At 68.2% G+C, this 48,281-nt stretch carries 54 protein-coding genes; 30 read left to right on the top strand and 24 right to left on the bottom strand.

The window, feature by feature from the left end:
- The first annotated feature begins 241 nt into the window (after positions 1 to 241).
- Positions 242 to 823: a hypothetical protein gene (locus ACIHFD_RS61845; protein WP_397374933.1), complete on the top strand. Its 582-nt coding sequence runs from the start codon at positions 242 to 244 to the stop codon at positions 821 to 823.
- 110 nt (positions 824 to 933) lie between these two features.
- Here ACIHFD_RS61845 and ACIHFD_RS61850 read toward each other — a convergent pair whose 3' ends face one another.
- Positions 934 to 1,530, bottom strand: a complete 597-nt coding sequence (locus tag ACIHFD_RS61850) for a hypothetical protein (RefSeq protein ID WP_397374934.1) — start codon at positions 1,528 to 1,530, stop codon at positions 934 to 936.
- A 110-nt stretch (positions 1,531 to 1,640) separates the two neighbouring features.
- Positions 1,641 to 1,901, bottom strand: coding sequence for a hypothetical protein (locus ACIHFD_RS61855; RefSeq protein ID WP_397374935.1), 261 nt, complete (start codon positions 1,899 to 1,901; stop codon positions 1,641 to 1,643).
- 280 nt (positions 1,902 to 2,181) lie between these two features.
- Here ACIHFD_RS61855 and ACIHFD_RS61860 point away from each other — a divergent pair, with 280 nt between their 5' ends.
- Entirely contained in the window at positions 2,182 to 2,526 is a 345-nt protein-coding gene (locus ACIHFD_RS61860; RefSeq protein ID WP_397374936.1) for a hypothetical protein, read from the top strand.
- Positions 2,527 to 2,579: 53 nt separating this feature from the next.
- On the opposite strand, the gene ACIHFD_RS61865 is transcribed toward ACIHFD_RS61860, so the two are convergent.
- A complete protein-coding gene (locus ACIHFD_RS61865; RefSeq protein WP_397374937.1) occupies positions 2,580 to 2,840 on the bottom strand; it encodes a hypothetical protein in 261 nt (86 codons plus the stop codon).
- Positions 2,841 to 4,065: 1,225 nt separating this feature from the next.
- Here ACIHFD_RS61865 and ACIHFD_RS61870 point away from each other — a divergent pair.
- From ACIHFD_RS61870 to ACIHFD_RS61890, 5 genes are read left to right on the top strand one after another with little or no spacing between them, the layout of a single operon-like run.
- A complete protein-coding gene (locus ACIHFD_RS61870; RefSeq protein WP_397374938.1) occupies positions 4,066 to 4,404 on the top strand; it encodes a PadR family transcriptional regulator in 339 nt (112 codons plus the stop codon).
- A complete protein-coding gene (locus ACIHFD_RS61875) occupies positions 4,401 to 5,462 on the top strand; it encodes a permease prefix domain 1-containing protein (RefSeq protein ID WP_397374939.1) in 1,062 nt (353 codons plus the stop codon). The genes ACIHFD_RS61870 and ACIHFD_RS61875 overlap by 4 nt, the downstream gene beginning before the upstream one ends.
- Positions 5,463 to 5,486: 24 nt before the next feature.
- Positions 5,487 to 6,452, top strand: coding sequence for an NAD(P)-dependent alcohol dehydrogenase (locus ACIHFD_RS61880; protein ID WP_397374940.1), 966 nt, complete (start codon positions 5,487 to 5,489; stop codon positions 6,450 to 6,452).
- 55 nt (positions 6,453 to 6,507) lie between these two features.
- Complete coding sequence (locus tag ACIHFD_RS61885; protein WP_397374941.1) at positions 6,508 to 8,022, top strand: hypothetical protein; 1,515 nt, start codon at positions 6,508 to 6,510, stop codon at positions 8,020 to 8,022.
- Positions 8,010 to 8,330, top strand: a complete 321-nt coding sequence (locus ACIHFD_RS61890; protein WP_397374942.1) for a hypothetical protein — start codon at positions 8,010 to 8,012, stop codon at positions 8,328 to 8,330. Before ACIHFD_RS61885 ends, ACIHFD_RS61890 begins: the two co-directional genes overlap by 13 nt.
- A 216-nt stretch (positions 8,331 to 8,546) precedes the next feature.
- Here the strand turns inward: ACIHFD_RS61890 and ACIHFD_RS61895 are convergent, their stop codons facing one another.
- Entirely contained in the window at positions 8,547 to 8,678 is a 132-nt protein-coding gene (locus ACIHFD_RS61895) for a hypothetical protein (protein WP_397374943.1), read from the bottom strand.
- Positions 8,679 to 9,003: 325 nt separating this feature from the next.
- The gene (locus tag ACIHFD_RS61900; protein WP_397374944.1) at positions 9,004 to 9,855 is read right to left on the bottom strand and encodes a hypothetical protein; all 852 of its coding nucleotides are present in this window, start codon (positions 9,853 to 9,855) and stop codon (positions 9,004 to 9,006) included.
- 63 nt (positions 9,856 to 9,918) lie between these two features.
- On the opposite strand from ACIHFD_RS61900, the gene ACIHFD_RS61905 reads away from it, so the two are divergent.
- From ACIHFD_RS61905 to ACIHFD_RS61915, 3 genes are all read left to right on the top strand, one after another.
- On the top strand, positions 9,919 to 11,358 hold the full coding sequence (locus ACIHFD_RS61905; RefSeq protein WP_397374945.1) for an AAA family ATPase: 1,440 nt from the start codon (positions 9,919 to 9,921) through the stop codon (positions 11,356 to 11,358).
- A 209-nt stretch (positions 11,359 to 11,567) separates the two neighbouring features.
- A complete protein-coding gene (locus ACIHFD_RS61910) occupies positions 11,568 to 12,251 on the top strand; it encodes an HAD family hydrolase (RefSeq protein WP_397374946.1) in 684 nt (227 codons plus the stop codon).
- A gap of 709 nt (positions 12,252 to 12,960) precedes the next feature.
- Positions 12,961 to 13,779, top strand: a complete 819-nt coding sequence (locus tag ACIHFD_RS61915) for a hypothetical protein (RefSeq protein WP_397374947.1) — start codon at positions 12,961 to 12,963, stop codon at positions 13,777 to 13,779.
- A gap of 24 nt (positions 13,780 to 13,803) precedes the next feature.
- Here ACIHFD_RS61915 and ACIHFD_RS61920 read toward each other — a convergent pair whose 3' ends face one another.
- Positions 13,804 to 14,394 carry an HD domain-containing protein gene (locus ACIHFD_RS61920; protein ID WP_397374948.1) on the bottom strand — a complete coding sequence of 197 codons (591 nt, stop codon included), beginning with the start codon at positions 14,392 to 14,394 and terminating at the stop codon, positions 13,804 to 13,806.
- Positions 14,395 to 15,037: 643 nt separating this feature from the next.
- Between ACIHFD_RS61920 and ACIHFD_RS61925 the strand changes: the two genes are divergently transcribed.
- The 3 genes from ACIHFD_RS61925 (at position 15,038) to ACIHFD_RS61935 (ending at position 18,015) form a co-directional block, all read left to right on the top strand.
- Positions 15,038 to 15,274, top strand: a complete 237-nt coding sequence (locus tag ACIHFD_RS61925) for a hypothetical protein (protein WP_350742420.1) — start codon at positions 15,038 to 15,040, stop codon at positions 15,272 to 15,274.
- 80 nt (positions 15,275 to 15,354) lie between these two features.
- The gene (locus tag ACIHFD_RS61930) at positions 15,355 to 16,617 is read left to right on the top strand and encodes an FxsB family cyclophane-forming radical SAM/SPASM peptide maturase (protein ID WP_397374949.1); all 1,263 of its coding nucleotides are present in this window, start codon (positions 15,355 to 15,357) and stop codon (positions 16,615 to 16,617) included.
- Between the two features lie 303 nt (positions 16,618 to 16,920).
- A complete protein-coding gene (locus ACIHFD_RS61935; RefSeq protein WP_397374950.1) occupies positions 16,921 to 18,015 on the top strand; it encodes a serine/threonine protein phosphatase in 1,095 nt (364 codons plus the stop codon).
- A gap of 170 nt (positions 18,016 to 18,185) precedes the next feature.
- Here ACIHFD_RS61935 and ACIHFD_RS61940 read toward each other — a convergent pair whose 3' ends face one another.
- Positions 18,186 to 18,740, bottom strand: coding sequence for a dihydrofolate reductase family protein (locus ACIHFD_RS61940; protein WP_397374951.1), 555 nt, complete (start codon positions 18,738 to 18,740; stop codon positions 18,186 to 18,188).
- Between the two features lie 815 nt (positions 18,741 to 19,555).
- Between ACIHFD_RS61940 and ACIHFD_RS61945 the strand changes: the two genes are divergently transcribed.
- Positions 19,556 to 20,533: an alpha/beta fold hydrolase gene (locus ACIHFD_RS61945; RefSeq protein ID WP_397374952.1), complete on the top strand. Its 978-nt coding sequence runs from the start codon at positions 19,556 to 19,558 to the stop codon at positions 20,531 to 20,533.
- 287 nt (positions 20,534 to 20,820) lie between these two features.
- Here the strand turns inward: ACIHFD_RS61945 and ACIHFD_RS61950 are convergent, their stop codons facing one another.
- Positions 20,821 to 22,056, bottom strand: a complete 1,236-nt coding sequence (locus ACIHFD_RS61950; protein WP_397374953.1) for a helix-turn-helix domain-containing protein — start codon at positions 22,054 to 22,056, stop codon at positions 20,821 to 20,823.
- Positions 22,057 to 22,235: 179 nt separating this feature from the next.
- Between ACIHFD_RS61950 and ACIHFD_RS61955 the strand changes: the two genes are divergently transcribed.
- Positions 22,236 to 23,450: an FAD-dependent monooxygenase gene (locus tag ACIHFD_RS61955; protein WP_397374954.1), complete on the top strand. Its 1,215-nt coding sequence runs from the start codon at positions 22,236 to 22,238 to the stop codon at positions 23,448 to 23,450.
- Positions 23,451 to 23,677: 227 nt separating this feature from the next.
- Positions 23,678 to 24,307, top strand: coding sequence for an isochorismatase family cysteine hydrolase (locus ACIHFD_RS61960; RefSeq protein ID WP_397374955.1), 630 nt, complete (start codon positions 23,678 to 23,680; stop codon positions 24,305 to 24,307).
- Between the two features lie 358 nt (positions 24,308 to 24,665).
- Here ACIHFD_RS61960 and ACIHFD_RS61965 read toward each other — a convergent pair whose 3' ends face one another.
- Positions 24,666 to 25,433 carry a hypothetical protein gene (locus ACIHFD_RS61965; protein ID WP_397374956.1) on the bottom strand — a complete coding sequence of 256 codons (768 nt, stop codon included), beginning with the start codon at positions 25,431 to 25,433 and terminating at the stop codon, positions 24,666 to 24,668.
- 284 nt (positions 25,434 to 25,717) lie between these two features.
- On the opposite strand from ACIHFD_RS61965, the gene ACIHFD_RS61970 reads away from it, so the two are divergent.
- Both ACIHFD_RS61970 and ACIHFD_RS61975 read left to right on the top strand, forming a co-directional pair.
- Positions 25,718 to 25,930 carry a hypothetical protein gene (locus ACIHFD_RS61970; RefSeq protein ID WP_397374957.1) on the top strand — a complete coding sequence of 71 codons (213 nt, stop codon included), beginning with the start codon at positions 25,718 to 25,720 and terminating at the stop codon, positions 25,928 to 25,930.
- A 169-nt stretch (positions 25,931 to 26,099) separates the two neighbouring features.
- Positions 26,100 to 26,666 carry a GNAT family N-acetyltransferase gene (locus tag ACIHFD_RS61975; protein WP_397374958.1) on the top strand — a complete coding sequence of 189 codons (567 nt, stop codon included), beginning with the start codon at positions 26,100 to 26,102 and terminating at the stop codon, positions 26,664 to 26,666.
- A gap of 90 nt (positions 26,667 to 26,756) precedes the next feature.
- Here the strand turns inward: ACIHFD_RS61975 and ACIHFD_RS61980 are convergent, their stop codons facing one another.
- A complete protein-coding gene (locus ACIHFD_RS61980; RefSeq protein WP_355212604.1) occupies positions 26,757 to 27,608 on the bottom strand; it encodes a helix-turn-helix transcriptional regulator in 852 nt (283 codons plus the stop codon).
- 86 nt (positions 27,609 to 27,694) lie between these two features.
- Here ACIHFD_RS61980 and ACIHFD_RS61985 point away from each other — a divergent pair, with 86 nt between their 5' ends.
- A complete protein-coding gene (locus ACIHFD_RS61985) occupies positions 27,695 to 28,477 on the top strand; it encodes an SDR family NAD(P)-dependent oxidoreductase (protein WP_397374959.1) in 783 nt (260 codons plus the stop codon).
- A gap of 101 nt (positions 28,478 to 28,578) precedes the next feature.
- The gene (locus tag ACIHFD_RS61990) at positions 28,579 to 28,971 is read left to right on the top strand and encodes a hypothetical protein (RefSeq protein ID WP_397374960.1); all 393 of its coding nucleotides are present in this window, start codon (positions 28,579 to 28,581) and stop codon (positions 28,969 to 28,971) included.
- 66 nt (positions 28,972 to 29,037) lie between these two features.
- Here the strand turns inward: ACIHFD_RS61990 and ACIHFD_RS61995 are convergent, their stop codons facing one another.
- The 3 genes from ACIHFD_RS61995 to ACIHFD_RS62005 all read right to left on the bottom strand — a co-directional run bounded on the left by ACIHFD_RS61995 (position 29,038) and on the right by ACIHFD_RS62005 (position 30,431).
- A complete protein-coding gene (locus ACIHFD_RS61995; protein WP_363968198.1) occupies positions 29,038 to 29,496 on the bottom strand; it encodes a hypothetical protein in 459 nt (152 codons plus the stop codon).
- Between the two features lie 156 nt (positions 29,497 to 29,652).
- Complete coding sequence (locus tag ACIHFD_RS62000; RefSeq protein WP_350742394.1) at positions 29,653 to 29,868, bottom strand: hypothetical protein; 216 nt, start codon at positions 29,866 to 29,868, stop codon at positions 29,653 to 29,655.
- An 80-nt stretch (positions 29,869 to 29,948) separates the two neighbouring features.
- Positions 29,949 to 30,431, bottom strand: a complete 483-nt coding sequence (locus ACIHFD_RS62005) for a hypothetical protein (RefSeq protein ID WP_397374961.1) — start codon at positions 30,429 to 30,431, stop codon at positions 29,949 to 29,951.
- Positions 30,432 to 30,768: 337 nt separating this feature from the next.
- Between ACIHFD_RS62005 and ACIHFD_RS62010 the strand changes: the two genes are divergently transcribed.
- The gene (locus ACIHFD_RS62010) at positions 30,769 to 31,128 is read left to right on the top strand and encodes a YciI family protein (RefSeq protein ID WP_397374962.1); all 360 of its coding nucleotides are present in this window, start codon (positions 30,769 to 30,771) and stop codon (positions 31,126 to 31,128) included.
- A complete protein-coding gene (locus ACIHFD_RS62015; protein WP_397374963.1) occupies positions 31,125 to 32,378 on the top strand; it encodes an RNA polymerase sigma factor in 1,254 nt (417 codons plus the stop codon). Before ACIHFD_RS62010 ends, ACIHFD_RS62015 begins: the two co-directional genes overlap by 4 nt.
- Before the next feature lie 48 nt (positions 32,379 to 32,426).
- Here the strand turns inward: ACIHFD_RS62015 and ACIHFD_RS62020 are convergent, their stop codons facing one another.
- Both ACIHFD_RS62020 and ACIHFD_RS62025 read right to left on the bottom strand, forming a co-directional pair.
- Entirely contained in the window at positions 32,427 to 32,909 is a 483-nt protein-coding gene (locus ACIHFD_RS62020; RefSeq protein WP_397374964.1) for a hypothetical protein, read from the bottom strand.
- Positions 32,906 to 33,397: an RNA polymerase sigma factor gene (locus ACIHFD_RS62025; protein ID WP_363968208.1), complete on the bottom strand. Its 492-nt coding sequence runs from the start codon at positions 33,395 to 33,397 to the stop codon at positions 32,906 to 32,908. Before ACIHFD_RS62025 ends, ACIHFD_RS62020 begins: the two co-directional genes overlap by 4 nt.
- A 91-nt stretch (positions 33,398 to 33,488) precedes the next feature.
- On the opposite strand from ACIHFD_RS62025, the gene ACIHFD_RS62030 reads away from it, so the two are divergent.
- Together ACIHFD_RS62030 and ACIHFD_RS62035 are read left to right on the top strand one after the other, a co-directional pair.
- Complete coding sequence (locus tag ACIHFD_RS62030; protein ID WP_397374965.1) at positions 33,489 to 34,640, top strand: phytoene desaturase family protein; 1,152 nt, start codon at positions 33,489 to 33,491, stop codon at positions 34,638 to 34,640.
- An 89-nt stretch (positions 34,641 to 34,729) separates the two neighbouring features.
- Complete coding sequence (locus ACIHFD_RS62035; protein ID WP_397374966.1) at positions 34,730 to 35,317, top strand: tetratricopeptide repeat protein; 588 nt, start codon at positions 34,730 to 34,732, stop codon at positions 35,315 to 35,317.
- 95 nt (positions 35,318 to 35,412) lie between these two features.
- Here ACIHFD_RS62035 and ACIHFD_RS62040 read toward each other — a convergent pair whose 3' ends face one another.
- Both ACIHFD_RS62040 and ACIHFD_RS62045 read right to left on the bottom strand, forming a co-directional pair.
- Positions 35,413 to 36,024, bottom strand: coding sequence for a dihydrofolate reductase family protein (locus ACIHFD_RS62040; protein ID WP_397374967.1), 612 nt, complete (start codon positions 36,022 to 36,024; stop codon positions 35,413 to 35,415).
- A gap of 74 nt (positions 36,025 to 36,098) precedes the next feature.
- Complete coding sequence (locus ACIHFD_RS62045; protein ID WP_397374968.1) at positions 36,099 to 36,941, bottom strand: helix-turn-helix domain-containing protein; 843 nt, start codon at positions 36,939 to 36,941, stop codon at positions 36,099 to 36,101.
- A 71-nt stretch (positions 36,942 to 37,012) separates the two neighbouring features.
- Here ACIHFD_RS62045 and ACIHFD_RS62050 point away from each other — a divergent pair, with 71 nt between their 5' ends.
- Entirely contained in the window at positions 37,013 to 37,411 is a 399-nt protein-coding gene (locus tag ACIHFD_RS62050; protein WP_397374969.1) for a peptidase inhibitor family I36 protein, read from the top strand.
- 258 nt (positions 37,412 to 37,669) lie between these two features.
- Positions 37,670 to 38,677, top strand: coding sequence for a phosphotransferase enzyme family protein (locus tag ACIHFD_RS62055; RefSeq protein WP_397374970.1), 1,008 nt, complete (start codon positions 37,670 to 37,672; stop codon positions 38,675 to 38,677).
- 185 nt (positions 38,678 to 38,862) lie between these two features.
- On the opposite strand, the gene lgt is transcribed toward ACIHFD_RS62055, so the two are convergent.
- The 3 genes from lgt to ACIHFD_RS62070 all read right to left on the bottom strand — a co-directional run bounded on the left by lgt (position 38,863) and on the right by ACIHFD_RS62070 (position 41,279).
- A complete protein-coding gene (gene lgt, locus ACIHFD_RS62060; RefSeq protein WP_397374971.1) occupies positions 38,863 to 39,759 on the bottom strand; it encodes a prolipoprotein diacylglyceryl transferase in 897 nt (298 codons plus the stop codon).
- Positions 39,760 to 40,273: 514 nt separating this feature from the next.
- Entirely contained in the window at positions 40,274 to 40,744 is a 471-nt protein-coding gene (locus ACIHFD_RS62065) for a hypothetical protein (protein WP_397374972.1), read from the bottom strand.
- Positions 40,745 to 40,952: 208 nt separating this feature from the next.
- On the bottom strand, positions 40,953 to 41,279 hold the full coding sequence (locus ACIHFD_RS62070; RefSeq protein WP_397374981.1) for a MarR family transcriptional regulator: 327 nt from the start codon (positions 41,277 to 41,279) through the stop codon (positions 40,953 to 40,955).
- A gap of 153 nt (positions 41,280 to 41,432) precedes the next feature.
- On the opposite strand from ACIHFD_RS62070, the gene ACIHFD_RS62075 reads away from it, so the two are divergent.
- Complete coding sequence (locus ACIHFD_RS62075; protein ID WP_397374973.1) at positions 41,433 to 41,864, top strand: STAS domain-containing protein; 432 nt, start codon at positions 41,433 to 41,435, stop codon at positions 41,862 to 41,864.
- Between the two features lie 218 nt (positions 41,865 to 42,082).
- On the opposite strand, the gene ACIHFD_RS62080 is transcribed toward ACIHFD_RS62075, so the two are convergent.
- Positions 42,083 to 43,015 carry a GlxA family transcriptional regulator gene (locus ACIHFD_RS62080; protein ID WP_397374974.1) on the bottom strand — a complete coding sequence of 311 codons (933 nt, stop codon included), beginning with the start codon at positions 43,013 to 43,015 and terminating at the stop codon, positions 42,083 to 42,085.
- 97 nt (positions 43,016 to 43,112) lie between these two features.
- Between ACIHFD_RS62080 and ACIHFD_RS62085 the strand changes: the two genes are divergently transcribed.
- The 3 genes from ACIHFD_RS62085 (at position 43,113) to ACIHFD_RS62095 (ending at position 45,752) form a co-directional block, all read left to right on the top strand.
- Positions 43,113 to 43,775: an HD domain-containing protein gene (locus ACIHFD_RS62085; protein WP_397374975.1), complete on the top strand. Its 663-nt coding sequence runs from the start codon at positions 43,113 to 43,115 to the stop codon at positions 43,773 to 43,775.
- A 169-nt stretch (positions 43,776 to 43,944) separates the two neighbouring features.
- The gene (locus tag ACIHFD_RS62090) at positions 43,945 to 44,526 is read left to right on the top strand and encodes a carbonic anhydrase (RefSeq protein ID WP_397374976.1); all 582 of its coding nucleotides are present in this window, start codon (positions 43,945 to 43,947) and stop codon (positions 44,524 to 44,526) included.
- Positions 44,527 to 45,227: 701 nt separating this feature from the next.
- Positions 45,228 to 45,752: a hypothetical protein gene (locus tag ACIHFD_RS62095; protein ID WP_397374977.1), complete on the top strand. Its 525-nt coding sequence runs from the start codon at positions 45,228 to 45,230 to the stop codon at positions 45,750 to 45,752.
- A 480-nt stretch (positions 45,753 to 46,232) separates the two neighbouring features.
- On the opposite strand, the gene ACIHFD_RS62100 is transcribed toward ACIHFD_RS62095, so the two are convergent.
- Genes ACIHFD_RS62100 through ACIHFD_RS62110 form a run of 3 tightly spaced genes read right to left on the bottom strand, consistent with a single transcriptional unit; the run spans position 46,233 to position 48,107 of the window.
- On the bottom strand, positions 46,233 to 46,541 hold the full coding sequence (locus ACIHFD_RS62100) for a putative quinol monooxygenase (protein ID WP_397374978.1): 309 nt from the start codon (positions 46,539 to 46,541) through the stop codon (positions 46,233 to 46,235).
- 55 nt (positions 46,542 to 46,596) lie between these two features.
- On the bottom strand, positions 46,597 to 47,517 hold the full coding sequence (locus tag ACIHFD_RS62105) for an NAD-dependent epimerase/dehydratase family protein (RefSeq protein WP_397374979.1): 921 nt from the start codon (positions 47,515 to 47,517) through the stop codon (positions 46,597 to 46,599).
- Entirely contained in the window at positions 47,514 to 48,107 is a 594-nt protein-coding gene (locus tag ACIHFD_RS62110) for a dihydrofolate reductase family protein (RefSeq protein WP_397374980.1), read from the bottom strand. Before ACIHFD_RS62110 ends, ACIHFD_RS62105 begins: the two co-directional genes overlap by 4 nt.
- Positions 48,108 to 48,281 lie beyond the last annotated feature (174 nt).

Consider the following 48,281-nt stretch of genomic DNA (forward strand, 5'->3'; position numbering starts at 1 on the left):
CGTCTACCAGGAGCTTCTTCACGTCACCGGCCGAACACCGGCATCGCGATCATGCTGTGACCAGGGCGCTCGCCGCGGAGCCTGAAAAAGGTTCACTGTGAAACTCCGATCTCGAACGATCATCCGACGAAGAAGTCTTTCTCTGATCGCCACAGCGCTCGTCGTCATCTCGGCCGGAGGCTACCTAGCCGCGAACCCCGCCTTCGCTGACCCGTGCGACCCGGAGGTGGATGGCTCCTGCATGTCGGAGTTCTTCGACTGGTCCGACGCCGAAGTCCTCCCGGAGCCCGAGAACGCGGACGCTCCGATCACGGATCCCCCTGGAGACATGGACGCCACCGAGGAACTGCCGCCCGCCGACAGCGGTGAGTTCGAGGCGGCCATGACCCACCTCCAGGACTACACCAAGGAGGCAATCCGGCTGGCCAAGGGGCTTCTTGAGAACAGCGACACCTGCAACCAGCAGGTGACAGGAAAGGGATCCAAGTTCACCGCGGACCAGATCCTCTACACCCTCGTCGTGAACAAGAGAATTCAGGAGGCATTCCAGGCCAACCCGATCCACCCGAGAACCGGGCTGCCCATGAACGCCTCGGTCGATCAGGTCGGCATCGGATCCAACGGCCTCATGAAGCTCTACTCACCCTGGGCGGCGGCCGCCTTCAAGGACTCATGGGGCCGTCTGAGCGACACTCAGTGGCGAGCGCTGACGCTGCTGCACGAGGTAGGTCACCTGACGGGCTCCCTCTCGGCGCGCGAGTCGGACGCGGCGACGTGGGAGGCGGACGCCGTACGCGAATGCAATGACATGAAGCTCCCGTGAGTCGGTGATAGTCGCGGAAATCCGCCCATTCGGTCACGCTGGGGCGGATTCCCGCGACGAGTCTGCGCCCTGTGAGAGTTGCCCGGCTGGTTCGGCCACCGCCGGGCTCTCTACATGAGAGCCCGCACAGAGTGACCTTCGGCTGACAGGCGCTCCAGCAGTTCGACCTGCTCAGCCTCCGACTCGCACGTGACCACGACGCCCCACACGGTCGGCGGCTCCACCCGCTCGGCCGGCCCAGGCCCCGGCTCCCCGCTCGGCGGCGCCTGCTCGGGCTCGGACGGCATCAGCTCGTCCACGTCCGCCATGTCGTACCCGGTCGCGGCCAGCAGTTCTTCGTCGGCCGCGCCGATGTCGGCAAGCATGTCGGCGAGCATGCCGTGATCCCAGCCGCCGCGCTCCGGCGTGCGGTTGTTCGCGATCAGATAGCCTTCGGCGTCCGCGTCGGAGCGGGTCGACCAACCGCGCAGGATGGGCGGCAGCCACGTGCCGTCGTCGGCGACTTTGACGCCCTCGGGCGGCGACTTGCCCTCGCTGGCCATCTCATCCAGCACGAGCAGCCGTCCGTGCCCGGCGACGAGGCGGCCGGTGCGCTCGTCGAGTTCGCCGGCGACCGTGCACCCGAATTTCTCGATCGACTTCCTGATGGCCGGGAGGTCGTGCTCCTTCGGGTTCCTGACGGCGCGGGCGATCTCGGGAAGGGGCATGTGTTCAATACGGCGCACCAAAGCCTCCAGGGTAAGAGTGGGTCACGCCCTCGCTGCTGGTGCTTTGACCGGAAACATTCGCCTGGGTGGCTACGCCCTCCGGCACTGCGCTAGGAGCCCGCCGCTCGGAAGACCAGAAGTGCGAAGTCGCACTCCCTGCTAGTCGTGTAGGCGCTCACCTGGTCCAGCTTCCAGCCGCGGCTTTCAACCCGGTGGACGGTTTCTGATACAAGGTCCTGAATCGCCATGTGCGGCGACCCGATCGAGACGGAACTCGCAATGGGAGCGATCGCGGAGAATACGGTGCGCCCCTCTTGACGCTGCTGGCTGGCGCTCTCCTCGATGGTCTTTAACACATCATTCCAACTCACGTGGTCTCCTCCCTTACCTCATGAGGAGACTGCCAGATGTGTGTACACCACGGTGGACGTTTCCGGCCAAAGCCCGAACGAGGCGGCGTCGTGTCGGTGGCCGCCAGCGCCTGGTCAGCGTGGCTGCGCGGCCCGTCTGCATGACACCACTCTGATTGATCTTGAAATGGCGAGCCAGCCACCCCACGGATTTAGGTAGGGGCTACTCAGGCGTCATGCCCACAAGTTTGTTTCGCTGGGGAAGCAAGGCGAGCTCCCCCGCAACAAGGAGAAGAAGTCCATGACGATCAAGATGGACAGGCAGTACCTCGAAGAGCACCACCAGGCAGTACACACCCGCGAGTCTTTCGGTGCCGCCATCACGGACATCATCATGAAGATGGCAATCGAGAAGGTCGGCGATGGTAGCGCCGACGTCATCGAGTTCGATCTGCCTGTGCGCATCGAGCCCAGAACGGTGCGCAGACGACTAAGTAGTGCTGAGCGGGCGCTCATGGGAGACGACCCGGTCTTCCTCCCGGACGGCGACCCACCAGCGATCGCGATCGGACCCATCGTCGTAGACTGTTTGACCTTCGGCGTCGGCGTTCCACCGCTCACCGCCAGTTTTCACATGCCGGTGTAGTCCCGAGGTGGCGCCGCTCCCCCTGCCTGGCAATCCGAGCGGCGTCACTCTATTCATGACGGGCGAACCGCCAGCGCGCGGCGCACCAGCTTGGCCCCTCGCATGAGAGACGACAGTCTGTGCTCTTCGGCCCGGTAGACCTGCAGAACCTCCGCGATCGCCTCCGGTGGCTTGCGGTCGCGGAGATCCACAGCCACGCTGCGGAACCCGCGGCTTCTCGCGGCCTCGTACTGGCGAAGGTGCTCGGTCGCCATCCACACCAGCGCCCGCGGCATCGTGACGATCTCGGAGTGGGCGCGATAGTCAGGTGGCATTTTGCGCGCACGCGCCGTGTCCGGAAGGGAGCGTGTCCTGCCGGACTGGGCTGGTTGGCAAGCGCCGACCACTGTCTCCGACGGATGATCTTGTTTCGTACCGAAACCCAACTGTGATGTTCATCTCTGCCGGATCGACTCGCCATCCATGCCAAAGGTCCTGCAGCTGCCGCCATGGCAGGTGATCTCGCCGTCCGCCACCCGGGCCGGGGTCGCGACCGCCACAGGTGTGGCGCTCAGAGCCCGATCGAGATGGTGAAGCCGGTTTCGTTCTCGATCGCACCTCGAACAATGTGAACGCTCTGACGTGCCGAGATCACTAAATGGATCGCGAGGAATAGCCCTTCTGTCACGGTGGGTAGGGTCTGCGCTACTTAGGAGGGAAACACATGCCCGGATGGGACGAGGGGGTGGCGGCCACCACCGCCAGCGAGGTGAGTAGGGCACTGCGGGACCCCCTGCGGCGCTGGTCGGACCTTGCCGTGCCGAGCTTCCCCGCAGCCGCAGAGGAGCTCATGGCGTGGCTGGCCGATCCCCGTGCCTTCGATAAGGATTTCCATCCGATGGACTTCACGACCAGCCGCGCTCGCCAGCACGCCCGCTGGTGCTCGCCGGGACGGGCAGGCACAGAAGGAGCCGCCTGGCGGTGCGCAAACCGAACCAGCAGACCATGTGCTATAAGTCGCTCCCGCCGGCGGGCTGACCACCAAGACTCATCTGGCGTGTGAGTCAGGGCCGCACGGTGCCGGCTCTGGTGGTGACTGCCGGGTATCGCGGTGACGGCCCACAGTCCATCGCGGTGCTGGGCAAGATCCGGGGTCGCTCGGCCCGGCGGTGGCCGGCCCAGGATCCGCCCTGGTCGTGTGCCGGACGACAGGGCCTACATCAGCAAGGTCAACCGGGACCATCTGCGCCGACGCGGGATCAAGGCTTGCATCCCGAGCGAAGCCGATCAGGACGCCCACCCGCGGGCCAAGGGGCCGAAGGGTGGACGGCCACCGGGCTTCGGCCCCGTCCTGTACCCGCTACGACAAGCTCACCGTTCGCTTCGAGGCCGCCGTGACGATCGCTGCCATCAGCCAATGGCTCCGCGACTTGTAACCACGCCCTGGTCCAACTAAGCGGTCCGGTTCAAGGGAGCGGGCCGGTCCAACGAGACCACGGAGTTCCAGCTACATTGCCGTGCCCGTTGCAATAGTGTGTGTCGCACACTATCGTGTGCCATGTGCATGATGACGATGAGTTGCTCTCCACCCACCTCCAGGAGCTGCGGCGCGGCACCGTCGTCCTGGCCTGCCTGCTCATGCTCGACCGCCCCGACTACGGCTACGCCCTGCTCGACCGTCTGACCAGTGCCGGCCTCGCCGTGGACGCCAACACCCTCTACCCCCTCCTGCGCCGCCTGGAGAAACAGGGTCTGCTGATCAGCGACTGGAATACCGAAGAGTCCCGGCCGCGCAAGTTCTACCGCACCAGCGACAGGGGCGCCGCGCTCGCCGCCGCGCTCAGTCGCGATTGGGACGAGCTCGACACCGTACTCCGCTCCCTGAAAGGCGCGTCATGACGACCACCACCACGAGCACGCTCACCGACCGCTATGTCGCGGCGGTCCTGCGCCACCTGCCCGGAAGCCACCTGTCCGGAAGCCGGCCACCCAAGAACCAGCCAACGCAGAACCAGCCAACGCAGAACCAGCCAACGCAGAACCAGCCGACGCAGAACCAGCCGACCGGGAACCAGCGGCCCGACATCGAACGCGAGCTCCGGGCCTCGATCGCCGACGCCGTCGACGACCGGGTGGCGGCCGGCGCCGACCCGGCCGAGGCCGAGTTCGCCGTGCTCACCGAGCTCGGCGACCCCGCGCGGCTGGCGGCCGGTTACGCGGACCGTCCGCTCCAGCTCATCGGCCCCGCGCTCTACCTCGACTACACGCGATTACTGACCGCCCTGCTCGTGACCATCGTGCCCGCCGTGGCCGTGGCGGTGGGACTCGTCCAGGGGCTGCGGGGGGCGAGCGCGTTCGACCTGATCGGCGACACGCTCAGTGCCGCGCTCGGCACCGCCGCGCACCTGGTCTGCTGGACCACGCTGCTGTTCGCCGTCATCGAACGCGTCGCCGGGCGCCGCGCGCTGGCGGCCAGGCGCTGGACGCCCGACGCGCTGCCCGAGCCGCCCACCCGCCGCGCCCGCTACGGCGAGCTGATCACCTACACCGTGGCGATGGTGCTGTTCACCACCCTCATCCTGCTCTCGCCGGTGATCAGCACAGAGACCGACGCCGCCGGCGCCCCCATCGGCGTGTTCGCGCCGTGGTTGTGGCAGACCGGCTTCGTGTACGCGTTCATCGCCCTCGTGACCGTGAACCTCGCCGTCGCCTACGCCAAGCACTACGCCCGCTGGAGCGTTCCGCTCGCCGTGGTCGGGACGCTCGTCGAGATCGCCTGCCCGATCGCGCTGCTCTGGCTCGCCGCCGGCGACCGGCTGCTCAACCCCGCATTCACCCAGGCCGCCGCCTGGCCGCAGAGCGCGACCACCTGGATCAACACCGCGCTCATCGTCGTGTCCGCCCTCTCGATCCTCTTCGCCGTCATCGACGGCATCGCCCGAGCCACGCGTCGCTGAACCCACACGAATCAGGAGACCGGCATGAAAGCGATCGTCTATCAGGAGTACGGCTCGCCCGACGTCGTGCGTCACGCCGACGTCGACCGTCCCGCCCCGGCCGCGGGCGAGGTGCTGGTGCGGGTGCGCGCCGCCGCGCTCAACCACGCCGATCTGCTGACCATGCGCGGCACGCCGCGCCTGATGCGCCTGGCGTTCGGGGTGCGCCGGCCGAAGGCCACCATCCTGGGACGCGCCGTCGCGGGCACGGTGGCGGAGATCGGCCCGGACGTCAAGGTCCTCCAGGTCGGCGACGAGGTCTTCGGCGAGTCGGCGCAGCGCGGCTTCGCCGAATACGTCGCGATCCCGGCGAAACGCCTGGCCAGAAAGCCGGAGCAGGTGACGTTCGAGCAGGCGGCCACCTTACCCGTGGCCGGGGTCACCGCCTTGCAGGCGCTGCGGCTCGGCGCCGCGGGCCCCGGCACGACGGTGCTGGTCAACGGCGCCTCCGGCGGGGTCGGCACGTTCACCGTGCAGCTCGCCAAGGCGCTCGGCGCCGAGGTCACCGGCGTGTGCAGCAGCCGCAACGTCGAACCGGTGCGCTCGCTCGGCGCCGACCACGTGATCGAGTACACCCGCGAGGACTTCACCCGGGGAACGCGCCGCTTCGACGTCCTGATCGACATGGTCGGCAACCACCCGATCTCGGCTCTGCGCCGGGTCCTCGCCCCCGGCGGCATCTTCATCGCCTCCAGCAGCGCGGGCGGGCCGGTGCTCGGTCCCATTCCCCGGCTGCTGGCCACGGTCGCGCAGACGCCGTTCGTCCGGCAGCGGCTACGCGTCCTGACCTCCCGGTCCACCGCCGATGACCTGCGGACGCTCGCCGAATTCGTCGCCGAAGGCAAGGTGACGCCGATGATCGAACGCACGTACCCGCTCAGCGAGACCGCCGACGCCCTCCGGCTCCTGGAACGGGAGCACGCCCAAGGCAAGATCGTCCTCCTGGCCTAGACTAGGCGGCGCATCCGAAGGACTCAGCCCCCAAGCTCGCGAGCGACGCCAGACGGTGGCCGCCGCGACGCGACGCACTGACGATTTTCCCTGGATCGGGCTGGTTCCCGGCACCACCCGGAGCGCCTTGACCGAACTGCTGGACATCTACCCCGAACACCATCACACCCGGCGTTGCCTGCGCACCCTGGCCAGTCGCCTGGGCAACCACGACGCCTTCAACAAGTGGCGCGCATCGCTCGACACCCGCTGGACCCATCTGCTCGACAGGCTGGTACGCACCCGCAACGCAATCACCCACGGTGGCCCCGCGACCGCCGACGCCGTACGATCCATCGCCTTGTTCGCCAGCCAGCTCAGCGCCTGGGAGGTACAGCTCGCCTTGGAAGCCGCCTTGAAGAACATCAGCCACGAAGCAGCTCACCAGGAATTCTTTAAGACTGACAACGATCTCCTCGGCAAGATCCAAAGAGCTCCCACGCCCGGGGATGTGTCGAAGGTGCTCGCCTGGCTGGAGGAGGGCGGACCGGAGGCGAAGCACGTCCGTCAGGCCGTGACCAGGGATCCGACGCTCTGGGATCTGCTCGACGCCCCGCTCTGGCTGGACGTGGTAGCGGCGGTGGCCGAGCCAGCCCGAGACAAAGGCGCGGGCCGGTCCGTCGCGGCGCGGCGAGGCGCGTTGCTGAACGCGTACGTGGACGAGGCGATCCAGCGCGGCGACCAGGCCGGCTACACGCGCGTCAACGTGGTGAGGTGGCTCGGCCGGCTGGCCGCCCCGGGTGATCCAGTCGTGGCGTCCCGGTGGGGCCCGGACGTCATCAGCGTCAGCGACAAGGTGCCCGCCGAGACGGCCCGCGCCGTCAGCTCCGGCTTCGCCGTGCCGCTGATGGCCCTGGTCGCCCTCGCCGGAGCCGCGGTCCTGCTGCGGCACGCCGGAGTCGTCGTCGCGCTCGGGGCCGCAGCTGGCATGCTGATCCAGGTGCTCGCGCAGCGGCTGACCGGCGGCCGACGGACCGAGGACCCACCGCAGGTACGGCCGGCCGGGCTGGCGCGTCTCGGCGCGACGGTCGCCGTCCTCGGCACGATACTGTCCGCACTCGCCCTGACCGTCGCCGAAACGGTGAGCACGCTGGTGCGCCTGCTGCCAGCGCCGCCCAAGTCCATCGACTGGCTCGCGCTGCTGGCGGTCTTCGGGTGCTTGGTCGTCGTGGTGGGCCTGACCCTGGCCGTGGTCGCGACAGTGGCCGACCATCGCTCCGGCTCTCGCTCCGAACCGTTGCCGCGGGCGTTCGTCCGCCGCGTCGGGGCGAACATCGTGATCACGACCATCGACCTGGGGCGCGCGGTCTACGTCCTGGGCCTGGGCTACCTGTTTCTGTCGGCGATTCCCGCCCCGTACGTGTTCTCCGGCGCGTGCGCGCTCGGCTTCTTCGCCGTGGTCGGCTTGGTCGGCTTCGGGACTACCGTCCTGCTGGGCGGCAGAGGGTACAGGGGCAACGAGAAAGAAGACGAGGTGGGCTGGGTGCCCTCCGTCGGGCTGGGGTGGGGGGTTTCGCGGTGTTCCTCATAGGGGCGGACACCCACCACTGGCTCCCCTCGGTGCTCGTCTTCCACCTCATGTCCGTCGGAGTGGGCGCGTGCGTCGGGGTGTACCTGTCCGCCCAGATAGACCGCCTGGACTTTCTCCTCAGCCCGCTGGTGACGCTCTGCCTGGTGGCCGTGGGTTACCTGCCCTGGCGACTGCATCGCTTCCTGCGCTACTGCGCCCGTCACGACCTGCTCCGGAGCGAGGGCAGGGACTATCGGTTCCGGCACCAGCTCCTGGCCGAGCACTTCATCGCCGCGACGGGCGAGACCGCGGCCGGGAGACGGCTTTGACCCGCCTTGACTGCGACGGTTCGCCACCGGAGACGCCGGTGGCGACCAGCACGGCGAACTCTTTCCGAGGCTGTGGCCCCGCTTCCAGGCCGCGCTGCAGGCCCTGCCCGCCGAACAGTCCGCCAGCCCCTGGCGACACCCCCCCAGTGAAGCACGGAGAGTGCGCACCCGCTGTGGAATCCGCACTCTCCAAGATAGATGGCGGAACCGCCAACGTCAGGCTGGCAGCTCGTTGCGCTGGGCCAGCCGCCGCTTGTAGTAGCACACCGTGGCCCCATTCAGGCCGAGCAGGCGCGCGATCTCCATGGTGCCCTTTCCCTCAGCGAGCAGCTTCCGAGTCCTCTGCACTCGCTCCTCGGTGTCAGCCTGGCGCGGCCGACCTCCCTTCCTCGGCTCCGGCGGGCCTTCGGCTTACCTGCCCGGTCCCATCGTTCATGGCAGGCCCGGCACCAGCCCAACCGCTGCACCGCCACCGGTCGCCGGCGGCACGCCGAGCACACCTCGAACCGCGGGGCGCCGTCGTTGAGCTGCCACCACGTGACCGGCTGATCCTGCGCGAACAGGCCGTCGTGGCGGGATTCCACCGTGCGCGTCACGTGCCCGGCTTGCTCCATCCGCCGCAGCGTCGCTTCCAGATTCACCGCCCGGTCGCCCAACAGCTCTCCGGCGTCACCTACGACTGGATGACCGTTTGCTCAGCGCCCGCGACGGTCCCGGCGGGCTGGGTCGGTCTCGCGAGCTCGTGGGCCGAACGGGCGAGCCAGATCGTGAACAGGACGCTGAGTGCCGTGGTGGCGTCGGCATAGACGGTTCCAAGGGCTGCTCCGAACAGCGCGGCCACCGGTATCGACACGAAGGGAACCACCAAGCCGACGGTGCCGTACCGGACGGTGGACCGCGTCCAGCGCCCATCCTCCCGCTGCGCCCGCAGGATCAGGATCGTCCAGAGCAGTCCCGCCCCGGCGCAGATCAGCGCGAGCCAGTCGGGCATACGCAGGCCGACAAGCTTCAGTACGAGATAGGCGACGCCACCCCGTACGACAGGAAGCCCATGGCCCGAACATGACCCGCGTGCCGCAGGCTTGAGCCCAGCACGGACGGAAACAGCACCACGAGCGGCACCATCAACACGGTGCCAAGTATCGCCACCCCCGAACCAGTCGGACATGATCGGAGAGATCAGCCCGTTCGCCGTCGAGACGTACAGCGCGATCCGCAGCCGCCGTACGGCGCGATCCTGCTCCGGAGGTGGCCCCGCCAGCGGGCCACGCAGGCACTGCCACAGCGCCCAGGCACATGGCAGACCGGCCACCAGCATGACGAGCACGTTCGGCCACGTCGCGGGGGTGGATTCGTCCACCGGTGTGAAGAGGGTCAGCCGCCACAACATGCTGACACCGCCAGAGGTCAGCGCGATCACCGCGGCGACTGCCGGCGCACCAAGAGCAAGGCCCGTGAGGAGCAGAGCCGGAAGGCCCAGATGGGCGTACGCGTTCTCGGTCCTGCGCGGGATTTCCGGATGCACCAGGACGTACCCGATGGCAATTAATCAGGCGCATTCGTCCGCCCCGATCGCCATGATAGGGATGTGACCGACATCGAACTCGCCGACGCGCGAGCGCTCGCCGAGAGCCTGCGGCAGGTCTACACCGTGGTGGCCGAGCGGATCGGCGAGGCCAACGCCACCTCTCCGCTGGTCGCCAAGGTGACCGAGCACCTCGGCTGCCCGCTCAGCGACGTGGTCGTCGTGGAGGAGAAGTACCGGCTCTACGAGCACGCCGCGCTGCAGACCGCCGCCGACCTCTACCTGGACGCCCACTCCCCCGGCGCGCAGTGGTTCGGCATCGTGGGCGGTGAGCGGCGCTGGGAGAGCATCATCAACATGCTGCTCGCGGCGATGCGTGAGGGCAGCCGCATGCTCGGCCGCCCCGACTACGGGACGGCCCCGATCGGCCCCGACACCACGATCGAGATCGTGCAGCTCGGCCTGGTCGCCACGGCGGCGCCCGACGGCACCCCGGTGCTCATCGGGCTGAGCAACAAGGACGACTACGACGGCCACAGCCTGCTCACCGTGCTGGCGGCTCGGCGGGACGTGGCGAGCGCCGTACGCGACGAGGTGAACCGGCTCAAACAGGACAACGACCCGTTCCGCGGCCAGGTGCTCAGCTTCGGCTTCAGCGAGCACAGGGAGAACGAGCTGCTCACCTTCCTGCCCCGCCCCGAGCTTGACCCCGACGAGGTGGTCCTGCCGGAAGGACGGCTGGAGGCCATCGAGGAGCACGTCGTGGGCATCGCCGAGCACGCCGACCGCCTCACCGAGGCCGGCCAGCACCTGCGCCGGGGCCTGCTGCTGTACGGGCCGCCGGGCACCGGCAAGACCCACACCACGCGCTACCTCATCGGACGGCTGCGCGAGCACACGGCGGTGCTGATGACCGGACCCGCCATGCGCAAGATCGACTATGCGGTGGCGGTGGCGCGCAAGCTGCAACCGTCCATCGTGGTCGTCGAGGACGTGGACCTGATCGCCGAGGACCGCAGCCACCACGAGACCAGCCCGCTGCTGTTCTCCCTGCTGGACGCCATGGACGGGATCAGCGGCGACGTCGACGTGACGTTCGTCCTGACCACCAACCGGGTGGAGGCCCTGGAGAAGGCCCTGGTGCAGCGGCCAGGCCGGGTGGACCTCGCGGTGGAGGTGCCGCCGCCTGACGCGGCGGCGCGCGAACGCCTGATCCGCCTGTACGCCCGCAACCGGCCCATTGTCGCCGACACCGCCAAGGTGGTCGCCGCCACCGAGGGGGTCACGGCGTCGTTCATCAAAGAACTGCTGCGCCGGGTCATCCTGGTCGCGTTGCGCTCCGACGAGCGGGTGCTCACCGACGATCATTTCGACACGGCGCTGCAGGCGATGGCGGGCGACGGCCAGGCACTCACCCGCGCGCTCCTCGGCTCCCAGGAGACGGCGGCTCAGCCGAAGCACGAGCGCACGGCCGCCCGGTTGGAGCCGCCCTCCTGCTCGTGACCCGAAGCCGGCCCGCCACCGGCGCCGCGGGCTGCCTGGATCAGGGCGGTCACGACGTCGGCCGCCGAGCGGGGTCAGGGCGGCCAGGGTTGCGTCGGCGGGGGACGGGCGCTTCCGGCGAGCTGTACGGGCGGCTCAGCAGGTGCACGTTGGATAGCTCGCTCGCTCGCCTCCTGCCGCGCCGGCGGTGGCGTCGTTAGGGTGGCGGTGTGATTCGCGCCGTGGTGATCGATGTGGATGACACGCTCTGCCTGACCGAGGCGGCGTGTTTCGAGTTGGAGAACGAGGTCCTGACGCGTCTCGGCCGTGCGCCGATGTCCCGGCCGGTGCATCTGTCCACGTGGGGGTTGCCGCTGCTGGAGGCGATGCCGAAGCGTTCGCCGGGCGTCGATCTCGTGGCGTTCGCGGCGGTATATCGGGAGGTGCTCGGGGAGTACGTGGCGGACGGCCGGCTGGATGCGGTCACGCCGGAGAACCTGCGGGCGCTCGATGAGCTCGCCGCAGCGGGGCACGGTGTCCTGCTGCTGACCTCGCGTACAGAGGCGGAGGTGGAGCATCTGCTGGCCCCGGATCATGTCCTGGCGGGTCGGCTGGACGGCGTGTACCACGCCGGCAACGTGCGTTTCGGCAAGCCGGACGGCCGCGCTTTCGACGAGTTGCTGGCTGCGACGGGGCTGGAGCCCGGTCAGTGCGTGTACGTGGGCGACTCCCCCGGTGACGCTCAGGCCGCCAACGGGGCGGGGCTGGGTTTCATCGCCTGCATGCAGAGCGGCGTCAGGCGGCGTGCGGATTTCGACGGGCATCGCGTGGACGCGTTCATCGATGCGTTTCCCGAGATGGTGGAGGTCGTTGCCCACTGGGAGGGCGGGGAGCGCCAGATGAGTCAGCTCTAGGGATCCAGCGAGCGTTCCAGAAGATGTAGGCGCCAGCGGACCGCTGCCGAACGCGGGTTCGGCGGACCCACCGCCGTTCTCCCCGGCCTCGCCGACGAGATAGGCCAGTTCGTCCGTGTCGGTCGCCGCCCGGTCGAAGACCGAGCTGAGCAGGTTCATGACGGACGCGACCGGTACACCACCCACCTGCCGGGCGCCGCGCCGGCGCGCGTCTGGGCGAACTCAGCGAGACGATCAAACACCTGCGGATCAGCCGCAAGACCCTGATCTCCCTCGCCGAGGAGGATCTCGCCCCGGCCGAACCGGTCGCGCCGCCGCCGGCTGTCCCCGATCACCCACCTACCGGCAGATTCTCACCGTCTTCGGCGAGGTCGACGGTTCCCTGCGCACCCGTGGCCTGGCCCTGCTCTGACGCGCAACGACATCCAGCACGTCCGCGCCAAGCTCAAACGCCTGGCCAGCCGCGGCATCCTCGTCGAGACCGAGCCAGGATCGTTCACCCAGCCGCGCCCAAAGCCGGACCGGTGAGCCTCCGGCCGGCCTGTCCCAACCCCGACGACGAAAGGGACATCAGCTCGCGGAACGTACTGGCCAGATGACAACCGATCACCGTCATCCCTCTCGTACCGACCCGTCCGCCGCCACCGTGAGGACAACATTGGGGCCGCCTTCCCCGCACTCTGGGCCGTTCGGGAAACGTCCCTTCGGTGTGACCTCGAGCCTGCGTTCCAGCAGCGGCTTCGCGCCGGCGCCGTGCAGCGTCAGCCGGATCGTCACCGGCCGTTTGGGCAGCCCCGCCACGTCACCGAACCCGTTCTTCTCGCCGGTCCGCTCTTCATCCGCCCGACAACTGTCACCGGAACAGGTCTCCCTGGTCGCCCGCGTGGACGGCCTCAACTCGACGCCGACCTGTTTGCAGGCACCGTCCCAGCACACCTCCATCCTGGCGGCGCTGGCCTCGGCGGCAAGCGGAGCTGCAATATGCAAGCTCACACCGACGGGGGTGCCGATCGCGGTACACGCCGCCTCGGGCGAACAGCCGGCGGCGAGCAGGAGTGTCAGCAGAGTGAGTCGACGCACATTCCCTCAGACGAAAGTCAGGCGGGCCGGGTTCACCACGACGGGTTCGGGACACGTCCGTGTTGTCGAAAAGCGTGGCAAGCCCCTGCTCGCCGGGCGGAGTGAGAAACACGGCGCCGGTGAACTTTCTCGCCGAACTCAATCCTTCGCACACCTGCCGCACCGGCTTCGAGAAGAGCTGGAACTCGTGGACGATCACGCTCGCGCCAAGTTCAAACGCCTGGTCGGACGCGGCATTCTCCTCGAGACCGAGCCGGGGTTGTTCATCCGGCCTCATCCATGGCCCAGGCCGCGAGCCCGTAACCAGCCAGCCTTACCCAACCCCAACAACGAAAGAGTGATCTCCATCAGCGAGGGCAGCTTCCTCGGCGGGCCGGGCCGAGCGCCGGCTGACGGATTCGTAGGGACGTTCGCGGTCGTCGACGCCGTTGCACCCAAGCAGGGCTGACGGCGGAGTTCGCGGCCTTGGAGGTCAGGCGGGTGGGCGGCCTTCGAGGGGGTTGGCGGCGATCCGCCCCGCGACGTCGTTCCTGACCGATGCGGCGGCAGCGCTGTCCGGCTTACGCCTCGCCTGGTCCTCGAAGCACGCCAGGAACTGCGCGCCGAATCCCAGCCGAGGGTAGCGGACGAGCATCTCCGCCCGGGCGTCCGGCGAGAACTCCTCCGGCCGCCGTCCGACCACCTCCCAGCTTGTGGCGACCTGCAGCAGATGGGACTCAGGGTCGGTGGCCGCGGACACGTCCTCTCGCATGTGCAGCATGATGATCTCGGTGACCCTGGCGGCCCGGCCAACCGGCCAGCCGGCCGCCACGCCGAAAACCCAGGCCAGCTGTCCTCCCGCCTCCTCGAACGGCAGCCTATGGCTGTCGAAAGCCTCCGTCAGGCCGATGTCGTGGAGCAGCGCCGAGACGTAGTAGAGCTCGTCATCGAAGGCGATCCCGTGCGCTGTGCCGTACATCGCTCCCCACAGGTAGGAGCGGACGCAGTGGTTGAACAGCGCGGGCGGGCAGAAACGGGTGGCCACCGACAGCGCCGCCACGGCGGCGGGAGTCTCCGGAAACATGGGTCCAACTTTTCATCTGGCCGTCAGGCCTCGATGTCCGACCTTGGCCGCATGCCTGCGGTGATACCCGATGCGGGGGTCGCGCTGATCAAACCCGCGCCGTTGCGCCCAGCCGATAGCCCTACCTTGGCGGATCGTCGACCTTGAGCGTGTCTCGCATTGGAGACGAAGACGACCGGCAGCTTCGCCGGTTGCGTCCGGCTGGAGTTCTCCGTGAGCACATGGTGAGCGCCCCGGCAGCTCCGCCCCAGTAGACGAACCCGCGGGAGCAATGCGCGGCAGCAGCCTCGACGATCTCCACATCCCGTGACCCCAACTTGCGCATTCTTTCTGCGATTCGGGACGGGAAAATCCTTGGCAGTCAAGGTCTTTTGCCCCGCTCCGAGCGTTACCAGAAGGTCGCTTTTGGGAGTCGAATAATCGCGGCTGATCAAGAGGCTGTCTCTGGCCCCTGACCTTGGATGACCTTGTAGTGCTGGGCATCGAAGAATCGGCTGTGTAGTGGTTTTGTAGCGACTCTGTGGGCGTGGTGCGGTACCGTCCCGCTGTCGTGATCAACTTTGATTAACAGGACATCACTTGCCGCGGGTCGGAATCGCTATGGCGGCAGGTCGATGTCCAGCCGCAGGGAAAGGGGTATCCAATGTCGGAACGTGAAGGAAATCTCGTACGGAAGGTGGCCTTGACGGCCGCCGCGTTCGCAGCCGCGTCCGCGGTCGGGGTCGGAGCAGCCGGTGCCGCTTCGGCTGCCGAGTCCTCTCAGGCCAATCTCTCCGAGGTCGCGGCGACCACCGACCAGAACAGCGCGCTCGGTGCGGTGCTGAACCGGGTGACCGCCGACGACGACGTCTTCCGTCCCGCCGGCACTTTCAACAGGTGACGGAGCGGGTTCGTTCCCGTGGCTGATCGGGCCGTGTAGCGGCTTGCTGGGACACGAAGGGCAGAGAGGCGAAGGACATCGTGATCGAGCTACCGATCGTGCGGGTGAAAGAGCGAGCTGCCGAATGGCCGACTCAGGACGTGACCGATCAGGCGCTTGAGGATCCGTACTGGCGCCCTCTGCCCTTCGTGGAATTCGCTCTCAAATTCCACGGCCGGTGCAACCTGGCCTGTGACTACTGCTACATGTACGAGATGGCCGACCAGAGCTGGAAGAGCAAGCCGGTGGCCATGTCACGCAAGACGATCGACCAGGTCGCCTTCCGGCTCGGAGAGCACCTGCGGGCTCACGCCGACGAAATTGCGGGAGCGTCGGTGAGGATGCATGGCGGCGAAGCGCTGCTTGCAGGCGCGGATCAATTCGCGTACGCGGCGCGAGCGTTCCGGAACGCCGCGCCGTCCGAGGTCCCGCTGCGGCTCGTCACCACCACGAACGGCGTGCTCCTTTCTGACGAGAACCTCTTGAATGTCCTGCGCGAACACCGCATCGGTGTCACGGTCAGCCTCGACGGCGACAGCGAAGGGCAGAACCGTCATCGCAAGTACGCCAACGGCCGCGGCAGCTATGACCAGGTGATGCGCGGCATCGAGGTTCTGAACCGCCCTGATTACCGTGACCTCTTCGACCTTGTGCTGTGCACCATCGACCTGGAGAACGACCCCCTGACCACCTACGAGGCGCTGCTCGCCACCGGGGCGCCGGCCGTGGACTTCCTGCTGCCGCTCGGCAATTGGTCGTCTCCTCCACCGGGATGGACCGCCGGGAACGGAGGCACCGCGTATGCGGACTGGCTGATACCGATCTTCGAGCGCTGGTATTCCACGGTGCCGCTTCCGGCCGGTGTCAGGCTCTTCGAGAACATCATGACGTTGTGCCTCGGCGGTCATGCCTACACCGAAGGGCTGGGGCTCAACCCGTTCCAGCTCATCGTCATCGAAAGCGACGGAACCATCGAACTCGGCGACGCTTTGAAGTCCGCATACGAGGGCGCCCCCTACACCGGCTTGGACGTTTTTCGTAACACGTTCGACGACGCGCGACTCCTTCCGGGCGTCGTCGCCCGGCAACGAAAGGTGGCCGGCCTGTCGCCGATCTGCGTTTCCTGCTCGATCCGGGATATCTGCGGGGCCGGCGAGTACAGCACTCGATACCGCGCCGGCTCGGGATTTCTCAATCCTTCCGTCTACTGCGCCGATCTGGCCAAATTGATCTGCCACATCCGCGACCGGGCGCTCACCGACGTGGAACGGTTGAGGGCCGAGCGGGCGGTGCCAGGCCCTTGAGGAACGAGCACGACTCGCCGCCGTCCGGCACCACCACGACACCGTGATGCGTGAGGTCGCAATCGAACGCATCACCGACGCGGCCATCGAACCCACCATCCAGCGACTCATGCGCACCCACTGGAAGCGACCATCATGTCGCTTCTGGTGGACGGCATGTGAAAACTCCTCCCCAAAAATCTCGCTCAGCACCCGGTCGTACGTTCGGCACCCCGTCGACGAGGTCGTCGCCGCAGAATGAACTCGGAAAGGCCCATCCCCGGTGGGTCTGATACGCAAAGTTGATTATGAAGGGTGCCTCCGTTGTTAGAACTGCGAGATAAACGGTTGGACATGTCTCACGGTGAGCGCGTCCACCGATACAGCGACGTCGCGAGCGCGTTGGCTTTGCACAGCGACCGGCAGCTCGGCGAGTCGCTGGAGCAGGCGCAGCTTCTGGGGATGGGGATAGGTGGCACCTCGGCCTTGCTGGCCATCGATGGCGTTCCGGTCTTCGTCAAACGAGTACCGCTGACCGACCTGGAGCGCCGCGCGGGCAACGTGATGTCCACGGCCAACCTGTTCGGGCTGCCTCCGTTCTGCCAGTACGGGATCGGTGGGCCGAGCTTCGGTGCGTGGCGCGAACTCGCAGCCCGCGTCATGACGACCAACTGGGTCCTGGCCGGGCGCAGTGCGGCCTTTCCGCTCCTGTATCACTGGCGGGTGCTGCCGGGGGCGCCGCAGACCGATCAGCTTGCCGACGTCGAAGCGGTCGTGCAGTACTGGGATGGGTCACCGGCGGTACGGGATCGTCTCCACGCCCTTGCCCGGGCCTCGGCCGGCATTGTGCTGTTCCAGGAGTTCATCCCCTACAACTTGAATGACTGGCTGGCCGCTCAGCTCGCCGCCGGCCAGGACGCTGCGATAGCGGCGAGCGCCATGGTCGAGTCGTGCCTGCGCGCCGACGTGGCCTTCATGAACGGCCAGGAGCTGATGCACTTCGACAACCACTTCCGCAATGTCCTCACCGACGGTGAACGCCTGTACATCGCCGACCTCGGACTGGCGACCTCCTCCCGGTTCGACCTGTCCAAGCAGGAGATCGAATTCCTGAACCGCAATCGGACCCACGACATCGGTTACGCGCTGATGCGGCTGGTCAACTGGCTCGTCACCGATATCTGCGGAGTGCCGGTGCCACGGAACGGCGTGCTGGAACAACGCAACGAGTACATCCGCGCGTGCGCGGACGGCGCGGATCCTGCTGGTGCTCCGCCGACTGTTGCCGCAATGCTTCGCCGGTACGCGCCCGTGGCGGCGGTCATGAACGGCTTCTACTGGGACCTGTTCTGGTCCGATCGGCGGACAACGCCGTATCCGAGCGAGAAGATCGAACGCGCCATGAGCGCCATGCGTTGATCGTCGCAGACACGACAGTACGGACGCCAAGCCGCCTTCGCCAAAGCGCACCTGTTCGCGAACCTTGGCAACGTGGGTTCAGTGACGCGGGCGCCACTTCGTCCAGGACCGCGCACGGGCGCACGGCCACCCCTCGTGGGTGCACCCGCGCGGGATCCGCTCCTGGTCGGTCAGGGTCGTACGTAGCGCCGGAACATGGTTCCTGAGGCAAAGGAACGGTGCTCGACCAGGCGCAGCCGCAGGGCTTCTCTCACGGGCAGGTACGGCTTGCCACCCCCGACGATCACGGGGAACGCGTACACCCAGAACTCGTCGATCAGGTCCAGCAGGGAGGTGGCCAGCTCGGGGCCGCCGAGCTGAAGGGTGCCGTCGATCTCCTGCTTGAGGCGCGTCACCACGGACGCGGCGTCCTTGCGACGGACGATCGTGACCCCTTCGGGGACGGTCTGGATGGTGTCGGAGAAGACGTACCGCGGCGTCTCCTTGTACAACTGGGCGAACTCCCGCTCGAAGGCCGGGGCGCCTTCCTTGCCGAGGTCCTGCGTCCAGGGCTTTTCCATCGCCTCATACAGCCGCCGCCCGAACAAGAACGCCGCGATCCGGCGAACATGGTCGGTTGCCGCCTGGTGAAAGTCCTCATCAGGGTCCGGAAAGTCCATGCCGCCGTCGGGACCCTCGATGTAGCCGTCGATCGAGGTGTTCATCCAGTAGATGATCTTGCCCATAAAACTCCTCCTTGGTCGTAGTGGTGGTCCAGAGTGGAGACCCGATGGAGCGCCGGAACTCATCGCAGGCCGGGCGGCTTTTCTGGATGGACCGGGGCCGTTCGGGGTGCCGGACGGCCAGCCAGGCCGCTCAGTACGGATCCAGACCGAAGGTGAAGCCGCCTTCCAGGACGTCGGTGCCGGGGCCGGCACGCGGCCCGCAAGCGGAGATCGGATCATGATCCTATTTCGTTCCGGTCGAGTAGGCGGCCCTCATGGACATGGTCGGCGAGATAGATCATGACGCCCTTGGGGTCCATCCCGAAGGTCACCGCGACGAGTTCGGGTCCATGGGGTCGACCAGGCGGGTGGAGCGCAGCATCCGGGGCGGGACGCGGCAGGCGTCCAGGACGCGGTTCGTTCCAAATGAGCAGGAGGCGCTCCGCCGGTGCCTCGAAGCACGTTCGGCCGACCCGGTGGCGGTGAAGTCGCGCAGCGCGGCCACGGCATTGTCGGGGTTGCATGTCGAGGGATTTCCCTCACGGGCGTGTTCATGAGTGGGCTGAAGTCAGGCGCGGGAAAATCGCTGTCTCAGCTACCAGGCGAATTTCGATGAGGGTTCCAGCTGTCGCCGCACACCATCCCGATGACCGCGGGAGAACCACGACCGCGTGAATGAGCCCCAGGATCGCCGGCTCGACCTGACAGGGTGAGCCCGGCTGGCCGTCCGTACCGTACATCCGCGCAGTGCGTGAGCCGGATCACACACGCGAGCTGTCACACCTCCCATCACTCGCCCGTCTGGGAAGGCACCGACGGCCAAGTGAAGGATGATCATGGTTCGACTCGACGGGCAATCCCCCGCCTCCGGCCACCGCCCCCCGCGCAAGCGGCTGCGCCGGTGGCTGCTGTCCACCATCGCGGTGCTGGTGGCACTGCTGCTGTTCGGCGCCTACGGCTGGCAGCCCGCCCAGGCCGATTTCCGCTCGCCGTACCTGGACATGATGGGCTCGAAGTACGCCGACACCGCAGTGGCACGTTTCCACTACATCCGTGCCGGCTCCGGCTCCCCGGTGATCCTGATCTCGCCCGGCGGCACCTCGGTGATCGGCTGGAAGGACCAAGTCAGCGTGCTGGCCCGCGACCACACCGTGTATGTGGTCGACCTGCCCGGCCAGGGCTACACCCGGCTCAAGGACCCCGACTTCGGCTACGACCTGGCCGCCATGACCACCGCTCTCGGTGCGTTCATGGACGCTGTCGGCGTACGGCAGGCCGGATTGGCGGGCAACTCCTGGAGCGGCGGCTGGGCCCTGGCGTTCACCCAGCGCCACCCCGACCGCGTCAGCAAGCTCGCCCTGCTGGACGCCACCGGCCTGGACCTGCCGGGCACGTGGATGTGGGAAGCGCTGAAGATACCCGTCGTCGGCGAACTGGCCACCAAGCTGTCCACCAGCAAGTCCACCGTCCGTAGCCTGGCCGAAGGCATGATGGTCAACAAGGACCGCATCACCGACAGCCTGCTGGACGAGTGGTGGGCGCCGATGACCTTCCGCGACAACATCCGCGCCACCTACCTGCTGGAACGCCGCCTGGACTGGGCGCAGACCGAACGTGCCCTGCCCGCCACCAACACCCCCACCCTGGTGCTGTGGGGCAGACAGGACACCATCCAGCCCGTCGAGCGCGCCCACCGCTTCGCCGAACTGCTGCCCCATGACCAGCTCCACATCCTGGACGGCTGCGGCCACGCGCCCCAGCTGGACTGCCCCGATCCCGTGAACCGCCACCTGCAGACCTTCTTCACCAACTGACTGACCCGCGCTCCCCCGCGCCCGGGGCGCTCCTTGCCAGAACCAGCCATCGCACCAGGTACGGGATCTTCTCGCTGCCAGGACTGCGGCACGAGCGGCTCGGAACGCTCTGCAGAGCGCGCAACAACATCTCGTCGGCGAGCGAGCCCAACGCGAGAGTCGAGGACGGACGGCCATACGAACCCACGCCCAACCCGACCCGGCCTGACCGCACCTGACTTCGCCTGGAGGCTCTATGAGGGGCCATGACGGCTGGTGGGGGTGCGCTGGAGCGCATATCCCTGCGCTCAGACTCCGGGGAACTGGTTCTCGCCGCCGGCTCGAGCCAGTGACTCGGCGGCGTGGCGCCAGATCTCCGCGGCCAGGTCGAAGTTGGCGCGCTCCTGCGCCTGCTCGGCCAGCGTTCGAAGGCCCCGCATGCCTTCATCCTGCTTGCCGCCCAGCAGCAGGAGCTGGTTGCGCAGCACGTCCAGGCGGATCTGCTCCTGATAGTCCAGGTGGTCGTGCGCGTCGGCGAGTCGGTCGAGCAGGGTGCGGGCTTCGTCGGTGTGCCCGGTGTGGAAGGCCAGGCGTGCGCGTAGCGCGAGCAGTTCCTGTTCGACCGTGGGCGTGCCGGCGAACGGCAGACACGCCTCGACCTCCTCGATACGGCGCCGGGCGGGCTCGGTCTCGGGCGGGGTCAAGTTGAGGTGGAGGCGGGCGGCGACGATTCGCAGCCGCACCCACATGGCCGGGTCGAGGCGGCCTTGGAGTTGCTCCAAGGCGTCGTTGACCAGCTTCAGCGCGACCTGGGGCTCGCCCTGGCGGAGCCGGACGCCGGCCACGGTCCACGCCGCCTCCGCCAGGAGCCTGCCGGCGGGCAAGCTCGCGACCACGGTGAGCAGTTCGTCGGCGTGCTGGCGGGCCTCGGCCATCCGGCCCGCCTCGGCCAGCGAGGACACCAGTGCCAGGAGGGTGTCGGCCACGATGCGTGTCGTCAGGCCCTCGTCGACGGCCAGGCGGTAGGCGCTGATCGCGGTCTCGACCGCGGCCGGAACCTGGCCCGCCCCGCGTTGTGCGCGCGCCAGTCGCGCCCGTGCTCGGGCGCGCAACTCGGGCAGGTCGAGCTGTTCGGCGAGCGCCGCCAACTCGTCCAGGCAGCTGCGCTCCTCGGCGTGCTCCATGTTGTGGCGTCGCCATTCGGCGACTTGCCACAGCGCTTGCCAGCGCAGCAGGGGGTCCTCGCTGCCCGCCGTACGCAGGGCTCGGGCCAGCAGCTCGCCGGCCTCGTCCACGTCGAGTCCGACGGTGGCGGCCAGGCTGCGCGCCAGCGACCAGTCGGGCGGTTCGGCCAGGTCTTCGGGGGCGACGCCGAGCTGGCGGGCCAGGTGAGCCACGGCCTCGTCAGTGGGGGGTCGGGCCCCGGACTCCAGTCGGGAGAGGTATCCGGTGGACATCCCCTCGCCCGCGAGCTCGGCCTGGGTCAGGCCGCGTTCGGTCCTCAGCTGCTTGAGCCGTCGGCCGAAGGCGGGCTGCGTCAGCATCTGTCGTCTCCTTGCCAGGTGAGAGCACGGGCCGACCGGCCCTCTGCCGCAGCTCATGCTAGCCACCCGACACACGCTTGGCAAATCCTTGCCAAGACGGCCAACCACGCCAAGTCGCATGGCAAACAGCATAGGAAATTAGTTGCCAAAGCTCTGGTAATGCCGTTACGGTTCTTGGCATGACGAACTCACGGCGACTCGCCAACCGCACCGTTCTGATCTCCGGCGCCAGCGTGGCCGGCCCCGCCCTGGCCTACTGGCTGCGCCGCTACGGATTCACCCCCACCGTGGTCGAGCTGGCCTCCGAACTGCGCGACGGCGGCTACAAGGTCGACCTGCGCGGCGTGGCCATGCAGGTCGTCGAGCGGATGGGCATGCTGGAGGCCGTACGGCGGGCAAGTACCGCCATCCGCGGCGGCTCGTGGGTCGCCGAGAGCGGCAAGCCACTGGCCAACCTGGGTCCCGACCTCATCGGCATGCGCGCTCCCAGCGACGACGAGGTGATGCGTGGCGACCTCGCCCGGCTCCTCTACGACGCGACACGTGAGAGCTGCGAATACCTGTTCGGCGACACGATCACCGGCCTCCACGAAGGCCCCGACGGCGTCGACGTCACCTTCCGCCACGCCCCGCCACGCCGCTTCGACCTCGTCATCGGCGCCGACGGCCTGCACTCGACCGTACGCCGCCTGGCCTTCGGCCCGCAGGAGCGCTACGTCCACCCCCTCGGGATGCACGCGGCCGTCTTCACCGTCCCCAACCACCTCGGACTCGACCACTGGGAGCTGCTCTATCCGACGCCCGGCAAGGTCGTGAACGTCTACGCCACCAGGCCCGACACCGCGAAGGCGCAGTTCGTCTTCCCGAGCCCCACCGTCCTGCCCGACCGCTTCGACAGGGCCGCGCAGCAGCGCATCTTGACCGAGGCGTTCGCCGGCGTCGGGTGGGAGAGCGACGCGCTGCTGCGAGCCATGCCGCACTCGCCGGACTTCTACTTCACGCCGGTCAGCCAGGTTCGCATGGAGCACTGGTCCGCCGGCCGGATCGCCCTGGTCGGCGACGCCGCCTACAGCCCGTCCCCGCTGTCCGGGCAGGGCACCAGCCTCGCGCTGGTGGGTGCGTACGTACTGGCCGGTGAAATGAGCGCGGCGGCGGGCGACCATCGTGCGGCTTATGCCGGATATCGGGAAGCGATGCGCGAGTACGTGGACGTGAACGTGGCGCTCGGCGCGAGCAACGCCGCGCAGATGGTCGCGGGCAGCCCGCGGCAGATCAAGCTGCAGACCACGATGATGCGGCTGGTCAGCCGCCTGCCTTGGAAGGATCTGGCGATGCGGCCGATCATGAAGCCGCTCAACGAGGCCGCCAACGCGCTTACGCTCGCGGCGTACTGAGCCTCGAACAGCCCGTCACCCATGAGTTCAAGGACGAGGCCGTCCGCATGGTGCTGATGCGGGCGGGACGGACAAAGAGCCTGTCAAGACTTCGACCGCATCGCCGAGCTCGGTCCGGGACCGGGGTACACCACGGGCGTGAGCAGGCACACACCGATGCACAACAGAGTCGCCGCACGAAGCCAGCCGACCGCGGTGAACAACCCTGACACGAAGCCCACTGCGCGATGACCGGCACGTCCTACGAACTCAGCCGGGTCGGGGTCCTCCTGGTCGATCCCTACAACGACTTCTTGTCCGAGGGCGGGAAGATCTGGCCCCGGTTGAAGGAGGTCGCCCAGCGCGTGGGGCTTCTGGACAATCTACGCGCGGTGGTCGCCGCCGCACGGGAGGCCGGGATCCAGGTGTTCGTCGTTCCGCATCGGCAGTGGCAACCCGGGGACTACGACGACTGGAACCACCCCAATCCCACCCAGCGCGGGATCCAGGAACGCCATACCTTCGCAAAAGGCAGCTGGGGCGGCGAATGGCACCCCGATCTCGCCCCCCAGGACGGCGACGTCGTCGTCAAGGAGCATTGGGCGCAGAGCGGCTTCGCCAACACCGATCTCGACCTGATGCTCCGGCAGCACGGCATCACCCACGTCATCATCATCGGCCTGCTCGCCAACACCTGCATCGAGTCGACCGGCAGGTACGCCATGGAGCTCGGATACCACGTAACCCTGGTACGGGACGCGACCGCGGCCTTCACCGCGGAGATGCTGCACGCGGCTCACGAGCTGAACGGGCCGACCTACGCACACGCCATCACGACGACGGCGGACCTCCTCACGACGATTCGGTCCGCTCAGTAAGCGATCAGCGGCAGGCCACGCCTATGGATCCGCCGCCGAGGTTCCGGGCCTGCCGCGCGACCGATCGACCCCGGTCCCGCCTTCGTATCGGGGCAGCCGGCGTCGTCATCCGGCAGTGTGCCGGGGTGGCGGGAACGAACCGGGCAAACCCCGCCCGACTGACTCCGCCGCCACCGTAAGGAACCTTGGAGCTCTACCACGGGAGGCACTCGCCGTCCCGTGCCGCCGATCGCGCTGTACCCCGCGGCGGCAGCGATGTGCTGGTTTTGCGCTGACCTCTAACTTCAGAGCGATCCTTTACGGGGTTGTCTTCCGATGGAGCATCGGCTTCACCATGTAGCGCAGGTCAGGGAAGTGGTCAGAACCACAGGTACAGGCCCCGGCGTGACCGGACCACCGGGTCCAGCCAGGCGAAGAACTCCTCCAACCAGGTGTCGGGCAAGAGTTCTTCCAGGCCGGGCGACCAGCGGGGGTTGCGCTTGAACCGGCTCGGCACCGTACGGCTGAACTCGCGCGCGGCACGCTCCAGCACCACGCGGTGGCCGGCCACCGTCTCTTCGCAGGCCGCCTGCCCGGAGCCCTCCCGGTCCTCTGCGTGGTTGCGTGGGGGCGGGCCGGGAGCAGGTATGAGGGGCGGGGGTGGGAGAGCGGACACGAGATCGCGGGCGCGACGGAAATCGGGCCTGCGGGTCCAGGCGTTCGTACGGCTCTCAGCGGCGCGCGCCGCCGCGACCAGCTCGGCCTGAGCCTGGGCGAGCTCCTGGCTCACCTCCCAGGTGCGCAGCCGGTGGAGGTAGTGGCGGTATTGGCCGGCCATGACGGAGTCGTACCAGTGGCGCCATCGCGCCGACCACACCCGAAGCTCTTCCGGCAGGAGGGTCGACCAGGCGGCCTGCCGCCACTCGGGCGGGAACAAGGGGTTGTGACCGATGACGGCCACCCGATGGCTCGGCCAGGCGCCATCCGCGTCGGTGTCGATGATCAGCAGGGCGCGCAGCCGCTGGTCCACGTCGTTGCGTGCGTATGTGCCCTGCGTTGGGAGGGCTGCGTGCGTGCGGACGAGGTGTTCGAGTGCGGCGAGGTCGGCGTGGTCGCGTACCGCCGCGGGCACCCAGTCCGTTCCCATGACCGGCCATCGTAAGGGGTGCGTTGAGCCCGAGAATCCGCGGCTGCCAGGATCGTCTCCTCTTGTCTACGAGCCGGGGGCGTCCGCGAGGCCCAGGCCATGGGCCGAGCTTCCCGGGATTCGTCCGGTCTCGGTGCTGCTGAGCGATGGCGCTCCTTCCCGGTCGAGCCCGGCGTCCATCGGGCGAGTGAACCGCAATCCGGCCTGACGACTTCACGAATTACCCGCCGTTCTGGGGGTGGACGGGCTGACCCCCGGCGCCGATGCTGGGAGGCAGTACCGTCGTGCTCATCGGCCGACTGGAGAGCCGCATGCAGACCCGTACCTGGACTCGCCGTACCGCCGCCTCGGCGGCCGCCCTGGTTGCCCTGCTGTCGCTGTGCACCACTCCGGCCAGTGCGAACGCCGGGTCGTCCGCGAACACGAACGTGGTCCGCCCGCCGCAGTGCGCCATGGTGCTAGCCGACGGGGAATCGGGCGCCAAGCGCCCGGTGTGAAGCCCGCCATGCCCGCATCCACCGAGGATGACGGCCATGACGTCACTACCCATCACCGCCGTTTGCCCGTGGTCGGCGAGTTGCCTGAGACGGCGGTGGACGGCACAGGCGATCACCACGAGAGCGGCTAACAGCAGGGGCCCTCCGGCGGGCGTGCGAAGGTATCCATATGTCGTATGCGGTCCGGCCCCTGGACGCCGCCACCTGGCCCGCCTTCGCGGAGCTCGTCGAGCGCAACAACGGGATCTTCGGCGGGTGCTGGTGCGTCGGTTTTCATCCGGAGGGCAACCAGAGGGGGGCCGGCCGTCGCGCCGTCAAGGAGGACCGGGTCCGTACGGGTCGCGCTCATGCAGCGCTCGTCCTCGACGAGCACGGCGCCGCGCACGGATGGTGCCAGTACGGCAGCCCCGATGAGCTCCCCGGCATCAAGCACCGGCGCGCGTACGACAAGGAAGCGCCACCCCGCCCGGACTGGCGGATCACCTGCTTCTACGTCGACGGCCGGCATCGCCGCCAGGGCGTCGCACGGATGGCCCTGGAAGGCGCGCTCGACCAGATCGCCCTGGCCGGGGGCGGCCTCGTCGAGGCCATCTCCGAGGTGACCACCGGCCGCGAGGCGCCGGGCCGTTTCCTGTTCAGCGCGACGGTCGAGCTCTTCGAACAGTACGGATTCACCCGCGGCCGGCAGGTCGGGAAGCACGCGTGGATCGTGAGCAGGGTGGTCGATCCGGCGTGAAGCGAGCGGCAGCGGCCTGCTCAATCCGCTATCAATAAGGATCGCGGCCGACCCGAGCCCGCGGGCGCCCAGGCCACCCACCGGGAAATCTCAGGTCGGAACGTCCATGCGTTGCGTGCCGACGACCGCCAGCAGGCGCAGCGCCTGTTCGGACGGCGAACCGGGGACGGCGGTGTAGATCACGACCCGCTGGTCCCGGTCGGTGATGTCGAGAACGTCGCAGTTGACGGTGACCGGGCCGACCAGCGGATGCTGGAAGGTCTTCGTCATCATGGGTGCGCCGGCCACGTCGTGGGAGTCCCACAGACGGGCGAACTCCTCGCTTCCCTCGTGAAGCTCACGCACCAGCTCGGCCACCTCGGGGTCGTCAGGGTAGCGGGCGGCGGTGGCGCGCAGGTGGCTGGCCGAAGAGCGGGCGAACTCATCCGCATCCGACACCCCGTACAACCGCCGTCCCTGAGGGTGCGGTCCGAGGAAGACGCGGCGCACCAGATTGCGGTCGCGCCGCGACAGGGCGGAGAAGTCTTCCATGAGCGCGGCCGCCAGGTCGTTCCAGGCGATGATCTCGTACATCGCGGACGTCACGATCGCGGCGGCCTGCGGCAGCCGCCGCAGCAGGTCGAGGATGCTCTGGCGCACCTCGCGCGAGGGCCCCGGCGCGGGGGCGGGCGGTGCGCCGGCGAGGCGGTGGAGGTGGTCGCGCTCGGCGTCGGACAGGCGGAGGGCCCGGGCCAGCCCGGCCAGCACCTCCTGCGACGGGCGTGGACCGCGGGCCTGCTCCAGCCGGGTGTAGTACTCGGTCGAGATGAAGGCCAGTTGCGCCGCCTCCTCGCGGCGCAACCCGGGCGTACGGCGGCGCGGCCCGGCAGGCAGCCCCACGTCAGCGGGGATGATCCGCTCGCGCCTGCTGCGCAGGAAGGCCGCCAGTTCCTGTCTGTCCATACTCCCAGCTTGCACGAATGTGCGCAGTCCTGGCATGTACCGGTTGTACCTGGATAAGCCCGGCACACTGGCGCAGGCTGACTGCCATGCACAACGCCAACGACACGTCCATGGGGCTGCTGGCAGGTAAGGTCGCCTTCATCACGGGCGCCGGGCGCGGCATCGGCGCCGCCGCGGCCCGGCTGTTCGCCCGGGAGGGCGCCCGGGTGCTGCTCGCGGCCCGTACGGAGGAACAGCTGAAAGCGGTGACCGAGGAGGTACGGGCGGCGGGCGGCATCGCCGGTTACGTGGTGTGCGACCTCGCCGACGCCGCCAGTGTGCGCGCCGCCGTCGATCGCGTCGTGGACCTGTACGGCCGGCTCGACGTCGCCTTCAACAACGGCGCGACCATCACGCCGCCCGGCCCGATCGACCAGGTGAACGAGGCCGACTTCGACCTCCTCTACGCCGTGAACCTCAGGGGCCCGTGGCTGGCCATGACCGCCGAGATCGCCGCCATCCGCGCCACCGCAGGCACGGGAGCCATCGTCAACAACTCCAGCGTCGGCAGCCTGATGGGCAACCCCGAACTGCCCGCCTACGGGGCGATGAAGCGGGCCGTCAACAGCCTCACGGAGTCGGCCGCCATCACCTACGGCCCCGAAGGAATCCGCGTCAACGCCATCGCCCCTGGCAACACGCTGACCGAGATGATCCGTACGTGGGAGGAGCACTCCCCCGGTCTCGTCGAGCGGCTCAAGGCCCGAACCCCGCTGCGCCGCGCGGCCGATCCCGACGAGATCGCCCAGGCCGCCGCCTGGCTGCTCAGCGACCGCGCCTCCTTCGTGACCGGCACCGTCCTCCGGGTGGACGGCGGCGCACGCGCCTGACCTGCGACGCCCCGTCTTTAAAGGTGGGATCTCGGCGCGTTGCTCACGTTTTCGGGGCAACAGGCCGCCTCTTGGCGGTTTGATCGATAAGGTGTTCGACCATGGGCGTCCTGGTCGACTACTTCACGGCGGACTCTGACGAGTCGGCTCGTCGGGCTCTGTCGAGCGGACCGGCGTACGCGAAGCTGCCGTACGTCGACTGCAAGGGCTGGATCGACGAACTCTCCGACCTGGCGGCCGAGCTCAGCGGGCGCGACACCAGCGAGTTCGGCGACAGCGAGGTCGTCGTGGATGACAGTGAGGTGTCAGGCGTGGACCGGGTGATGCCGGAGACGGTCGCCGTACTGGCCGCCACGGAAGATGCGCGGTTGCGTGAGTATGCCGAGGACGAGCTGCTCGACGACCATGAGATCGAACGCATCACCGCCTTGCGGGACCTGGCCCGCGAGGCGGTGCGGCTCAACCACGGCATGTATCGCTGGCTGTGCGTCTGAACGCCTCGAACAGCTCTTCGTCGTCAGGATGAAGGCCTGGTCCGAGGTCAGCAAGGAGCGCACGGCTCAGGCCAGGGCCGAGATCTCGATCCGCGTGTGGTCGGTGGGGGCCACCAGGCAGGCGAGCACGGCGTTCCCCCGCTCCAGGCGCTCCCCCATGGACGAGGTGAGCCGGGCCGCGCGCTCGATCTCGTAAGGCTCTCCGGCCTGAGGGGTCACGCGGAGCCGCAACATCCAGATGTAGCGTCCGTTGAGCTTGTTGGACGTCTCCTCGGCCCCCAGGACCGTCGCGTTGCACGGCAGCGCCGCCGCGCGCTCCTCGGGCGTGAAGGTCCGCAGCGAGGCGGATTCCAGGCTCGCGAACGACAGGAAGCCCATGGTGAGCACGCCCGCGGCCAGGAAGAGGCACGCCGCGCTGACGTACGCCCCGGCCCGGGTGTGCGGCTTCCGCCTCAACACGAGGAACAGCACCACGCCCACGATCAGTGCGATGACGGCGAATGCCCCGAAGACGATCGATGCCATCTTTCTTCCTCATGCTGATGGCCGGCGCCTGGTGGGCCGGCCTTGTCCGTTGCGATGCCGGTAGTTGATCAGGTGTCGCTTGCAAGGCGGCTGCAGGCCGGCTGATCGCGTGGTGGTGACGGACAGGTCCGGGGGCCGGCCACGGCCCGCGGACGATCAGGCGCTGGCCGCGGCCCGCCAGCGTCGCAAGATGTCCTCGTCGTCGCGGTCACCGTGCCAGGAGGCTTCCTCGTCGATCGCGTGCGGCAACCAGTCGTGGTAGTCCGGGGCGTCGGGCGTGATGTCCCTGGTGCCGTCGATGCGGGTGCCGTCGGGGAGCACGGTGGAGGTCGGGACGCGAAGGACGCCGCCGGCCAGCATGATCGCGGTCATGTGCTTCATCCCCTCCGTCCCATCTGCCACGGTTCTCTGCCCAGCATAGCGGCCCGGTGCGCCATCGGCAGGGGTGCCGCTCAGCGGATCCCGTACCGTCCCGCGAACCAGGCATAAGCCTGCCGGGCCGCGTCTTCATCGCCGAACAGCTCGATGAGCCGCCGGGCCCGCCGGACCAGAACGCAGGCGAAGGCTTCGGCGTACAGCTCGGTGACCGCCGCCCGGTAAGGCGGGGCGAGGCGTCCGGCGCTCGCGGCGTGCAGGGCTGTCCAGAACGGGGTCTGGGACGGCATGCCATCCATGTCGTCGGCCGCGTGCCCCAGCTCATGGCCTGCCACGCTCGCCGACGGCGACGGCACGCTGCCCACCCCGATCATGCGCCGCCTCGGGTCGTAAACGCCGGCGCTGCGCTCCCACTCGCCCTGCTGAACGGGCAGCGGGATGCCCCGCAAATGCTCGAAGCCCGGTAAGTCCGGCACGGCCCCGGGTCCCACGACGATCCCGCCGCCCAGATGAGCGGCCAGCCGGGTGCCCAAGGCGCGCGGCACCGCGGACAACGTCATGATCGCCAGCAGGGTTTCGGCAGGAGGGAACGTGCCCGGACCCCATGCCCTGTGGACGCGATCTTCGAGCGCGCCGACATGAAGCCAGCCCGGCCGTCCTCTGCTCTGGCTGGCCACCCACGTCCTCTGGTCGTCGCTCCGGCAACTGCCGACGTGCTTGGCGCATGAGATGACAGGCGCGACAACACAGTCGTTGATCGCGAACTTTAGCGTCCGGCGGGGCGCGCCGCACACCCACCCGGCACGGCCATCACCACGGAGGTGGGTTGTCGAATCCGGGCAGGCCGTTCGACATAAGGGTGTAAGCCAGTAACAAGCACCTGGAAGGACAGCCACCATGGCTCAGTACGCGATCCTCATCCACACGAAGGCCCACATCGACGAGGCCGAGGTCGTTCCCGGAGCGCGGGAGGCCCACGAGCGCCACTTCGAGGACCTGGTGAACTCCGGCGCGCTGGTCGCGGCATTCGCGCTACAGCCGGCCGACACAGCCACCTCGATCCGCGGCGACGTGGTGACGGACGGCCCGTTCGTCGACGCCAAGGAGGTCATCGCCGGGTTCGCCATCATCGAGGCGCCCGACCTGGATGCCGCTCTGAAGATCGCTCGGGCCAATCCCGCCACCCAGCAGGGCGGCGGTGTCGAGGTGCGGCCCATCGAAGGCGGCTTCATCGCGGATCGGCCCGCCACGGCATGACGTCCCCGGCGGACGTCGAATCGGCGGTCGCGGACGCGTACCGTCGCGGATGGGCCCTGGTGCTCGCCGCGACGGCGGGCGTCGCGCGCAACCTGGACCTGGCCGAGGAGTGCGTGCAGGAGGCATACGCCGCGGCCCTGGCGAGCTGGGCCCGCGACGGGATCCCGGACACGCCGCAGGCGTGGCTCACCACCGCGGCCAAACGCCGCGCGATGGACGCGGTGCGGCGCGAGCAGACGTTCCGCTCGAAGCTCCCGCTGCTGGTGGAGCCCGAGGAGGCGGAGGACGAGCCGGCCGCCGTCGAGCCGGAGGACGTGGTGCCGGACGAGCGGTTGCGGCTGATCTTCATGTGCTGCCACCCGGCGTTGGCGCAGGAGGCGCAGCTGGCACTCACGCTGCGACTGGTGTGCGGGGTGACGACCGCCGATGTCGCCCGGGCGCTTCTGGTGTCGGAGCCGACGATGGCCGCCCGGATGACCCGGGCGAAGAAGAAGATCTCGGCCGCGCGGATCCCCTTCCGGCTGCCGGAACGCGCTGAGCTGCCGGATCGGCTGCGCGCGGTGCTCGGCGTGATCCATCTGCTGTTCACCGCCGGGCATACCGCGCCGTCCGGCGCATCGCTGGTGCGTACGGACCTGGTGGACCAGTCGGTGCGGCTGGCCAGGACGCTGCGGGAGCTGATGCCCGACGAGCGGGAGGTGCGGGGGCTGCTCGCGCTGCTGCTGGTCACCGATGCCCGGCGCGCCACCCGGGTCGATGCCGAGGGGCGCTTGCTGCGTCTGGAGGACCAGGATCGATCGCTCTGGGACCGTTCGGCGATGTCCGAGGCGCACGGCCTGATCGTGGACGGGCTGCGCGGCGGGCGACCGGGCCGCTATGTCCTGCAGGCCGCGATCGCCTCCCTCTACGCCGAGGCGCCGTCCTACGACCAGACGGACTGGCCGCAGATCGTGACCCTGTACGACGAACTGCTGACGGTGTGGCCGTCACCGGTGGTGGCGTTGAACCGCACGGTGGCGGTGGCCATGGTCTCCGGGCCGGCGCGGGCGCTGGAAGAGGTAGCGGAGCTGGAGAAGGACGACCGGATCGCGAGATACCGGTACCTACCGGCGATCAAGGCGGACCTGCTGCATCGGCTGGGCCGCCGGGAGGAGGCCTCGATCGCCTACCGCCAGGCGCTGGAGTTGACCGGAAACGAGGCCGAGCGCGAGTTCCTGACCGAGCGCCTCGCCGGTCCGCATCAGGCATAGGTACCGTGCCCTCCAGGACGTGACCGTCCTGGAGGGATATCCCGGGACTCAGCGCCCATAGTGGGCAGCGAGACTTTCGATGGTGTGGAGCTCCTGGTCGATTTTCGCGAGGGTGGCCCGGCGGTGGTGCGACTCGCTTCGGCCGGGTTCCGGGGTCTGCCCGCGCCGGTGTTCAAGATGCGCCAGCAGGGTCTCGCTGCCCAGGCGGCGGGCGGCGAAGGCGATGACGACTGTGGCGGACTGCATCAGGCACCAGCCCGGCCGGAGCCTGGCGTCCATCGCGTCCTCGCGGCCGGCGCTGTCCTGCACCAGCAGGCGCAGGAACTCGCCGCGCCGCTCGATGACGCGCACGTGGGCGACGCCGGGCTCGTAGCGGGGGGTGGCGTGTTCCAGGTCCGCGACGACCTGCCACACAGCCTCGAAGGGGGCGGCGATGCGGCGCTGCCCGACAACGGCGCCGGGCAAGGCGGCCGCGAGAATGGCCAGGCGGTCGATCGGGTCGATATCGGGGTGCGCCACAGGATCGTTCACGATTCCCACACCTCCCGGAACGCGGCCCTGGCCCGATGCAGCCGGGATTTCACGGTTCCTATCGGGATCCCCAACGTGTCGGCGATCTCTTGTTCGCTGAGGCCTTCTTGCGTACGCAACATCAGCACGGCGCGCTGGGAGACAGGCAGGCGCGCCAGGGCATCATCGATGTCCACCAGCCCTTCCTGAGAGGAGACGTGGCCGGCCATGAGCGTTTCCTCCGCGGCGACCTCCAGGTCATGCCGGTGGGCGAGCCGGATCGCCGTCCGGACCGTGACCGACCGGACCCAGGTCATGATCGCCTCAGGGGCGCGCAGCGACGGCAGGCCCCGGAAGACCGCCAGCAGGGCCTCCTGCGTGGCATCGTCGGCCGCCGCAGGGGCGATCCGAGCGCACAATCGGCGGACGTACGGGGCCAGCTCGTCGAGAAGCCGGTCCAACGCGAGCGCGTCCCCCTGCTGAGCGGCGGCGACGTTCTCGGGGTCCACGCCAGGAAGATTACAAGAACATCAGCCGGAACCTTTCACGGGTTCCCCGCCACTTTCCAGCCAGGAGGACATCACGCAGAAGGGCTATCTTGTGAAACCAGATCTGCACATCGTCGGCGCCGGCCTGACCGGGCTCACCGCCGCCATCGAGGCGGCCGAACGCGGCTGGCGGGTGACCGTCGCCGAGGCAAATCCCCGGCCGGGTGGGCGAGCACGCACGCTGGCGGCTCCTTACCGGGCCAATCTCGGTACCCACGCGATCTACGTGGACGGGCCATGGTGGGCGTGGCTGGAGCGCCGCGGCCTCACCCCGCCCATCGTGGAGGCGCCGCGCCATGCCACCCTCGTCCGGGCCGGAGGCCGGCTCGGACCGTGGCCGGCCGAACTCAGCCAGGTCATCGCCGCGCTACCCACCGAGGCGCCCGTAGAGGAATCGTTGCGCGCATGGCTGCTCCGGCACGTCGACGCCAGGACGGCTGAGGCCATCGTCGGAGTGGTCTTCATCTTCACCTTCGACCACGACCCCGGGCGGCTTTCGGCCGCGTTCGCCCACCAGCGCCTGCGCCGGGCGATGGCCGGCGGCGTCCGGTACGTGACCGGCGGGTGGTCCACCCTGGTCGATCTTCTGGCCGAGCGGGCAGCCGGCCTCGGCGCGCAGATACGCACCCGGACACGGGTGCCTGCCCTGCCCGCGGGCCCGACGATCCTGGCCACCAGCCTCGCCACGGCGCGCCAATTGACCGGCGACCGATCGCTCACCTGGCCCGGCGCCCGCGTGACGACAGTCGACCTGGGCCTGCGGGCCGACAGCGGCCCAGACTGGTTCCGGGTGATGGACCTCGATGCCCGGATCTACGCCGCCCGCTACGGCCTCGCCGACCCCACCTTGGCCCCGCCCGGACACGAACTCATCCAGATCTCCGCCGCATGCGCCCCAGGCGAGCGGAAAGCCGACGCCGAACGCCGCGTTCAGCATCTTCTCGACGAATCCTGGCCCGGCTGGCGCGCGGCGCTGCAGTGGTACCGCAGCGCCCTGCGCACGGACTGCACCGGAGCCATCGACCTGCCCGGGACGACATGGCACGACCGCCCGGCCGTCAGCCGCGGTGACTCCCTCGCCGTGGCCACAGACCAATCAGCCGCGCCGGGACTGCTGGCCGAGGTCGGAATCAGCGCTGCGCAACTCGCCCTCCAGCAGCTCGGCGAAACCCCCATGCTCGCTGAGGCCCACATGCGGGTCTGATTCTCGCCACGATCAAGGTCGGTCCCGGTACCGGACAACACTCGGGGGCTGATCGGCCGGAATGTCGGTCAGCACCCGGAGGTCGTCGCGTGCGGCTCCCGGTCGTTATCCGGGCTGCTCAAGCGAACCTGCTGGTCAACCGCATGGCGGTTTTTGAGCCGCGTCAGGCGAGTAGGCTGACCGCGCTTGCCCGCGACGATCAAGGAGCCCTCATGACGACCGACCCAACGATGACCCGGATCGGCCAGGGGGTGGAGTTGCATCACCACCAAGGTCAGCGTGAAGCTGCTCGCGACCTGTTCGCGCAGATCTGGGATGACATCGGCGGCGAGCAAGGCGATCCGCTGCATGTTTGCGTTCTTGCCCACTCGATGGCCGACGTGCAGGACGACGTGCATGAGGAGCTGATGTGGGATCTGCGAGCGCTTGCCGCCGCTGATCAAGTCACCGATGAGCGGGTGGCCGAAGCCGGAGTGCCGCTTTCGGTGGCCGGCTTGTATCCGTCGTTGCACCTGAACCTGAGTGAGTGCTATCGCAAGCTGGGCGATCTCGATCGCGCCCGTGAGCACCTCCAGCAGGCGCGGGACGGGATCGGCGTGCTTGGCGACGACGACTACGGGCGGCTCATCAAGGGTGGCCTGGAGCAGGTGGCCGAGCAGTTGGGTGAGACCATCTGACGTCCTCAGGCCAGGACCTCCAGGGTCTCCAGCACGGTGATCCCCGGCGGACCTAGATCCTTGAGCCATGCTCATCGGAGCAGTCTCAGCACGCCTCAACGGCGCACCTTGAACCTCAGGTGTAGCACCCCTTCGCCCTGGATGACCACGTGGGGATCCTCCAGCAGATGCTGCCCGTCGATGCTGCCGAAGTAGCGTTTGCCCGACCCGAACACCACCGGCGCCACGTCCATCGCCACCTCGTCCACGAGGCCGGCCGCCAAGATCTGGCTGCCCACGTCGCCGGCGTTCACAGCGACGGTTCGCTCCCCGGCGAGCTCCTGGGCCTTGTCGATCGCAGCCGTCACGCCATCGACGAAATGGTACGAAGCCTCGGGGTGCCAGCCCTCAGGCTTGGGCCGGTGGGACACCACGACCACGTGGTCACCCGCGGGCGGCCGACCCTCCCAGCCGTTCACCAGGTCGAACAGGTGGCGGCCCATCACGATCGTGCCGATCGTCTCCCACGTCGACCGGACGTACTCCGCCGATGCACGTGAGACCTTGATGCCGCTTCCGACTCCGGAATGGTCGTACTGCTGCTCGCCGCCTTCGGTGATCGGGATGTCGCCGTTGAAGTACCAATCGTGGAGTGGCCCGACGTCGTCGTTCTTGTCGGCGATGAAGCCGTCCACCGACACCACGTTGTGCATGATTACTGTGCCCACAGGTTCTCCTGGAATCTCCTTGCGCGTTCGCCCCCGAGCCTGCCGCCCTCAGGGGCGAGTGGGCTTGTAAAAAATCAATCGGCGGGCATCGGCCCGCTGTCCGGCGGAAACCCCCGCTCGGCGGGGAACCGGCGCCGCAGATCCAGGTATTCCGTCGGGGTATGGCCGGTGAAGTCCTTGAACTCCCTGCTGAAGTGGGCCTGGTCGAAGTAGCCCGCCGTGTGGGCGAGTTGCGACCAGTCGACCGGACGCAGAGCGTCCACGGACACGATCAGCCGCGCGAACCGGTAGATCCGCGCCACCCGCTTCGGGGTGACCCCGACATGAGACTTGAACTGCGTGGCCAGGTGATTGCCACTCACCCCGGCGGCATCGGCCAGCGCACCCACCGGCACCACGCCGTAGGAGGTCTCCAAACGCCAGCCTGCGTGCTGGACCAGGTCGAGACCGCGCGACGGCGCCTCGGCAAGCCGGGACCGCAGCTCCTCCTCCAACACCCGCAGTGTCTCGGCGGCCGACGTGAGGTCGCCGACCTGGTTGCGGATCCGATCCATGGACCGTTGCCAGATGTCGTCGACCGGCACCCATCGGTCCCGCAGTTCGGTCGCCGGCATGTCGGCGAACGGCGAGATCCCCCAAGGCTTGAAGTGCACCCCGACGAGCCGCACCGGTGTGGGGTACTCGAAGAGGAAACGCCTGGTCCATACCCCCATGAACCACCCATCGGTGAACACTGCCGGCGGCACCGAGGGATCGGAATCCCACAGGCGGACGGGTCCGCCCAGGTTGATGTACAGGTGTGCCGACGGCATCGGCGGGACGTTCATCCGTCGGTGGCGCGGCACTCCGGTCAGGCAGTAGATGTCGTCGATGAACCGGTCGAGCGGCGGCGCGGGCACCCGGACGACGTATTCCATGGAGTCAGTGTGACCGACGTGGGTGATCTCCGACCAGTTAGATAAAACTTCAACCACTTAGGACGTGTCAGATGTTCTTGAGCGCCTTCCGCTCGATCGCCACCGCCGCGATCCCCGAGGCCGCCCTCATGGCCGTTCTCGGCGCCGCGCCGAACGCCGCGCAAGCCGCTCCCGACGGCGGAAAGCCGAAGGCCGGACAAGCCCCCGGGCAGCTCGATTCCAAGCGGTGCCAGCCCAGCATGTTCTGCATCTTCGCCGATCCGGACTTCAAGGGCGACGTCCTCGGGACGTTCGGCGATGTCGCCAACGTCGGCGTCGCCAGCCAGCGCATCGGCGGCTTCAACATCCATGACAAGGCCACCTCCTTCTGGAACCGCACCAACCGCGCGATGTCCCTGTTCCAGGACACCAACTTCCGGAACCCCATGCGCTGGCAGCGTCCCAACAGCAATCCCGTGGCCTTCGCCTGAAGATCCGCCCCAACGTCGGCTTCTTCGCCGACGATCTGACCACCGCCTACGGCAGCTGCTAGAGAGCCGGTCATGTAGCCGTCCTGCTGCTGGGCGATGACGTTGAAGTTGTGGATTACTTCCGAGATTCTCGACTCGACCCGCGTAGGAAAGTGCGCCCTGGCTGGTCGACCGGAATTGGAACCCTTTGCTGACTCTTGCTCCGAAGGCCCATAAACCGGTTGCGCGCCGGCCTGGGCATGCCGCCAGAATTGGCGCGTGACTGCGCCCGCCGACCTGGAGTTCCTGGTCCGGCTGCTGGCCGCGTGGGGGTTTCCCCCGGACACGACGATCATCCGAGCCGAGCAGGGGACCAACAACCAGACGTTCGTGCTCCGCCAAGGGGACCTCCGATTCGTGCTCCGGGTCAGCCAGACCCTGTCCGCCGCGCAGGTCGGCGCCGAGCACCGGATCCTGCGGTGGCTACGGCAGGCCGGACTTCCCTTCCAGGTGCCTGAGCCGGTCGCCGCGCCCGGCAGGGACACCGTGATCGAGACCGCGGCCGGGCCCGCCACCGTCTGCCGGTGGATCCCCGGTGTGCGGCCCGACCTCACGGGCCAGACGGCACTCGAGCGCTTCGGCCGGGCGGCCGGGCTGCTCGGCGAGACGTTGCTGGGCATGCCGCCAGAAGACGGGCTGGGAGACTGGCGCGGCAATCCTCTGGCGCACCCCGCCGTACCGAACGTCGGCGCCCTTTGCCGCCAGCTGCGCGCCGCCGGGATCAGCGCGGAGCGGGCCTCCCACCTCGAGGCCGTGGCACGCCGCGTCGAGCAGGAGTGGCCTGTGGGCGGCGGCACACTGCCGACCCAGGTCATCCACGGTGACCTGGCGGCCTCGAACGCCCTGGTCGACGAGGACACCGGGGAGGTGAGCGGGCTGCTTGACTTCGAGTTCGCCGGGCTCGGCTTCCTGGTCCAGGAGGTGATGGCGGCGCTGTTCAACAGCGGGGCCCTGGAGACGCGCGACTGGCAGCTCCGCACGACGGCCTTCCTCCGGGGGTACGCCTCGGTCCGCCCACTGGACGTCGCCGAGGCCGACGCCCTGCCCCGGCTGCTCCTCGCCCGGGCGGTCGGCAGCGCCCTGTGGCGGGCGGGCCACTGGCTGAACGGGAGGGCGCAACTCGACGAGGTCGCCGACCGAATCCGCAAGCTGGAGGACACGACCCGCTGGCTCGACGCCAACGGCGGAAAGCTCCGGTCACTCGCGGTCGCTGGCGGGCACGGGTGACTCGGAATGACGGCTGGCGCGAGCCTCACGGCGAAGCTCGGCACCTCGCTGTTTCAGCAGGTCAGAGAGTTCAAGATCCGCGGCCTTTCAAGGCGAAGGCTCGGCGCGTTCGTCGGTCGCGTGGACTCCTCCCACAAGCGCCGGGCCAGCCGCGTCGCGCGCCTGCGGGCCGCATGTCGGTCGTGTCAGGTGCTCTCGGTCGGATCGGAGACCTGCCCGCCGCTCTCCTCGTGCGAGGCCTTGCCCTGTGAGGCCGGCACCACGATCTCCTCGTTGTCCTTGTTACGAGTCACCCAGAGATAGACCAGCGCGCCGACGAACAGCACGACCGAGGTCCACTGGTTGATCCGCAGCCCAAGAAGCGTCACCGCGTGGTCCACCCCGCCGACCGGGTCGATCCGCAGCCCTTCGATCCAGAACCGCCCGAACGTGTAGCCGGCGACGTAGAGGGCGAACAGGCGGCCGTGGTGCAGCGTGAACCGTCTACCGGCCAGGATCAGTCCGAAACCGAGCGCCGCGTCCCACATCGACTCGTACAGGAACGTCGGGTGGTAGAGCACGCCTGGCTCGCCGCCGTGCGCCTGGTCGATCTCCAGGCCCCACGGCAACGTGGTCGGGCTACCGTACAGCTCCTGGTTGAACCAGTTGCCCCAGCGGGCGATCGCCTGCCCGAACGCGATGTCGGGCGCGACCGTGTCGGCCACGGCTGCCAGGGACAGCCCCCGGCGGCGGCAGGCCAGCCACATGCCCACGCCTCCCAGGGCGACCGCGCCCCAGATGCTGAGCCCGCCTTCCCAAATGAACAGCGCCTGGTACGGCTCCTTGATCGCGCGCGGGCCGAAGTAGGTCTGCCAGTCGGTGATGACGTGATAGAGGCGAGCCCCGATCAGGCCGAAGATCACTCCGGGGACCGCCAGATCGCCGATCGTGCCCTTCTCGCCGCCGCGGGCGCGCCAGCGGCGCTCGCTCAGCCAGATGCCGAAGCCGATCGCGATGATGAAGCACAGTGCGTAGGCCCGGATCGGGATGAATCCGAGATACCAGACCCCTTCGGAAGGGCTGGGAATCGAGGCGAGAGGCATGCCGGTGAGGCTAGCCAACGCAAGGCCGCTTGGCCGCCTTCGTGACCTGATCGCGAGCCATCTGCGACGTGACGCGGCGTAGCCGAACCGGTGCGGCATCCGCTGGCCGTGCGACGGCCGCCGCCACCCACGCCTGCAACTGCGCGAGGAGAAACGGCAGCGCACCAAGCAGGTGCCGGGAGCTGGACAAGACCAACCGCCAGACGGCCACAACGACCACCATCGGGCCCTGCGTTCCCACGGTCTGGCGGTCACACCCGACGGTATTGCGGCCTCCATCGCCGAAGGCGGCCCGGCCGTCGACATCACGACCGCACACAGCACAGTCCGGGATGATCGCCCTACCTGACAGCGGTTCTTCGATGGCTCGACGATGCTGCTCGCCAGGGCTCGTCGCCCCGGCCCGTACACGCCGAACAGACCACGGTCGGCCACGGCCCGACGGCGATCGCACCAACCCCCGAACGGACGCTACGCGGGAGCGGGGCTGGGGAGTCAGCCGACGGGGTCGTGGTCATCGTTCGTTGATGGTCTGGTCTCCACCGGCCTGGTACACCCGGCCCTGCCCCGAAGCCTGCGCCCGCATCTGCACATTGCGCGCGCCATCCCCTGTCGAGACGATGCCGGAGCTGTCCCCGCCGATGGCGATCGACCGCTCCCCCGAAGCCGACACGCCAGGCGGCGTCTCGGGCACGCCATCCGCTGGATCAGCGGCGGCGGTCGGCTGGGTACGGTCGGCGCGCAGCTGCAGCAGCAGCGCCACCACCGCGACCACCAGTCCGGCTGCGCCGATGAACATGCTGATCACGCTGGCCCGCTGATCCAGTACGCCCAGCACGTCCGGCGGGAGGCGTAGCGGGTCGGCGAAGAAGCCGATCAACCCCACGGCCAGTAACGCTGTCATCGCGACGATCGCGGCGATGACCGTCCACCGCCTGCCCCGTGACCGTGGGGCGCGTCCGGATCCTGCTGCCGTCTTCGACATGCTTCCAGAGTGCTCCCGAACCACCATGAGCAGAACGCATAGCAACGAACGCGTTACCTGACACGGCCTGACGAAGCAGGGGGAGGAAGGTAGTACCGCGCCCCTGGCCAGTCCGTACCCAGATCGCCCGCGAGGTCGGCGTCGTACTGGGCGCTGGAGGACGACGACCAACCCGCCACATCGGCCGCCGAGCCGGCGAGGTAGCGGTCTACGGCTGGTGCGACGGCGGGCCCTCGGGCAGGTCGCGGTCGGTGAACATGGCGATCAGGCGGCGCACCGGCATGCCGGCCTCCGTGGGGTAGCGGAATTCCAGGTCGGTGTTGATGGTGTAGCGGTTGTGGCGGCCGACTCGTTCGCGGGTGAGGTATCCGGCGTCGTGCAGGTCGTTGACGATGCTCTGTACGGTGCGTTCGGTGATGCCGATCCAGGAGGCGATCTCGCGCAGCCGTACCTCGGGGTTGCGGGCGATCTCCAGCAGCACGCGGGCGTGGTGGGTCAGGAAGGTCCAGGCCGGGGTCTCGTGACCGGGCTGCATGGCGCTCACACTTTCAGTCCGTGGTGGCGGACGGTGTCAGGAAGTAACTGACTTCAGAGTTTATAGTGAAAGCTCTTTCATGTAACCCGCTTCAGGGTTTACGGTTGAGAGCGCCACCGAAGTCCCCGTACCGATCGAGGAGGCGGATACGCGATGTCCGAGCAGGCGGTCGGCCGCCATGCCGAGGACCTGGCCGCACGGATGACTGACGTGACACCGCTACATCTGACCAGCCGAGCCCTGATCGGCGGCACCCTCATCGAGGTGGTGGGCGAGGTGGATGCCGCCACCGTCGCCCAACTGACCGCCTACATCGAGCGTGAGCATCCGGACGCCGGCCTACCCCTGGTGCTGGATTTGTCCGGGGTGAGTTTCATGGACAGCTCCGGCCTGCATCTGCTCATCCAGCAGCATCACCGTCAAAATGAGCATGGCGCCGGCCTGCACCTGGCCGCCCCGCACGCTCGGGTCAGGCGCATCCTGGAGATCACGGGCGTCGGTCAGTTGTTGCGCACCCATTCCGGGCTCGATCAGGCGCTGCTGGCCGCCGATCTGATCGATCCCATGCCGCGGTCCGCGGCATGACCTGACGCTCTGGCCATCGGCGGCTCGGCAACGGTGATCGCACCCGAGGCCTGCATGCGTGCGGCTCGCCAGGCCGTCGGTGTCAGCTCCATTTACGCCCAGCGGGCATCGGACAGGTCCGGGGGCAAGGACGGCGTGAGGCCATGGTCCCGTGCTGGCAACTGTCGCCCCAGAAGGCCGGCATCTGTCGAGTCCGGCGATTCAAGGGCGTCCCGGGATCATGCGTCCGCCATCTCGTCCTTGTGGCGGAACAGGATCCGGTATTCCTGAGGGGAGGTGCCGAGGTGCCGATGGAATGCCGCCCGCAAGGAAGCGGGAGCGCCGAGACCGGTCAGGCGGCCGATCTGCTCGATGGGCACGGTGGTCGCCTCCAGCAGTTCGCGTGCCCGGTCAATGCGCGCGTCGGTCAGCCAGGCCATGGGCGGAGTGCCGGTCTCCTCGCGGAAGCGGCGGATCAGTGTCCGCCGCGACATATGGGCGCGTTCGGCGAGGTGGTCGACGGTCAGGGGCGTCGCAAGGTTGTCAAGCATCCACTCCCGCAGAGGTGCGAGCTCATCTCCGCTCGCCTCGGGGCGGAATTGTTCGATGAACTGTGCTTGGCCTCCCCGTCGCCGTGGCGGCGCGACGAGATCGCGTGCGTGCGTGTTCGCTGCTGCGGCGCCCAGGTCGGTGCGGATCAGGTGCAGGCACAGGTCAATTCCCGCGGTCACGCCGGCGGACGTGAGGATCTCGCCGTCGTCGACGTAGAGCTGATTTGGCAGGACATCGACAAGTGGGTAGCGCTGACGCAATTGCTCGGCGTGCCGCCAGTGTGTGGTCGCGCGGCGCCTGTCGAGCAGCCCGGCCGCGGCCAGGGCGAAGGCCGCGGTGCAGATGGAGACGAGTCGGGCGCCTCGGGCGTGAGCTGCTCGTAGTGCCGCCAGAAGCTCAGCCGACAGGGTCGCGTCAATGTGGTCGTAACCCGGAATGATCACAGTGTCGGCGTCGTCCAGTGCCTCAAGGCCGGCCGCGACGGTGATCGCGAAGCCGAACCCTGGCACCAGGCCGGTGTCGGTGTCACCGCACACGGTCAGCTCATAGTGGGGGTCCATGGCGAAGATCTGCGTCGCGGTACCGAACTCAAGCGGAAGCACACCGGGCAGTACGAGCACCGCAACGTGGTGTCTGTTTGTCATAGTGGCACGACTGTAGCGCTGGTTGGCATCCGTGCCACTTTTGGCAGGAGGGCCGGTTTCATAGTGTCGAGTCATGACCGGCATCCCCGCACTCTCGGAAGGCCTGCAGAACGAGGTACTCGCTCTTCCTGCCGGGCCACTGGTTGAGGCAAGCCTCGCCGCGGCGCGTGCTGCGGTGCATCCGGCTGTGCTCAACCACTGCATTCGCGGTTTCTACTGGGCCCGCCTGTTCGCCGCCCACAAAGGCGTCCTGAACGACGCGGACTACGACGAGGAACTCCTCTTCGCCGCCCATGTGATGCACGACCTGGGAACAGGCCCCGACGCACCCGGCCGGCTCCGGTTCGAGATGGAAGGCGCCGATCTTGCCGCCACAGTGCTGACCGATCTCGGCGCTCTCGCCCGGGACGTCGACCGGGTCTGGGAGGCGATCGCTCTTCACACCACTCCGCAGATCCCCGAACGAATGGGGCTGCTGACCTACCTCACCTACGAAGGCATCTGGATAGATTTCGGCAAACATTTCGACCTCGTGGCCAAGGAACAGGGGCAGATCCATGCCGCCTACCCACGACTTGAGATGGTCCGCCATCTGACCGACGAAGTCCTCGCCCACGGAGCCCGCTCCGAGACCGCCGCGCCCCCTTACGCGATCGCTTACCACCTGGCGTGTGAGCGGGAAGCAGATGGAGTCACCTTCATGGAGCGTGGCGTAGCCAATGGCCCGTGGGGGTAGTAGACGAGAAGCCCTCGCTGAGCCACTGGCGCTTACCGACTCATTTGAGTAGCGCTGCATTGCGGAAATCCTCGACCTGCGCAGCATTCACGTTGCCGAAGGCAGGTTTTGAGTATCCCGGGCGTTGCGCGAAAAGCCCGGGACCGTACCGCGAGAATCGGAGTTAAGCATGTCGAATTTTGTCGAGTTCACATTCCGAGGACAGCCGGGCTACAGCGAACCGGCAGTTCGGGAGATCGTCACCAGTTCGATTCCCGTCAGGACGATCGCCATCTACTGCTTTGACCCCCGGGCAGCCGGCGCTGCGCAGGCAGTGGCCGATTACTTCGGTGACGAGGTCTACCCTGGTGACCTTGTCCTCGACGAGGCTGGCAGGAAGAGAGGTTCTACAGCGACGGTGTTCCCCCTCATCGTCGGAGGTGGACGCGCAGCGGATGCTCTTCGCTCGATCACGGTCTCCCAGCACCTCTTCGGAATCGAGCGGGTTGTCGTCGTACACCACTCCTTCTGCGGCGGTACGTCATTCACGGAGAAGGGGATCATCGATGCCTGGGAACGTGAACAGCACACCGATATCTCGTCTGCGTACGACTGGGACGGCATCTGCATCGCTGACTTCGAGAAGTCACTCAACTACGACGTAAGCCTGATCCGCAACAGCCCAGGCACGCCGAAGCACGTTGAGATTCACGGCCTCTTCTACGACATTGATTCCGGCGAGCTGACAGAGGTCGTCCGGGACGTTCCGTAATCCAAGTGCACGTGCGGCGGGATGATCGGGGCGACGGTGATGGTGAGCTTGGGTTTGTGCTGGGTCGCGGTGGCGTCGGTGAAGGTGAACACGCCGTCGAACTGCCCGCCGGTGGCCAGCAGGCCGGCGACCTGGCCGCCCGCTCCGCACGGCGCGTCGCAGCTCGGGGTGAAGATCAGGCTGGGGCCGCCGGGATGCTAGGCGTCTTCAGGACCTCGACCGTCAGCCCTTCGGTGAAGGTCTGGGAGTTGGCCCTGGTGGTGACCATGTGGGTGGCCACGAACACCGCGGTTCTTTCCGGGACCCCGTCGACCAGAACGCGGCCGCGCCGCTGCTCGCAGGAAGAAAAGCGTGCACGAGGCGGCGGCCTGGCTGCCGAGCGCCCGGTCGGTGGCGGTATCCCAGCTTGCCTCCGCCACCCGGTGGGGCGCACGGTCGGGCCCGGCTTGTGTCCACAAGGCGGTTCGTGAAGCAGAGCGGGATTCGTCGGGCCCGCGGCTGGCTGGCCGAACTGAGCGAGCGAGCGGGCGGCGAGCCGGTCTGGCCGACGCGTCGGCGCGGGCAGGGGCGGGCGGGTGCTTGTACGGACTTGTACGGATGATTCGACCAGGGCTTCACCGGCCAAGGAATTCTCGTCAGCGTGGTTCCAGCAACGACCCATCGCGGAGCACACGGCTTCGCGCAGGCAGAGAGGAACCCCGTTGTCCAGACTCATCAAGGCCGCGTTCGCCACGGCAGCGCTGTCCGGCGCTCTCACGCTGACGATCACCGCCGCCGACGCCGTGTCCAGTTCCCAGACCGGCACGCAGACCAGCGCTCAGTCTTACACCGGGGAGAGCAGCCCATGGACCGCCCAGACGGTCGGAGCCTGGGGGAACATCCCGACGGCGTCCGTCAACGTCACCGTGCCCTCGGGGACGACGCGATTCGTCGACGCCCGCTTCACCGCCGAGTCCATTTGCGCCGGCGACGCCAGTGCATGGTGCTCCGTGCGTATCGTCGTGGTCAACTCCGCGGGGACGACCACCGAGCTGCAACCGGTCACGAGCACGGACTACAGGTTCGACAGCCCCGGTGGCGTCGAGGAGGCGCACGCCCTCGAGCGCTTCTCTGCTCCCCTGGGCCCGGGCACCTACACCGTCCGGGTGCAAGCCCTGCGCATCACGGGCATCACTCAGTTCACCCTGGACGACTACGCGTTCGCGGTCGGTCTCGTCGAGCCCTAAGACGTGATCATCAATAGGTCCCTGCGGACGTCTCCGCAGGGACCTATTGATCGTGAGATTTGACCTGTGAGAAGGGACCTCGAACCCCGGATAGCCAGCAGTTCTTCCGCCCACTCGCGCGGATCACCTCACAGACCGAGCCGAGGCAAGTGGCGTTGTCAGCGAAGGATTTGGCCTCACCAGCGCGTCGCGAACGCTGCCCAGGTGTCGGCAGGCGGCTGGGGGCAGCAGCCGGTCCTTGTGAGCGGCGAGTCCGGCACCGGCATGGGTCGGCGGCGCACGCAACAGGGCCGTTCTGGCCGCGAATGGCGAGTTTGCGTGATTGCAGCGTCAGTGCCGGCGTGAACAGCAGCGGCTGCGTGCCTTTGGCGTCAGGCTTCACCGGTGGCGATGCGTTCGCCGGGCCCGGCGGGCGCGCCTGCCTCGTTCAACGACAGGTGATCGACGCCAGCCGCGCCTGTCGCCGGGGCCGTGGCCAGGTCACTCGTCCAGATTCGACATGGTGCTGTGCCCAAAGGGGATGACCATGGTCCAGCCCTCGACCAGGTCATTCATGATCTCACCGAACTTCTGCACCGGTCCGTTCTTGATGTGGCTCTCGAAGGCGGCCTCATCCGTGTAGACCTCGTAGACGTACACCACGTCAGGTTCCGTCTCGACCTCCCACAGGTCGAGACGCAGCGTGCCCGGCTCGGATTCCCTGACCACCTGGGTGTTCCAGCGCGAAAGCTCCAGAAACTCCGATCGCTTTCCTGGTTTGATGACGAGCCTGACGAGTGCCCCGTACATCAGATGCTCCTGATCTTGGGCCGGCCGCTCTTTGCGGCCGGATCCGGGTGGGGTTCTAGCGGGGGTTGTCGGCACGCCAGGCGACGTAGTCGGCGACCGCCTTGGCGGTGTCGAAGGCCGGCGCGAAGCCGGTGTCGTGGGTGAGCCGGGTGGTGTCGAGGTAGGGGTTGTCGCCGGGGCCGGTCTGCCGTCCGGGCAGGAGGTCGAGCCGCAGGCCGGGAGTGATCGCCTGCACGGCGTCCGCAAGCTCGCGGTTGGTGAACGGTCGGCCGCTGGAGACGTTGTAGGTGTCGTGCCGCAGGGTTTCCGCAGTCGTCAGCAGGGCGATCGCGCGCCCGGCGTCGGGTGCGTAGCAACCGTCGCCGCCGTCGTCGGCGTACAGCGGCTGCGGCTTCTCACCGCGCAGCACGGCACTGATGAACGGAGGGATGTGGTTGAACGGTGATTCCGGGTCCATCAGCGGCCCCCAGATGCTCCCGATGCGCAGCACGACCGGCTGGACGCCGCTGCCTTGGAGGCTGTGCGTGGTCAGTGGCTCGACGGCCTTCTTGAAGGCGACGATCAGGTGCGGCAGGTTCGCGGTGGGCAGCGCGAGCTCCTCGTGCCAGCGGGTCTCGCTCCGGCCGACGTACACGCCGAGGCTGCTCGCGACGGCGAACCTGCGCACACCCCAGGTGCGGGCGGCGTCCAGCGCGTTGAGCAGGCCGATCGTGTCCGTGCGGAAGTAGCGGACCGGGTCCTCGCCGGGGATGCTGCCGGCGAGATGGACGACGTCGCTGATGTCGTGGCGATCGGCGAGGGCCAGGAAGGCGTCCCGGTCGGTGACGTCGAGAGGCTCCACGCCGACCCGGCCGGCGAGGAACGACGGGACCTCGGTCCGGCGGTGTGCGGTGACGACGACCTCGTGTCCGAGGTCGACGAGCGCGCGGGCGGTGTGCGCGCCGATCATGCCCAGCCCGCCGGTGACGAGGATCATCGGACCACCTCGTAGTGGAGGTGGGTGACGCCCTGTGCCGGTACGGCCTCCAGCAGACGGAGGTGTACGTGCTCGGGCAGTGACTGGAAGAAGGGGCGGCCGCCGCCGAGCAGGATGGGTACCTGGTGGAGGATCACCTCGTCGACGAGCCCCGCTTTCAGAGCCTCGGTGGTGACGCCGCCGCCCATGAGGCCGACGTCGCCGCCGCCTGCGGCTTCGCGAGCGGCTGTGATCGCGTCTTTGATGCCGGTGGTGATGAGGGTTTGCCGTTCGCTCAGCTGCGGTGCCGTCCGGTGGCTGAGGACGACGAGTCGGGCTTTCGGGTGTGGGCTGCCGCCTCCGAAATGGTCGGAGTCCTCAAAGGTGTTGCGCCCCGCGACGACCGCGCCCACGCGTGCGGCGAGGGCGTCGAAGACGCGGGCGCTGGGCTCGCCCAGTTTGAACCCGTCGAAGACCTGGCTGGGTGTGTCGCCGTTGAAGTACCAGTCGAACAGCATCGTTGCGTCTCCCAGCCCGCGTCCGGCGCCGGGGTCACGGCCGGTGATGTAGCCGTCGACCGACACCGCGTGGGCGGCGATGACCTTGCTCATGGCGGCAATTCCTTTCTGGGGTTCCTTGAAGAGACTTTACGACCGTAGCACTTTAAGTTCCTTAAGGGAACTCCAATGGGTAGACTGACCCCATGCAACGCACCAACTTCGGCGACATGGCCTGCTCCATCGCCCGCACCCTCGACGTCATCGGAGAGCCCTGGTCACCCCTGA

This window comes from Nonomuraea sp. NPDC051941, from assembly GCF_044593615.1.

Excerpts from the sequence above, each read along its gene's own strand:
- ACIHFD_RS61845 (WP_397374933.1), top strand. The coding sequence starts at position 242 with ATGTCGGAGTTCTTCGACTGGTCCGACGCCGAAGTCCTCCCGGAGCCC.
- ACIHFD_RS61850 (WP_397374934.1), bottom strand. The coding sequence starts at position 1,530 with ATGCCCCTTCCCGAGATCGCCCGCGCCGTCAGGAACCCGAAGGAGCAC.
- ACIHFD_RS61860 (WP_397374936.1), top strand. The coding sequence starts at position 2,182 with ATGACGATCAAGATGGACAGGCAGTACCTCGAAGAGCACCACCAGGCA.
- ACIHFD_RS61865 (WP_397374937.1), bottom strand. The coding sequence starts at position 2,840 with ATGCCACCTGACTATCGCGCCCACTCCGAGATCGTCACGATGCCGCGG.
- ACIHFD_RS61875 (WP_397374939.1), top strand. The coding sequence starts at position 4,401 with ATGACGACCACCACCACGAGCACGCTCACCGACCGCTATGTCGCGGCG.
- ACIHFD_RS61880 (WP_397374940.1), top strand. The coding sequence starts at position 5,487 with ATGAAAGCGATCGTCTATCAGGAGTACGGCTCGCCCGACGTCGTGCGT.
- ACIHFD_RS61920 (WP_397374948.1), bottom strand. The coding sequence starts at position 14,394 with ATGTTTCCGGAGACTCCCGCCGCCGTGGCGGCGCTGTCGGTGGCCACC.
- ACIHFD_RS61925 (WP_350742420.1), top strand. The coding sequence starts at position 15,038 with ATGTCGGAACGTGAAGGAAATCTCGTACGGAAGGTGGCCTTGACGGCC.
- ACIHFD_RS61940 (WP_397374951.1), bottom strand. The coding sequence starts at position 18,740 with ATGGGCAAGATCATCTACTGGATGAACACCTCGATCGACGGCTACATC.
- ACIHFD_RS61945 (WP_397374952.1), top strand. The coding sequence starts at position 19,556 with ATGGTTCGACTCGACGGGCAATCCCCCGCCTCCGGCCACCGCCCCCCG.
- ACIHFD_RS61950 (WP_397374953.1), bottom strand. The coding sequence starts at position 22,056 with ATGCTGACGCAGCCCGCCTTCGGCCGACGGCTCAAGCAGCTGAGGACC.
- ACIHFD_RS61955 (WP_397374954.1), top strand. The coding sequence starts at position 22,236 with ATGACGAACTCACGGCGACTCGCCAACCGCACCGTTCTGATCTCCGGC.
- ACIHFD_RS61960 (WP_397374955.1), top strand. The coding sequence starts at position 23,678 with ATGACCGGCACGTCCTACGAACTCAGCCGGGTCGGGGTCCTCCTGGTC.
- ACIHFD_RS61965 (WP_397374956.1), bottom strand. The coding sequence starts at position 25,433 with ATGGGAACGGACTGGGTGCCCGCGGCGGTACGCGACCACGCCGACCTC.
- ACIHFD_RS61975 (WP_397374958.1), top strand. The coding sequence starts at position 26,100 with ATGTCGTATGCGGTCCGGCCCCTGGACGCCGCCACCTGGCCCGCCTTC.
- ACIHFD_RS61980 (WP_355212604.1), bottom strand. The coding sequence starts at position 27,608 with ATGGACAGACAGGAACTGGCGGCCTTCCTGCGCAGCAGGCGCGAGCGG.
- ACIHFD_RS61985 (WP_397374959.1), top strand. The coding sequence starts at position 27,695 with ATGCACAACGCCAACGACACGTCCATGGGGCTGCTGGCAGGTAAGGTC.
- ACIHFD_RS61990 (WP_397374960.1), top strand. The coding sequence starts at position 28,579 with ATGGGCGTCCTGGTCGACTACTTCACGGCGGACTCTGACGAGTCGGCT.
- ACIHFD_RS61995 (WP_363968198.1), bottom strand. The coding sequence starts at position 29,496 with ATGGCATCGATCGTCTTCGGGGCATTCGCCGTCATCGCACTGATCGTG.
- ACIHFD_RS62000 (WP_350742394.1), bottom strand. The coding sequence starts at position 29,868 with ATGACCGCGATCATGCTGGCCGGCGGCGTCCTTCGCGTCCCGACCTCC.
- ACIHFD_RS62005 (WP_397374961.1), bottom strand. The coding sequence starts at position 30,431 with ATGACGTTGTCCGCGGTGCCGCGCGCCTTGGGCACCCGGCTGGCCGCT.
- ACIHFD_RS62010 (WP_397374962.1), top strand. The coding sequence starts at position 30,769 with ATGGCTCAGTACGCGATCCTCATCCACACGAAGGCCCACATCGACGAG.
- ACIHFD_RS62015 (WP_397374963.1), top strand. The coding sequence starts at position 31,125 with ATGACGTCCCCGGCGGACGTCGAATCGGCGGTCGCGGACGCGTACCGT.
- ACIHFD_RS62045 (WP_397374968.1), bottom strand. The coding sequence starts at position 36,941 with ATGGAATACGTCGTCCGGGTGCCCGCGCCGCCGCTCGACCGGTTCATC.
- ACIHFD_RS62050 (WP_397374969.1), top strand. The coding sequence starts at position 37,013 with ATGTTCTTGAGCGCCTTCCGCTCGATCGCCACCGCCGCGATCCCCGAG.
- lgt (WP_397374971.1), bottom strand. The coding sequence starts at position 39,759 with ATGCCTCTCGCCTCGATTCCCAGCCCTTCCGAAGGGGTCTGGTATCTC.
- ACIHFD_RS62065 (WP_397374972.1), bottom strand. The coding sequence starts at position 40,744 with ATGTCGAAGACGGCAGCAGGATCCGGACGCGCCCCACGGTCACGGGGC.
- ACIHFD_RS62070 (WP_397374981.1), bottom strand. The coding sequence starts at position 41,279 with ATGCAGCCCGGTCACGAGACCCCGGCCTGGACCTTCCTGACCCACCAC.
- ACIHFD_RS62075 (WP_397374973.1), top strand. The coding sequence starts at position 41,433 with ATGTCCGAGCAGGCGGTCGGCCGCCATGCCGAGGACCTGGCCGCACGG.
- ACIHFD_RS62085 (WP_397374975.1), top strand. The coding sequence starts at position 43,113 with ATGACCGGCATCCCCGCACTCTCGGAAGGCCTGCAGAACGAGGTACTC.
- ACIHFD_RS62090 (WP_397374976.1), top strand. The coding sequence starts at position 43,945 with ATGTCGAATTTTGTCGAGTTCACATTCCGAGGACAGCCGGGCTACAGC.
- ACIHFD_RS62100 (WP_397374978.1), bottom strand. The coding sequence starts at position 46,541 with ATGTACGGGGCACTCGTCAGGCTCGTCATCAAACCAGGAAAGCGATCG.
- ACIHFD_RS62105 (WP_397374979.1), bottom strand. The coding sequence starts at position 47,517 with ATGATCCTCGTCACCGGCGGGCTGGGCATGATCGGCGCGCACACCGCC.
- ACIHFD_RS62110 (WP_397374980.1), bottom strand. The coding sequence starts at position 48,107 with ATGAGCAAGGTCATCGCCGCCCACGCGGTGTCGGTCGACGGCTACATC.